We start from the raw sequence: 57,671 nt of genomic DNA, 5'->3' as shown, positions 1-57,671 counted from the left end.
TGTGCGACCGACTGGAGATCCAGGACAAGGTCGCCCTCTACGGACTGGGGCAGGACCTGCACCAGGCCGACAGCGGGGACGCGGACGTCCTCGCGCAGTGGGGTCAGCTCTTCACCCCCGACGCCGAGATCGACGCGACCGCTGCCGGGGGCCGGGTCTTCGACCTCGCCGGCTACGCGGAGCTGATGCGCGGCAAGGGCCTCGTCGGCGGCAAGGAGGGCCTGGGGCTCTCCTTCGACGTCTGGCAGCACATCGAAGGGCACGCCACCGTCACCATCGACGGCGACACCGCGCACTCGATCGCCCCGCACTGGCACACGCACGTGAGCCGCGACGGCAGGAGCAACACCCACGCGGTGGGCTACTGGCACGACGACTGGGTCCGCACCCCCGACGGATGGCGGATTCGGCTGCGCCGCGTCGAGCACCTGTACTTCCAGACGTTCCCGGTCGTCCCGACCCCGCCGATGGTGGCCGGAGTCGACCCGGTCTGACACCGCCCGGGCATCAGGCCGCGCCCGCGCGCCGAACCGGCCCCGCCCCGGCGGTCGGCGCGCCGCGCGCCTACCGCAGCAGGCCCTCGTAGTGGCGCTGCTGCAACTGGCTCTCGATCTGCTTCACCGTCTCCGTGCCCACCCCGACGATGATCAGGATGCTGGTCCCGCCGAACGGGAAGTCCTGGCTCGCCCCGGTCACGGCCAGCGCGACGGTGGGCAGCAGGGCGATCAGCGCCAGGTACAGCGCGCCCGGCCAGGTGATCCGGTTGAGCACGTAGCTCAGATACCGCGCGGTCGCCCGCCCGGACCTGATCCCCGGTACGAAGCCCCCGTACTGCTTCATGGTGTCCGCGACCTCGTCCGTGTCGAAGCTGATCGCGACGTAGAAGAACGCGAAGAACACGATGAGCACGGCGTACACGACGACGTAGACGGGATGGTCGCCCCTGGTCAGATTCACGCTGACCCAGGTCTTCCACCCGGCGTCGCCGCCCGCGAACTGCGCGGCCAGCGCCGGGAGGTAGAGCAGCGAGGAGGCGAAGATGACCGGGATCACGCCCGCCTGGTTCAGCTTCAGCGGGATGTACGTGGAGGTGCCGCCGTACGACCGGCGGCCGATGCTGCGCTTGGCGTACTGTACCGGGACACGGCGCTGGGCCTGCTCCACGAACACCACGAACCCGACGACGGCCAGCGCCACGGCGAGCACCCCGCCGAACTCGATCCAGCCGCCCGCCAGGGAGCCCTGCTTCCTGATCGCCCACAGCGCGGACGGGGTGGTGGAGGCGATCGAGACGAACATCAGGATCGACATGCCGTTCCCGATACCGCGGTCGGTGACCAGCTCGCCGAGCCACATGACCACGCCGGTGCCGGCCGTCAGGCAGACGACCATCGTCACCGTGGTGAAGACCGACTGGTCCGGGACGATGCCGCCGGAGACCGTGCAGGTGGAGAAGAGGCCGCCGCCGCGGGCGGTGGCCACCAGGCCGGTGCTCTGGAGGAGGGCGAGCGCCACCGTCAGGTACCGGGTGTACTGCGTGATCCTCGCCGTCCCGGCCTGCCCCTCCTTCTTGAGTGCCTCCAGCCGCGGGACGACCACGGTCAGCAGTTGCAGGATGATGCTGGCGGTGATGTACGGGAGGATGCCGAGCGCGAAGACGGTGATCTGGAGCAGCGCGCCGCCACTGAAGAGGTTGACCAACCCGAACAGCCCCTGGCTGCCCGAGGTCTGGTCCAGGCACTGCCGGATCGCCCGGTAGTCGACGCCGGGGATCGGGATGTGGGTGCCCAGCCGGTACACCACGACGACGCCGAGCGTGAAGAGCAGCTTCCTGCGCAGGTCGGGCGTGGTGAATGCACGGGCGAACGCGGCGAACACGGTACCTCCGGCGATCCTGGGCGCGCGCGGGCGCCGTCGCGGGTCGGGACTGTCGGCAAAGGGGACTGTCGGCAAAGGGGAGCGGGACTGGCGTTCGGGCGCCGGCCCAGGTCGGATCAGGAGACCAGCGCGGTGCCGAGGTTCTCGGCGGCGAGGTAGCCGCAGAGCAGGGGATGGCGGCCGGCCACCGCGATGTCCCGCCAGTAGCGCTGCAAGGCGTTCGTCTCCCGGAAACCGGCGGCGCCGTGCAGGTCCAGCATGAGTTCCACGGCGTCCCGGCAGTCCTTGGCGGCATCCGCCATCCCCGCGCGCAGCCGCGCGCCCGCCGCCTCGTCCAGGTCCTCCCGCGTACTGTCCTGAGCGGTCGTCAGCGCGGTGCGCTCGGCCCGCTCCACCAGCCAGGCGGCCCTGGCCAGCCAGTGCCGGGCCCCGGGCGAGTCGCCCATGCCGGCGTAGCCCGTCATGTAGGGCTTGCGGCCGGACCGGAACATCTCCTCCACCGTGTCGAGCGCGCCCCGCGCGCCGCCCACCACCGGTGCGAGCAGGCACAGCGCGAAGAACAGCTGGTCCTGGCGCCGGGGCGGGCCGCCGGGTGCGATGCGGTGCGCGGGTATCAGCAGACCGTCGGCGACGAGACGCTGGCTGCCGGTGCCGCGCATGCCCGCCATGTGCCAGTTGCGTTCGACGCGCAGGTCCCCGAGGGGCACGGCTGCGACGTGGTACGTGTCGTCGACCATCACCGCGAGGTTCGCCCACGCGGCCGCCTCGCACCCGGAGACGTTGTCCCACTGGCCGCTGACCCGTACCCCGCCGGCCTCCCGCACCCCGCGGCCGGACGGGTGGCCGGAGCCGCAGGCAAGGGAGTCCGGGTCGCCGAAGACCTCCTTGTGGGCGTCGGCGCCCAGACCCTGGGCGAGGAGCGTCTTGGCCGTGGCGGACGTGGCCGCGACCCATGCGGCCGACGGGCAGCCGCGCCCCAGTTCGGCGAGACGGCGCACCGCCGCCGGCGCGTCGGCCCACTCCCCGCCGTACTCGAGGGGCGTGCGCAGCGCCAGCGCCCCGCTGTCCCGCAGGACGTCGAGGCTCGCCGCCGCCGGCCGGCCGAGCTGCTCGGTCTCCTCGGCGTTGAGCCGCAGGATCTGCCCGGAGGGGGTGAGCGGTGAACTGTTCATCATGGAAACGCGATCCCATCTGTGGTGGACGTGCGGGTACCGACGACGGCCGGCCGCCTGTGCGGGGGAAGCCGTCGCGCGTGAAGGGGTGCGGGAGTTACGGAGTCGGTTCGTCCGCGGGCCGCTCCGGGCCGCCGGACGAGCGCAGCGGCACCTCCTTGATGAAGAGGGTCACCAGGAGGGCGAGCAGCGCGATCGGGGCGACGTACAGGAAGACGTCCCCGATGCCGTGGCCGTAGGCGCCCTCCAGCCAGTCGCGGACGGCGTGCGGCAGCGCGGCGGGGTCGGGCAGTTCGCCGCCACCGGACGCCTTCGCGGCCGCGGCCCGGTCCTGCGGGCCGAGCCGGCCGATGGTGCCGGCGGCGTGGTCGCCGATCCTGGTGGTGAGCACCGAGCCGAGCACCGAGACGCCCACCGCGCCGCCGAGCGAGCGGAAGAAGGCCACGGTGGACGACGCCGCGCCGAGGTCGTCGGCGGACACCTGGTTCTGCGTGCACAGCACCAGGTTCTGGAGGGTCGTACCGACGCCGAGCCCCATCAGCGCCATGCCGCCGGCGACGTACGCGTACGGGGTGTCGTACCGCAGCGCGCCCAGCAGGGACACGCCCGCCGTCAGCAGGACGCCGCCCGTCACCAGCCAGGCCTTCCAGCGGCCGGTGCGGCTGATGAACCGTCCGGAGACGGTGGAGGAGACGAACAGGCCGGCGATGAACGGGATCGTCATCAGGCCCGACATGGTCGGTGTCGCACCGCGGGCGAGCTGGAAGTACTGGCTGAAGAACACGGTGCCCGCGAACAGCGCGACGCCGACGAAGAGCGAGGCGCCGGACGCCAGCGCGACGGTGCGGTTGCGGAACAGGCGCAGCGGGACGACCGGTTCGGCGGCCTTCGTCTCGACGAACAGGAAGACGAGCGTCAGTACGGCCGACGCGCCCACCAGCGCGCAGGTCTGCCAGGACAGCCAGGCGTACCTGTCGCCGGCGAAGGTGACCCAGATGAGCAGCGCGCACACGGCGGCGGTGACGAAGAAGGCGCCGGCCCAGTCGACGGTGGCCTTCCGCCGGGGCACCGGCAGGTTGAGCGTGCGCTGGAGCACGACCAGCGCGATGACGGCGAAGGGCACGCCGACGAACAGGCACCAGCGCCAGCCGAGCCAGGAGGTGTCGGTGATGACGCCGCCGATCAGCGGGCCGCCCACGGTGGCGACGGCGAAGGTCGCGCCCAGGTAGCCGGAGTAACGGCCGCGCTCGCGCGGGGAGATCATCGCGGCGAGCACGATCTGCCCGAGGGCCGACAGCCCGCCGACCCCCAGGCCCTGGACGACCCGCGCGGTGATCAGCGTGGTGGGGTTCTGCGCGAGGCCGGCGATCAGGGAGCCGGCCACGAAGACGACCAGCGAGGACTGGACCAGGACCTTCTTGCTGAACTGGTCGGCGAGCTTGCCCCACAGGGGCGTGGAGGCGGTCACGGCGAGGAGCGAGGACGTGACGACCCAGGTGTAGGCGCTCTGGCCGCCGCCGATGTCGCCGATGATCCGCGGCAGCGCGTTGGTGACGACGGTCTCCGACAGGATGGCGCAGAACAGGCCGAGCAGCAGTCCGGACAGGGCGCGCATGATCTGCGGATGGGTCATCGGCTCAGGCGCGCCCCCGTCCTTGCGAGGGGTGCGCGAGGGCACACCTGTTTCAGGCAGGGTGGGCATGGGTTTCCTCACGTGGTGGGCAGCCCGGGTCGAGCGCGGCGCGTCGGGTCGCGCCGAACGCCCTTGCCCGGGGCTCGCCCAGTCACCCTACCAAGAAAATGAGGCAGAACGTTCTGTCTCTTAAAAACGGTACGAGGAAGCCCTGCCCACGAGCGGTGTTGCGGCTCCCGCTCGCGCGAGCGGCACGTCAGCGCGCATGCGCCAGGGAGTCGGCGACCTCGTCGGCGGTCGCGATCCGGTGGGCGTAGCGCGGCCAGTTGAGCTCGATCGTCGCGCGCTGCATCGCTCGCGTGAACGTGGCCACCGCGTCGGACACGAAGGTCACGTGGTAGCCCTTCTCGACGGCGTCGCGGCCGGTGGAGTCCACGCAGGTGTTGGTGGTCAGGCCGCAGAGGATCAGGTGGTCGATGTCGCGCTGGCGGAGCTGCGTGTCCATGTCCGTGCCGTGCAGCGCGTCGAAGGTCTTGTGCGGGGTGACCACGACCTCGCCGTCGACGGGTGTGAAGTCGGGGTGGAACTCGGCGCCCCAGCTCCCGGCCTGGAAGAGCTGGGCGTGGGCCATGCCGTCGTGGCTGGGGGTGCGGTGGTGCCAGGGGCCGTAGTCCCACGGCTGGGTCACCATCGGCGCGTGCAGCACCTGGACGCCGGCGGCGCGCGCCGCCTCCAGGGTCCGCTTCATGTTCGGCACCGTGCCGACCTCCTCGCAGACCTCGCGCAGCCCCGGCCACGCCTTGCCGTGCTCGGAGATGAAGTCGTTGGTGGCGTCGACGAGGACGAGGGCGGTGCGTGCGCGGGTGTACATGGTCTTCCTTCTGCTTGCGTCGGTCCGGGGCGCCGGTGGCCCGGCGAATTAGCTCGTACGGTCATACTAGCAACGCTGCTCGCTCGTACGTACGTACGTCCTGGTAGCGTGGGGGAGAGACGAGGAGGGTGTGATGGGGCGGCGGACGGACACGCGGGACCGCATCATCCGCGCGTCGATGCGGGCCATGCGCGAACAGGGGTACGGCGCGACCGCCATCAGCGACATCGTGAACGCGTCGGGGGCCCCGCGCGGGTCCGTGACCTTCCACTTCCGCGGCGGCAAGGACGAGATCGCCGCCGAGGTGGTCGCCCTGCGGACCGCTCAGCTGCTGGAGCGGATCGAGGCGACCGCGGCCGGCGCCGGCTCGGCCGCGGACTTCGTGGCGGCGTGCGTCGACGCGGTCGCCGCGGAGTTCGCCGGGTCCGGCTTCACCGCCGGGTGCCCGGTCGTGCCCATCTGCATCGAGCGCTCCACCCGGGTGCCCGAACTCCGGGACGCGGGAGCCGACTTCTTCCGGGCGTGGCGGGGGTCACTGGCCCGTCACCTCGCCGCGCGCGGGATCGACGCCTCGCGCGCCGACCGCGTGGCCACGCTCGCCGTCAGCGCGGTCGAAGGGGCCCTCGTCATCAGCCGCGCCGAGCAGAGCGTGGACGCCCTCCTCGCCGTTCGCGACGAACTGCGGCTGCTGCTCGCCTGAGGCCGTGTCAGCGGCGGTCAGCCGGCCGGGCGGTGGAGGATCGCCTGGCAGCCGCGCAGGAAGGAGCCGGCCGCGCCCGCGGGGTCGCCGAGGTATCCGGAGACCATGGCGCCGTCGCGCAGCACCATCAGGTCCTCCGCGGCGGCGGCCTGCTCCGCCAGCCCGAGCGGCGCGATGAGCTGCTCGAAGGTCTTCGTGTACCAGGCCCGGTGCGCCTGGACGACCTGGCGTACGGCGCCGGCCGGATCGGGGTACTCCGCGGCCGCGTTGATGAAGGCGCAGCCGCGGAAGCCCGGGCTGCACGCCATGGCGCCGATCGCCTCCGCGATCAGCCGCAGCGCCGTGTCGATGTCGCCGCCGGCCCGGGCGATCACCGCGTCGATGGCCTCGCGCTCCAGTGCGGCGCGCCCCTCCAGATAGGCCACCACGAGGTCGTCCTTCGTCCTGAAGTGGCGGTAGAAGGTCACCTTCGTGGTGCCGACCCGCTCGATGATCCGGTCCGCGCTCACCGCCCGCAGGCCGTGTGCGTAGAAGAGTTCGGTGGCCGCGTTGATCAGGCGTTCTCGTACCGGCACGTTCACATCGCTCATGGTACGGGCTCCTCTCGCCTTGCCCCGGGCGGTTCCGTGTGGCACTGTGTCCCTCGTCGGTAGAGTTACTAGTTAGTCTACCTGGCGGAGGGGCGGAAGCCCATGGCATCGGCGCGGTCGCAGGGGACGACTCTCCCGCGCCGAGGGATCACCCCCTCCACCCACGCCTCGCTTGAGAAGGGCCCCACCATGCGTATCCGTCTCTCCCGCCGTACCGCACTCGCCGGCGCCGGTGCCGCCGCCGCTGCCGCGCTGATCGGCGCGACCCTGCTGCCCGGCGTCGCCGACGCCGCCGACCACGGCGCCGGCCCGCGCGCCCAGCAGCCCAAGCCGACCGTCGTCCTGGTGCACGGGGCGTGGGCCGACTCGTCCAGCTGGTCGTCGGTCATGACCGAACTGCGCCACGACGGCTATCCGGTCCGCGCCATCGCCAACCCCCTCCAGGGGCTGACCGGCGACTCGGCGTACGTCTCCAGCTACCTGTCCACCATCAAGGGCCCGGTCGTCCTGGTCGGCCACTCCTACGGGGGCGCGGTGATCACCAACGCCGCCGCCTCGGACCCCGAGGTCAAGTCCCTCGTCTACATCGCGGGCTTCATCCCCGAGAAGGGCGAGACGGTCGGCGACCTCGCCGCCAGGACCACGCCGTCACTGCCGCTGATCTCGACCCAGGTCCCGGGCGGCACCGAGGTGTCCATCGACCCGGCGCACTTCCGGCAGTTCTTCGCGGGCGACGTGGACCCGGACACCGCCGCCGACCTGGCCGCGGCCCAGCGCCCGGCCAACACCAGGGCGGTCACCGACCCCAGCGCCGAAGAGGCCTTCCGCACCATCCCCTCCTGGGACCTGGTCACCCTCGAGGATCACGCGATCGCCCCGGACGTCCAGCGCTTCATGGCCGCACGCGCGCACGCGCACGTCAGCGAGGTGAAGGCATCCCACGCGGTCATGGTCAGCCGGCCCGCAGCCGTCACCAAGATCATCGAGCAGGCCGCGCGCTGAGCCCGCTCGATCCCGGCGCGGTCCCGACCGGACCGTCGCCCGCCTTCCCGCACCACCCCACCGAGACACCATCGAGGAGAACCTGATCATGAGTCAGTCACTGGACGTCCTGTACGTCGCCGTCGCCACCGCGGAGAACGGCCGGGACGGCCGCGTCGCCACCGACGACGGCAAGCTGGACGTCGTCGTCAACATGCCCCAGGCGATGGGCGGCAGCGGCGCCGGCACCAACCCCGAGCAGCTCTTCGCGGCCGGCTACAGCGCCTGCTTCCAGGGCGCGCTCGGCCTCGTCGCCCGGCAGGCCGGCGTCAGCATCACCGGCTCGCTGGTGACCGCGCGCGTCAGCATCGGCAAGACCCACGACGGCGGCCTCGGCCTGGCCGTCGAGATGCAGGTGTCGCTGCCGGGCGTGGACCCGGCCGTCGCGGGCGGACTGGTGGAGAAGGCACACCAGGTGTGCCCGTACTCCAACGCCACGCGCGGCAACATCGACGTGGCGCTGAGCCTCGTCTGACGGCCGACCGGCCGACCGGCCGACCGGCGGGGCGACAGGCAGGGACCGTGCCCGGGGGAGCGGCCCCTGCCAGCCCCTATCATTGACGGGTGGTGAAGGAAACCGACCCCGCGACGACCGGCGCCCCCGTGAGCAGCCGCGGCGCCATCCTGGACGCCGCACGGGTCCTCGTCACCAGCCGCGGGTACGACGGCATGTCGATCTCGGACCTGACCGCCCGGTCCGGGCTGCCGGCCAGTTCGATCTACTACCACTTCGGGAACAAGCTCGGCGTCCTCGCGGCCCTGCTGGAACGCACCTTCGACGAACTGCACGCCGCATTCCCGAACCCCTCGTCCTACGACGGCCACGAACCGCTCGAACGCTTCGAGAAGTGGGTCACCGCGGCCTGTGCCTCCCTCGACGAGCGGCCGGAGTACCTGCGCATCCTGCTGGCCATCAGCGTCGGCCCGCACAAGGACGCGGAGTCGGTGCTGACCACGGTGCGGCGCATCCGCGCCTACGCCCGCGCCTCGTGGGTGGAAGCCCTCACGCCCGTGCTCGCGCCGGACGGCAAGGAGGCCGACGCGGCGCTCGTGGACCGGATCGCCGTGCTCGGCCAGGCCATGATCGACGGGCTCGCGGTGACCAACAGCTTCGACGGCGCCGCCTACAGCGCGCAGGTCGGCGGCATCGTCGCCCTGGTCCGCGGCCTCGCGGAGCAGCGGGGCCGCGGACCGGCGCACGTCTCCTGACGGCGCACGCCTCCTGACGGCGCGGGCCGGACCGGGGCGTCAGAACCCGGTCGACGTCGAAGTCGAAGGCGACGAGGCAGGCGCGGCGGCAGCGGCGAGGTCGAGGGCGATGTCGGTGATCATGTCCTCCTGCCCGCCCACCAGTTGGCGCCGCCCGACCTCGACGAGGATGGCCCGGGTGTCGACGCCGTAGCGCCGGGACGCGGCCTCGGCGTGCCGCAGGAAGCTGGAGTACACCCCGGCGTAGCCGAGGGTGAGCGTCTCGCGGTCCACCCGCACCTCCCGGTCCTGGAGCGGGCGCACCAGGTCGTCGGCGGCGTCCATCAGCGGGAAGAGGTCACAGGCGTGGTCCAGGCCCATCAGGTCGGCGACGGCCACGAACGCCTCCAGCGGGCAGTTGCCGGCCCCCGCGCCCTGCCCCGCCAGCGACGCGTCGATCCGCACCGCGCCGTTCTCGACGGCGACGACGGAATTGGCCACGCCGAGACCGAGGTTGTGGTGGGCGTGGATGCCCAACTCGGTGGCCGGGTCGAGGACGTCGCGGTAGGCGCGGAAGCGGTCGCGCACCCCGTCCATGGTCAGGCGCCCGCCGGAGTCGGTGACGTAGACGCATCCGGCGCCGTAGGACTCCATCAGCTTTGCCTGGCGGGCGAGTTCGGCTGGATCGGCCATGTGGGACATCATCAGGAAGCCGGCCACGTCCATGCCCGACTCGCGGGCGGCGGCGATGTGCTGGGCGGAGATGTCGGCCTCGGTGCAGTGGGTGGCCACCCGCACCGACCGGATGCCCAGCGCGTGGGCCTGCTTCAGGTCGCGCAGGGTGCCGATGCCGGGCAGGAGCAGCGTGGTGGGCACCGCGCGGGTCACGGCGCCGCAGACGGCCTCGATCCACTCCCAGTCGGTGTGGGCACCGATGCCGTAGGTGATGCTGGAGCCGGACAGGCCGTCGCCGTGGGCGATCTCGATCGCGGCGACCCCGGCGGCGTCCAGGGCGGTGGCGATGGTGCGGGCCTGGTCCACGGTGTAGCGGTGCCGGACGGCGTGCATGCCGTCCCTGAGGGTCACGTCCTGCACGTACAGCGACGTCATCGGGTCGCCGCCTTTCCGGAGCGGTGCGCGGCCAGGCGCTCGGCGGTGCGCAGCGCGGCCGAGGTCATGATGTCGAGGTTGCCGGCGTAGGCGGGCAGGTAGTGGGCGGCGCCCTCCACTTCGAGGAACACCGACACCTTCGCGGCCTGCCCCGAGCGCATGGCGGCCGGCAGCAGCGAGCGCAGCGGGTCGTCGCCGGGCACCCGGTCGAACTGCACCTTCTGCTTCAGCCGGTAGCCCGGTACGTAGGTCCGGACGCGCTCGGCCATCTCCTGCACCGACGCGGTGACCGCGGCGTCGTCGCAGTCGCCGACCAGGCAGTGCACGGTGTCGCGCATGATCAGCGGGGGGTCGGCCGGATTGAGCACGATGACCGCCTTGCCGCGCGCGGCGCCGCCGACCTTCTCCACGGCCGAGGCGGTGGTCTCGGTGAACTCGTCGATGTTGGCCCGGGTGCCGGGGCCGGCCGAGCGGGAGGCGATCGAGGCGACGATCTCGCCGTAGTGCACCGGCGTGACGGCGGCGACCGCGGCGACGACGGGGATGGTGGCCTGGCCGCCGCAGGTGACCATGTTGACGTTGCCGGCGTCCAGGTGCGCCTCGCCGTTGACCGGTGGCACCACGTACGGGCCGAGCGCGGCGGGGGTGAGGTCGACGACCGTACGCCCCAGCGCGCGCAGCACCCGGTCGTGGCGCCGGTGGGCGCCGGCGGAGGTGGCGTCGAAGACGAGGGACACGTCCGCGAACTCGTCCATGGCCACCAGCCCGTCGACGCCCTCGTGGGTGGTGGCGACCTTCAGCCGGCGGGCGCGGGCCAGGCCGTCGGACGCGGGGTCGATGCCGGCCATGGCGGCGATCTCCAGGGTCTTTGACAGCCGCAGGATCTTGATCATCAGGTCGGTGCCGATGTTGCCGGACCCGATGACGGCGACCTTCGCCGTCATGCGCCGGCTCCTTGCGGGGCGGCGGTCGCGAACTCGGCGCCTACCGTGCCGAGGCCGTCGATGCGGGCGCTGAACGTGTCGCCCTCGGCGGCGGCCACCATCGGGCCCAGCGCGCCGGTCAGGACGATCTCGCCGGCCCGCAGCGGGTCGCCGAGCCGGCTGAGGGTGGCGGCGAGCCAGAGGGCGGCGGTCAGCGGGCTGCCCAGGCAGTCGGCGCCGGTGCCCTGGGAGGCCGTCTCGCCGTTCTTCGCCAGGGTCATCCGCGCGGCGCGCAGGTCGACCCGGTCGAGCGGCACCGGTGTGCCGCCCAGGACGAACAGGCCGCAGGAGGCGTTGTCGGCCACGGTGTCCACGAGGGTGATGTCCCAGCCGGCGATACGGCTGTCGACGATCTCCAGCGCGGGCAGCGCGAACGCGGTGGCCCGCAGCAGGTCGGCCGCGGTCGGCTCCCGGTGCGGCAGGTCGGCGCCCAGCACCAGCGCGACTTCCGCCTCCACCTTGGGCTGGAGCAGCCGCCCGGCGGCGACCGGCTGTCCCTCGGGCACCGCCATGTCGGTGAAGAGCACGCCGAAGTCGGGCTGGTCGACGCCGAGTTGGCGCTGTACGGCGGGCGAGGTCAGGCCGATCTTGCGGCCCACCGGCCGCCGCCCCTCGGCCACGGCGCGGGCGACGTGCCGGCGCTGTACGGCGTAGGCGGCCTCGAGGTCCGCGGGCGGCAGGAGCGAGCGCACCGGGGGGCAGGGCGTTCCGGTACGGGCGGCTTCCGCCAGCACGGCGGCCGCCTCGGCCACACCGTCGGGGCCGGGGGCGGTCATGGCCGTCCGCCGTTGACGGCGGGGCGGCGGTGCGGGGCAGGCATCAAGGGTTCCTCCGGGAAGGGGAGTCGCGGGACCGGCGCTGGGGTGGCCGACCGCCGGGGCGTTTCCCAGGTATAGGAGGAGGCTTTCGGGACCGGCAAAATATGTTCCATGACACGGAACAGCAGCCAGGGGAACATGCTCGACAAGGCGGCGGCCGTCCTGGAGTGCTTCCAGCCGGACGGCGGCGCGTTCCGTCTCACGGACATCGCCGCCCGCACCGGGCTGGCCAAGACGACCGCGTTCCGGCTCTGCGCGGACCTGGTGCGCCTCGGCCTGCTCGACCGGGACGGCGACGGCTACCGGCTCGGCGGCAAGCTGTTCGAGCTGGGCTCACTGGTGCCGCGCCGCTTCCACCTGCGCGAGGTGGCGCTGCCCTTCCTCCAGGACCTGTTCGAGGCCACGCACGAGACCGTGCACCTCGGCATCCGGGAGGGGTGGGAGGTGGTCTATGTGGAGCGCATCCACGGTCACCGGGCGCCGGTGCTGCCCTCCCGGATCGGCGGCCGGCTGCCGCTGACGTGCACCGGGGTCGGCAAGGCGCTGCTGGCGTTCGCCGGCGAGGAGCTGATCGAGGAGGTGCTGGCGGCGCCCCTGCCCCGGCTGACCCCGCACTCGGTCACCGACCCGGCGCGGCTGCGCACCCTCGTCGGCCAGATCCGGGCGGCCGGCCTCGCCCACGAGGAGCAGGAGGCCGCTGTCGGCGTGTGCTGCATCGCCTCGCCGGTCTTCGACGGGGCGACCGCCGTCGCCGCGCTGTCGGTGGCCGTGCCCCGCGCCCGCTTCCGCTCGGCCCGACTGGCGCCAGCGGTTCGGACCGCGGCCCTCGGGCTGTCCCGCGCGCTGCGTTCGGGCAGGTGAGGAGGTGGTGACGAGGTGACGGCCGCCCGCGGCCCAGCGGTTCAGGCGCCGCGGACCCGCAGCAGGCCGTCGACGCCGTCGAGGAAGGTCTCGGAGATCAGCTGGGGGTCGAAGAGGCAGCCGGCGGCCATCGCCCCGTCGCGGAGCATCACCAGGTGCCGCCCGGCGGCGTCGGCGGGGCCCTCGCCCGCCTGCGCGATCAGGTCGGTGAGGGTCTGGAGGAACCAGTCCCGGTGGGCCATGACGGCCTGGTGGATCGGGTGGGACGGGTCGGGGTACTCGGCGACGGCGTTGAGGAAGGCGCAGCCGCGGAACCCGGGGGAGCGGATGCCGTCGGTGATGGACCGGGCGACGGCCCGGATCTGCTCGCGCGGCGACGGGCTGCTCCCGACGGCCTCGGCGACCTGCGCCCGGATGCCCTGGTCGGCCTGGGCGAGGTAGGCCAGGACGAGTTCCTCCTTGCCCGGGAAGTGCCGGTACAAGGTGGCCCGGGTGACCTTGGCCTCCGCGACGATCCGGTCCACGCCGACGGAGTGGATTCCCTCGGTGTAGAAGATCCGCGTGGCCGTGTTCAGCAGCCGGGCTCTCGCCTCCGAGGTGCTGCCACCCTCTGTACTCCGACTCATGGTGCCCAGACTAACAAATGGCAGAACGTTCGGTCTCGGCCAGGTCCGCTAGCCAGAGAGAACGTTCTGTCTTGACACCGTGGCCGGGCCGTTGCCATCCTGAGGCACGTCGGGCGGGGCCGCTCCTGCTGGTCAACGCCTCGGCCACATCGTAGAGTGAACGCTACATACAGACGGGTGGTCCGCGCCCGGCGCAGCTCCCGGCGCCGCCCCGTCCGCTCGCAGGCGCACACGACCGTCGCAACGAAGCGAGGTTTGCCTTGAACGTTCCCGAGCCCGGCAGGCGGGCCCACGCCACTGCCTCGACCGGGCCCCCGCTCGTCCTGCTGCACGGCGGCGGACCGGGCGTCGACGCCGACAGCAACTGGGCGGCCGTGCGCACCCGGCTCGCGGCGGACTTCCGCTGCCTGGCCCCCGACCTCCTCGGCTTCGGCACGCGGATCGCCGGCACCGGCGGGCTCGCGGGCCCGCGCGCCTGGGCGGCGGCCAGGGCCCGGCAGATCGTGGACCTCCTCGACCGCCACGGCATCGAACGCGCGCACCTGGTCGGCAACTCCGCCGCGGGCGGCGCCGCCGCGCTGGCCCTGCTGGCCCGGGCACCCGACCGGATCGGGCGCGCGGTGCTGATGGGCGGCGCGGGCACCGGGCCGCTGCCGGCGAAGGTGCCCTTCTACGACGACCCGACCCTGGCGTCCATGCGCGCCACCCTCGGCCGGCTGGTCGCCGACGAGGCCGGCCACGAGGCGCTGCTCGGTGAACTCGCCGTCATCCGGCTGCGGCAGGCACTGCGCCCGGGCGCCGAGCAGGCGTTCCGGTCGATGTTCACCGAGGTCGTGGGCGGCCCGCCGCCCCCCGACCCCGCCACGATCGTCCACCCGGTCCTCGCGCTGCACGGGGAGCGCGACCGCGTCTCGCCGGTCGAGGTCTCCCGGCGCATGGCCGACGCCCTTCCCGACGCCCGGCTGGAGGTCGTGGCCGGCGCGGGGCACTGGATACACGTCGACCGGCCGGACACGTTCCACCGCCTGGTAGGAGAGTTCCTGAGCGCATGACAGAGCCCATCAGCAGCAATACACCGGAGCAGGCCGGGGTGCTGATCGTCGGCGCCGGGCCGGCCGGTCTGACCCTCGCCCTCGACCTGGCCGGGCGCGGCGTGCCCTGCCACGTCGTGGAAGCCACCGAGGAACGCGGCGCCAACCCCCGCTGCAACACCACCTCGGCCCGGTCGATGGAGATCTTCCGGCGGCTCGGCCTCGCGGACGACATCCGGCGGGCCGGCCTGCCCCAGGACCACCCCACGTCGATCCACTACCGGACCACCCTGAACGGCGAGGAGATCTACCGGCTCGACCTGCCCGCATCCCGCGACGTCCTGGACGGGGCGGGCAAGCAGGACTGGCCCACCCCGGAGCCGCAGCACCGCATCTCCCAGCTCTTCCTCGAACCGATCCTGGAGCGGCGCGCGACCGCGCTGCCGGGCGTCACCCTCGAGCGCGGCACCCGGCTGGTCGGGCTGCGTCCGTACGACTCCCACGTCGAAGCGGTCGTGGAGAGCGCCGGCGCGCTGCGCACCCTGCACTGCGCCTACGTGGTCGGCTGCGACGGCGCCCGCAGCACCGTCCGGCGCCAACTGGGCATCCGCTACGAGGGCGTCGACGCGATCCAGCAGTTCGTCTCGACGCTCTACCGCTCGCCCGCCCTCGGGCGGCTGGCCGCGCGGGACCGGGCGTGGACGTACTGGACGTACGGCCGCCGGATCTCCTCGCTGATCGCCATCGACGGCGGCGAACTGTGGCTGCACCACGTCGCCTTCGGCCCCGAGCACGACACCGGGGCCGAGGACCCCGAAGCGCTCCTGCGGGACGCGGTGGGGGAGAGCGTCCCGCACGAGGTGCTGGGCGTGGTGCGATGGACCGGCCGCCGCCTGGTCGCCCAGCGCTACCGGGAGCGGCGGGTGTTCCTGGCCGGGGACGCCGCGCACCTGTGGATACCGGTCGGCGGCTTCGGCATGAACGCCGGCATCCAGGACGCGGCGGCGCTGGGCTGGATGCTCGCCGCCGTCCACCACGGGTGGGCGCCGGCGGAGCTGCTGGACGCCTACGAGCTGGAACGCAAGCCGGTGGGCGAGCAGTTCGCCCGTGCGGTGGGCGCCGCTGCGCACCAGGCGTTCGCGGACTTCCCGCCCGGCATCCACCGGCCCGGCGCCGAAGGCGCGCGGGCCAGGGCCGAGTTCGCGCGCCGGCTCGCGGTCAGCGAGCCGCCCCGGTACTCACCCGACGGCTTCAGCTTCGGCTACCACTACGCGGGCTCGCCCCTGGTGGTCGGCGGCCAACAGCAGCCGGACATCGCCATGGGGACGTACCTGCGGCGGGCGCAGCCCGGCTTCCGGCTGCCGCACGCCTGGCTCGACGACGACCGGTCCGTGCTCGACGTGCTCGGCCCCGGCTTCACCCTGCTGCGCACCGACCCGGGCGTCAGCACGGCGGCCTGGAAGGCGGCGGCCGGCGCGCTGGGCGTGCCCCTTTCGGTGGCCGACCTGCCCGCGGAGCACTCCGACCGCTATCCGGCCGAGCTGCTGCTCGTACGACCCGACAGCCACGTGGCCTGGATGGGCGGGGCGGACGCCGACCCCGGCGCACTGCTGCACACCGCCACCGGGCGGGCCGCCGCCCGCCGGCCGTAGAGACCATCAGGAGAGGGCACATGTCATACGCACTGGGCATCGACGTCGGCGGCACGTTCACCGACGCGGTCGCCTCGGACGGTGCCGGCCGGATCGTGTCGGCCAAGACACCGACGACACCCCCGCACCGCGAGACCGGAGTCATGCGCGCGATCGAGGACATCGCGGGCGAACTCGGCATCGACGTCCGCGAACTGCTCACGCAGACCGACTACATCGCGCACGGCACGACCGCGTCGATCAACGCCCTCGTCCAGGGCCAGGTCGCCGATGTCGGCCTGATCGCCACTAAGGGCCACCGGGACGCGATCTACATCATGAACGCCGAGGGCCGCACCCTCGGCCGCTCGGCCCACGAGGTCCAGGACACCCTGCGGCAGCGCAAGCCCGCCCCGCTGATCCCGAAGTACCGGGCGCTGGAGGTCACCGAGCGGATCGACCACGCCGGCAAGGTCCTGGTCCCGCTGGACGAGGACGAGGTCCGCAGCGTCGCCCGGACCCTGGTGGACCAGGGCGTCGAGGCGATCGCGGTCTGCCTGCTGTGGTCGTTCAAGAACGACGCCCACGAGCGGCGGGTGCGCGAGCTGGTCCACGAGGTCGCCCCGGACCTGTACGTCACGCTCTCCTCGGAGGTCAGCCCCCGCATCCGGGAGTTCTCACGCACCTCCACGACGATCATGAACGCCCAGATCGGACCGCGGCTGCGCACCTATCTCCTCCCGCTCCAGCGGCAGTTGGAGGAGCGCGGGCTCAAAGGGCCGCTGCTGGTCATGCAGAGCGAGGGCGGCACCATCACCGCCGACCGGGCGCCCGAGCACGCCATCACCACCGTCGGGTCGGTACTGTCCGGCGGCGTCATCGGCGGGACGCGGCTGGCCCAGCAGCTCGGGCACCGCAACGTCATCACCACCGACGTCGGCGGCACCACCTTCCTCGCGGGCCTCATCGTCGACGGCGAGCCGGTGATGGCGCCGGGGTCCGTCGTCAACCAGTTCCCGATCAACGCGGCGACCATCCGCGTGCACACCATCGGCTCCGGCGGCGGCGCCCTGGCCTGCGTGGACCGCGGCGGCAACCTGCGGCTGGGACCGCAGAGCGCCGAGGCCGTCCCGGGCCCGGCGTGCTACGGCAACGGCGGCACCCGGCCGACCAACACGGACGCGAACCTGGTCCTGGGCATCCTCGGCCCGGGCGGGCTGCTGGGCGGCCGCAAGCCGCTGCGGACGGACCTGGCCCGCGAGGCGATCCGCGCACACGTCGCCGAACCGCTCGGTCTGACCGTCGAGGAAGCCGCCATCGCCATCCACGAAGTGCAGAACGCGCAGGCGGGCGACCTGCTGCGGCGCGCCGTGGTGCAGGCCGGCCACGACCCCCGCGACTTCGTCGTCTACGCCTTCGGCGGCGCCGGACCCGCCCACTGCGCGGGCTACTGCCAGGACCTGGGCGTCAGCGAGATCGTCATCCCGCTCGGGCCGGTCGCCTCCGCCTTCTCCGCGTACGGGCTCGCCGCCTCGGACATCGCGATGAGCGCCGAACTGTCCGACCCGTCCGCCTTCCCGGTCGACCCCGGCGTGCTCGCCGCGCACTACGCCCGCCTGGAAGCCGACCTGCGCGACGCCCTGGCCCGGCAGCAGGTGGCCTTCCAGGACGTGGTGCTCCAGCGCGAGATCGACCTGCGGTACTCGATGCAGGTCACCGAACTCGCCACGCCCGTGCCGGACACGGAGTTCACCGAGCACACCGCCGGCGAGATCCTGGCGCGCTTCGAGGAGAACTACGAGCGGATCAACGGCAGCGGCGCCGGCTACCGCGAGGCGGGTGTGCAGGCGATCACCTACCGGGTGCGGGCCAAGGCCGCACTCGGCTTCCCCGTCGAACTCCCCGCCGTCCCCGAGGCCGCGGGCCCCGACCCGGCCGAGGCACTGCTCGGCACGCGCGAGGTCTGCCTGGACTCCCGGACCGGCTACGTGCCCACCCCCGTCTACGACTACGCGTCGCTGCGCGCGGGCCACGAACTCGTCGGGCCGGCCATCGTCGACGTGCCGACCACCGTGGTCGTGGTCCCCGCCGGGGCCACCGGCCGCGTCGACCGCCTGGGCAACCTTGTTCTGCGCTACCAGTGAGGACGCATCCATGACATCCCAGATCCCCGGGGCGGACGAGTTCACCAGCCGGCCCCTGCCCCGCGAGGAACTGCTGCGGCAGATCTCGCCCGCCCTGCCGCTGCACCGGATCGACGACGAGCAGACCGCCCGGGTCGACGCCCTGACCTACGAGGTGGTCCGGCACCGGCTGTGGGCGATCACCCAGGAGATGGGCGAGACGCTGCGGCGGATGTCCGGCTCGCACGTCGTCACCGAGTCGAACGACTTCAACTTCTCCATCTGCGACGAACTCGGCGAGCAGGTCCAGGTCGGCGCCTACAACATCGGGCTGATCGGCTCGATGGACCTGGCCATCACCTGGACGCTGCGCCACCGCAGCGACAACCCGGGCATCGCCGAGGGCGACATGTTCCTGTGCAACGACCCGTGGATCGGCGGCGGGCTGCACCAGAACGACGCCGCGGTGCTGGCACCGGTCTTCCACGAGGGCCGGCTGTTCGGCTGGACGACGGCCATCGCCCACCAGGTCGACCTGGGCGGCCCGCGGCCGGGCTCCTTCAGCCCGTCCGCCCAGGACGTGTTCGGCGAGGCGGTCCCCACCCCGCCGGTGAAGGTGGTGCGCGACGGTGTGCTGCAACGCGACGTCGCCGACGCCTGGGTGCGCCGCTCCCGCCTGCCGCACCTGGTGGGCCTGGACCTGCGGGCCAAGATCGCCGCGAACCGGAACGCCGGCGAGCAGATCCTCCGGCTCGTCGCCAGGTACGGCGCCGACACCGTCAAGGCCGTCATGCGCCGGATGACGGACGACGCCGAGCGCCGGCTGCGGGCGAAGCTCGCGGCCCTGCCCGACGGCACCTGGACCGCAGTGGGCTACCAGGAGCAGTCCCGGGCCGGCGACCGCGGCCTGCACGCCATCCAGGTCGCGATGACCAAGGAGGCCGACCGGCTCGTCTTCGACTTCCGCGGCACCGCCGGCCAGACCGGCGTCATCAACTGCCCCTACCCGGGCCTGCGGGCCGGCATCGTCTTCACGATGCTGCCGCTGCTGGCCGGCGACATCCCCTGGGCCGCCGGCGGCCTGATGCGCTGCTTCGAGATCGTCACCGACGAGGACACCCTCACCAACGCCTCGTTCCCGGCCGCCGTCGGCAAGGGCCCCTTCGGCCCGGCGTGGGGCTCGGGCAACCTGGTCGCCGAGGTGCTCGCCAAGATGCTCGACGCGGAACCGGCGCACCGCGCGGACGTGCAGTCGATCTGCAACGGCACCACGGACCTGTGCGTCGTGTCGGGCGTCGACGTCCGCGGCGGCGGCAGCAAGCCCTTCGTGTCGCCGGTCTTCGACGTCATGGCCGGCGGCTACGGGGCCCAGGTGGAGTACGACGGCGTCGACACCGGCGGCCGGTTGATCATCCCCTCCGCCCGGGCCCCCGACGTGGAGATGACCGAGTACCTCTACCCGCTGGTCGCCCTGTGGCGCCGGGAGCAGACCGACTCCGGCGGCCCGGGCCGGCAGCGCGGCGGGATGAGCGGCTCGGTCTGCTACGTGCAGCACCCCGACCAGGACACGACGATGTCCCTGGTCGTCTCGGGCACCGGCAAGGCCGCCAACCAGAACGTCGGCCTGGCCGGCGGCTACCCCGGCAACTCCCAACTCGACCTGGTGGTCCGCGGGATCGGCGTCCCCCAGCTCGCCGGCGCGAGCACCGTCCCGGCCGACCTGGACGAACTCGGCGGCACGATCGAGGTGCTGCCCTGCGAGGGGGAGTCGGACCTCGGCCCCGGCGACGCGCTCTACCTGCACTGGCAGGCCGGCGGCGGCTACGGCGACCCGCTGCTGCGCCCGGCCGAGCACGTCCGCGACGACGTGCGGCAGGTGCGGGTGTCGCCCGCCGCCGCGCGGGACGTCTACGGCGTCGTGCTCGGCGCGGACGGCGAGGTGGACCCCGGCGCGTCCGCCGAGCGCCGGGCGCGGCTGCGGCAGCGCCGCGCCGCGGACGCCGGCCGGCCCGGCAGCGTCCTCATGCCGACCGGCACGCCGAACCTGCGCGGGCTGCGCCGGCTCGACGACAACCTCGCGGTCCGGCAGGCGCCGCAGGGCGACACCGTGGTGTGCGTCCACTGCGCCACCGAGATCGGCCCGCTGGCCGGCGGCGCGTACGTCTCGGCACTGGCCGCCCGCGACGCGGCACCGGCCGAGGCCGGCCCCCACATCTGGCCCGACCCGTTGGTGTACGTGGACGAGCAGGTCGTCTTCCGGCAGCTGTTCTGCCCGGGCTGCCTGACCGCGGTCAACTCCCGCGTCGTGCCCGTCGCCCACCCCCTCCCGACCGACCACTACCGGGGCTGGGCGTCGGACGCCCGCCCGAAGGAGACCGTGTGAACCCGCACCACGAGGCACTCTTCATCGGCGGCCGGTGGGTGGCACCGGCGTCCGGGGAGCGGATCACCGTCCTCGGCGCGAGCACCGAGGAAGTCCTCGGCAGCGTCCCGGACGGCACCCCGCAGGACATCGACGCTGCCGTGGCCGCCGCCCGCGCCGCCTTCGACGACCCCGAAGGCTGGTCGGCCTGGGAACCGGCCCGGCGGGCGGACGCGCTGCACCGCCTCGCCGCGGCGCTCCAGCGCCGGGCGGACGAGATCCCCCGCACCGTCAGCGCCCAGAACGGCATGACGATCGCACTGGCCGAGCAGATCGAGAGCGGCCTGCCGGCCACCTTGCTGCGCTACTACGCCGACCTGGTCCGCGACGACCCGGGAGAGGACGTGCGCGACGGCATGCTCGGCGCGCCCGTCCATGTCCGCCGGGAGCCGCTCGGCGTGGTGGCCGCGATCGTGCCCTGGAACTCGCCCCAGTTGCTGTCGTCGACGAAGTACGCGCCCGGCCTGGCCGCGGGATGCACCTTCGTGCTGAAACCGTCCCCGGAGACCGTGCTCGACGCGGTGCTCTTCGCCGAGGCCGTGGAGGAGGCGGGCCTGCCGCCCGGCGTGGTCAACGTCGTCCCGGCCGGCCGCGAGGTCGGCGCCTACCTCGTCGCCCACCCCGGCGTCGACAAGGTCGCCTTCACCGGCTCCACCGAGGCGGGGCGGCGGATCGCCGTGGCCTGCGGCAGCCTGCTGCGTCCGGTGACGCTGGAGCTGGGCGGCAAGTCGGCGGCCGTCATCCTGGACGACGCCGACCTCGACACCGCGATCGGCGAACCCTTCTTCCAGGCGACGATGCTGGCGAACGGCCAGGCGTGCTTCGCCTGCACCCGCATCCTGGCACCGCGCAGCCGCTACGGCGAGGTGGTCGACGCGGTGGCGTCCCTGGCCCGCGGCCTGATTGTCGGGGACCCGATGGACCGCGGCACGCAGGTCGGCCCGCTGGCCTCCGCACGCCAGCGCGACCGCGTCGAGGGCTACATCGCCAAGGGCCTGGCCGACGGCGCCCGGCTGGTCGCGGGCGGCGCCAGGCCCGCGGGCCTGGACAAGGGCTTCTATGTCGCCCCGACCGTCTTCGCCGACGTCGACAACGCCTGCACCATCGCCCGCGAGGAGATCTTCGGCCCGGTCCTGTCCGTCATCGCCTACACCGACGAGGACGACGCCGTCCGCATCGCCAACGACTCGGAGTACGGCCTCGGCGGGGCGGTGTGGACCACCGACGAGGAGCGCGGCATGCGGGTGGCCCGCAGCATCCGCACCGGGACGATCGGCCTGAACCACTACACGGTCGACCCCGCGGCGCCGTTCGGCGGCATCAAGGCCAGCGGGCTGGGCCGGGAGTTCGGGCCGGAGGCCCTGCACAGCTACCAGCAGGTGAAGTCGATCTACCGGTGACCGCGTGACGGGGCCGCCCCTGTCGAGAGAGAACGTTCTGTCTTGACAACGGGGTGGTGCGGTTGCCATCCTCTAGAAAGAGAGAGAACGTTCGGTCTCTACAGAGAGGCCGACGACTCGCACCGCACCGTCCCGAGAGGACCATCGTGACCACCGTCGTCGACGACTCACCCGCCGCCGTCAGCTTCGCGCCGGCGCTGCGCCGGCTGTACTTCACGCGCTTCGCGTTCGCCCTCGTCTGGGCGGCCCTGATGTTCGTGGACAAGTCCCACATCGGGCCGCTCGGCGTCGTCCTGCTGATCGTGTACCCCCTGTTCGACGTCGCCGCGGCGGTCGTCGACTTCCGCTCCTCCGGCGGGTCGAAGCAGGTGCGCGGCCTCCAGGCGAACATGGCGATCAGCCTGCTCGCCACCGCAGGCCTCGCCGCCGCCTGCGCCTCCGGGGTGCCGGCGGTGCTGCGCGTGTGGGGCGCCTGGGCGATCGTCTCCGGCGCCGTCCAGCTGATCGTCGGCATCGGCCGCCGCGCCATGGGCGGCCAGTGGCCGATGATCCTCAGCGGCGGCATCTCGGTGCTGGCCGGCGCCTCCTTCGTCATGGGCGCCTCCGCCTCGGACCCGAAGCTGAGCAACATTGCCGGCTACGCGGTGCTCGGCGGCGTCTTCTTCCTCGTCTCGGCCCTGCGCCTCGGCTCCGCGCACAAGGAGAACTGACGTGACCACCACGACTGCGGCGTATGACGTCGTCATCATCGGCGCCGGTCCGGTCGGCGAGAACATCGCCGACCGGGTGGTGCGGGGCGGTCTGACCGCCGCGATCGTCGAACGGGAACTGGTCGGAGGCGAGTGCTCGTACTGGGCGTGCATGCCGACCAAGGCGCTGCTGCGCAGCGCGGCGGCGCTGCGGGCGGCCCGCCGCCTTCCCGGCGCGCGGGAGGCGGTGACCGGCTCGCTGGACGCGGCCGCCGTGCTGCGGCGCCGCGACTCCTTCGCCTCCGACTGGCAGGACAACGGCCAGGCCGCCTGGCTGGAACAGGTGGGCGTACCGCTCTACCGCGGACACGGCCGGATCGCCGCCGACCGCGTCGTCGAGGTGACGACCGGCGAGGACGACTCGGCGCTCTCGCTCACCGCGCGCCACGCGGTCGTCGTCGCCACCGGCAGCGGCGCGCTGGTCCCGGACGTGGCCGGCCTGCGCGAGGCGGCGCCGTGGACCAGCCGGGAGGCGGTCGCGGCCACCGCGGTCCCCGGCCGGCTCGCCGTCATCGGCGGGGGAGTGGTCGCCTCGGAGATGGCCACCGCGTACGCCGGCCTGGGCGCGTCGGTGACGGTGCTGGCGCGGGACGGGGTGCTGCCGGCGGCGGAGCCGTTCGCCGGCGAGTACGTCGCCGAGGCGCTGCGCGAGGCCGGCGCGGAGGTGCGGGTGGGGGACGAGGCCGCGGCCGTGAAGCGCGCCGCGGACGGCACCGTGTCGATCACCCTCGCCACCGGCGAGCAGATCGAGGCCGACGAACTCCTCGTCGCGGTCGGCCGCACCCCGAACACCGAGGACATCGGGCTGGAGGCGGTCGGCCTCACCCCGGGGGCCTGGCTCGCCGTCGACGACACGATGCGGGTCGTGGGGGAGGACGGCGCGCCGGTCGGCGGCGGGTGGCTGTACGCCGCCGGGGACGTCAACCACCGCGTGCTCCTCACCCACCAGGGCAAGTACCAGGCCCGCGCCGTGGGCGACGTGATCGTGGCGCGCGCCAAGGGCGAGGCGGTCCATGACGGCCCGTGGGGCCGCCACGCGGCGACCGCCGACGCGCGCGCGGTGCCGCAGGTGGTCTTCACCGAGCCGGAGATCGCGTCCGTGGGCCTGACCGCGGCCGCCGCCGAGGCCGCCGGGCTGCGTACCCGCGTGGTCGACCACGACCTGGCCGCCGTCGCGGGCGCCGCCTTGCAGGCAGACGGCTACCGGGGCCGCGCCCGGATGGTGGTCGACGAGGACCGGAAGGTGATCGTCGGCTTCACCCTCGTGGGGCCCGACGTCGCGGAACTGCTGCACGCCGCGACGGTCGCGGTGGCCGGGGAGGTGCCGTTGGACCGGCTGTGGCACGCGGTTCCGGCCTTTCCGACCGTCAGTGAGGTGTGGCTGCGGCTGCTGGAGGTGTACGGCCGCTGAGCGCGCCGGCCGGTATCCCGCCCCCGTCCCGTCGGACGGCGACCGGGGGCGGGCAACCGCGGCGCGTGTAAAGTCTGTAGCGAACATTACATACACAGGAGAGAGGGGCTCGGAGTGACGAGCACAGTGGATCTCGGGGACGTCCGACTGGCCTACACCGACGTCGGTTCGGGCCCCGCGATCGTGTGGCTGCACGGCTCGGGCCCCGGCGCCACGGGCATGAGCAACTTCGGCGGCAACCTGCCGGCCTTCGCCGACCACCGGAACATCGTGGTGGACCTGCCCGGGTGGGGCGACTCCACGCGGCCGCGGACCGACGAGCCGCTGATCTTCCATGCGGCGGACCGCGTGAGCCGCGCGCTGACGGCCCTCGGGATCGAGCGCGCCCACCTGGTCGGCAACTCCTACGGCGGCGCCGTCGCGATGCGGATGGCGATGCGCCACCCCGAACGCGTGGACCGGGTCGTCCTCATGGCCCCGGGCGGAGTCCTCCCGAAGGATGCGCCGCCGTGGCCCGCCGGGCTGGAGCGCCTCTTCGCCTACATGGCCGACCCGCGGCCGTCACGCGAGGCGATGGCCGAGTTCGTCCGCATGATGGTCTTCGACGAGAAGCTGGCGACCGCGTCCCTGATCGACGAGCGGTACGCGGCGAGCCGCAAGGCCCACCCGGAACTGCCGATCCCCCCGGACTTCGGCGACCTCACCCCCGACCTGGGGCTCGTCCTGGCCCCTACGCTGCTCATCTGGGGCCGGGAGGACCAGACCGTCCCGCTGGCCTGGGCGGCCACGATCCTCGACGGCATACCCGACGCCGAACTGCGGGTGCTGCCCCACTGCCGGCACTGGGTGCAGTACGAGCGCGCGCCGGAGTTCAACCACATCGTCGGTACGTTCCTGCGGGGCGCGGCCGCCGCAGTGGAGGGCTGAGGCCGTGGGAATCCGCAGACTGGGATACGTCGGGCTCAACGTCACCGACGTCGACGCGTGGACCGACCTGCTCGGCCGCACGCTGGGCGTCGGCGTCACCACGGTGGCGTTCGGGCCGACCGAGGTCGCGCTCGCCGAACTCGACCTGTTCAAGTACCGCGTGGCCCTCCACCCGTCGACCGAGGACTCCCCCCGCGAGCTGGGCTGGATCGTCGACACCGCGAGCGAACTGGACCGGCTCACCCGGCGGCTCACCGACGCCGGGTACGCGGTCCAGGACGGCTCGCCGCAGGAGACGGGGCTGCGCGGCGCCACCGCCATGCGCTGGTTCACCGACCCGGTCGGCTACCGGGTGGAGCTGGCGGTCGGTGAGGCCAAGGCCCGCACCAGCGTCGCCCGGCCGGGCGCGCATCCCGGCGTCACCGGCCTCGGCCACTTCGTGCTGGCCGGCCCCCGACTCGTCGAACTGCGGGAGCTGTACGAGTCCGTGCTCGAGTTCAGGCTGACCGACTACCGCGCCCCCGGTCTGTTCTTCTTCCGCTGCAACTCCGCCCACCACAGCATCGCGCTCGCCCACGCGGACACCGCGTCGATCCACCACCTGGAGTTCGAGCACGGCTCGATCGACGATGTCGGGCGGGCGTACGATCGGGCGGTGGCCAACGACGCACCGATCTCCATCGGCCTCGGCCGGCACATGAACGACAAGGCGATCTCCTTCTACCTGCGCAACCCCAGCGGGTTCCACCTGGAGATCGGCTGCGGCGGCATCGAGGTCGGCGACGACTGGCTGCCGCACGACTTCGGGGTCCCGGACGTCTGGGGGCACCGGCACGCCGAGGCCAACCCGTTCGCCGCACCGGAGCAGGCGTCGTGACCGGCGCGTCCGCAGGTCCGGACCTGTCCGGCCGCCGGGCCGTCGTCACCGGCGCGGCGAGCGGCATCGGGGCGGCCGTGGCGACCCGGCTGGCAGGGCTCGGCGCGCACGTCGTGGTGTGCGACGTCGACGCCGAGGGCGCGGCGCACACAGCCGGGCGGATCGGCGGCGAGGCGCTGGTGCTCGACCTGAGCCGGACCGCCGAGCTGGCCGGGCTGACGCTGGACGCGGACATCCTGGTGAACAACGCCGGCATCCAGCACGTCGCGCCCGTCGAGGAGTTCGCCCCCGAGCGGTTCGCCTTCATGCTGCGGCTGATGCTGGAGGCGCCCTTCCTGCTCAGCCGGGCGGTGCTGCCGGGCATGTACGAGCGCGGCTGGGGGCGGATCGTCCACATGTCCAGCATCCACGGCCTGCGGGCCAGCGCGTACAAGTCCGCGTACGTCAGCGCCAAGCACGGCCTGCTGGGGCTGTCGAAGGTGATCGCGCTGGAGGGCGCCGACAAGGGCGTGACCAGCAACTGCGTGTGCCCGGGCTACGTGCGCACGCCCCTGGTGGAGAAGCAGCTGGCCGACCAGGCCGCGCTGCACGGGCTGGCGGCCGACCAGGTGGTGTCCGACGTCCTGCTGGCGCGCTCGGCGGTCAAGCGGCTGGTCGAGCCCGAGGAGGTCGCGGGGGCGGTGGGCTTCCTGTGCGGACCCGAGGCGGCGTCCGTCACGGGCACCGAGCTGGTCCTCGACGGCGGGTGGAGCGCGGCCTGACCGGCCGCCCGCCGCGCCGTCAGGAGCCAGGGGTCAGGAGGCCGGGGGCCACTCCTCGGCGAGCAGGCCGAGGACGACCTCGTCGAGGATCTCGCCCAGGACGTAGGCGTTGGCCCGCAGCACGCCTTCGCGGACGAAGCCGTTGGTCGCGGCGGCGCGCAGCATCGCGGTGTTGTCGGCGAGGGTCTCGGCCTGGAGGCGGCGCAGACCGCGGACGACGAACGCGTAGTGGCACAGCACCGCGAGGGCGTCGGTGCCGTAGCCCTGGCCGCGGGCGCGGGGGCGCAGCCCGACCCCGACGTGCGCGAGGCGGTTGTGGCTGTCGATGCCCCACAGGGTGGCGGTGCCGAGCAGGGCGCCGTCCGCCAGGTCCACCACGGCGAACGGGACGGCGGTGTCGTCCTTGCCGTCGGCCGCGAGCCGCGGGTCCTTCGCACTGGCCGGGACCGGCCGCCACGGGTCGACACCCGACCGGGAGGAGTAGACGACGTCGTTGAACATCTCCTCGCGCAGGACGGGGTAGTCGTCCTCGTGGCGGGCCCGCAGCCCGACCTTGTCGCCTCGTAGCATGCGAGCTTCCTACCGGGCCGCGGCCGGCGGGGGCAAACGGATTTCCGCGCCCGACCGCCGCTGCGTCAGGGTGCCAGGCCCGCGCAGGTCAGCCAGATGTGCTCGCAGGTCGCGGACGCCTCCTGGAGCCGGTCGGGGGAGTCCGGCTGCCACGCGTGGTAGAAGCTCCGCTCGACCATCCAGCACAGCGCCCGCCCCATCGCCGGCGCCCCGTCCGGCCCCTCGCCGGCGCGCACCCCGGCCCGCTCCAGCACGGCGGTGATCGCCGCGATGAACAGGTCGGCCGTACGGTCCCACAGCGCGCCGATCTCCGGCACCGTCAACGACAGGTCGATCGCGGTGCGCATCACCAGGCCGTGCTCGCGCCACAGCTCCACCGTGCGCCGCATCGCCGCCGCCACGGCCAGGCGCGGGTCGTCGCTGCGCGCGGTGGCCCGGGACCGCTCCCACAGGTGCTCGACGGTCCGCGCCACCAGCGCGGTGACCACTTCCTGCTTCGAGCCGAAGTAGAAGTACAGCGCGCCGCGGGTGATCCCGGCGCCCTGGGCGATGTCGCCGACGGTCATCGCGTCGTACCCCTTGCGCGCGAGCAGGGCCTCGCACGTGTCGAGGATCGCCCGCTCCCGCAGGTCGCCCTTGCGCTCACCGGCGCGCCGGCCGCGCGCGGGGCGGGGGTCGCTTCGGGGCTCGGGCATCAGAGCTGAGCCCCCTCCGCGAAGTCCGTCGTCCGCGACAGCTCCTCCCACGTCCGGATGTCCTCGTCCACCGCCGCCCGCGCGGCCGCCACCAGGCGCAGCGCGTCCGAACCGAGGACGAGGTGCGCCGGCGGCTGTTCCACCGACGCGATGCGCACGACCGCCTCCCCGGCCTTCGCCGGGTTGCCCAGCTGGTTGCCGCTGGCCTTCTGCCGCGCCTGGCGGATCGGCGTGAACAGCTCGTCGTAGTCGTCGACCGTACGCGCGGCGCGGGTCATCGACCGCCCGGCCCAGTCGGTGCGGAAGGACCCGGGCTCGATCGCGGTCACATGGATGCCGAACTGCGCGACCTCCTTGCCCAGCGCCTCCAGCACCCCTTCCAGGGCGAACTTGCTGCCGCAGTACGCCGACATGCCCGGGACGGCCATCAGCCCGCCCATCGACGTGACCGCCATGAGGCGGCCGCGGCGGCGCGCGCGCATGTGGGGCAGCGCGGCCTGCAAGGTGGCCATCGCGCCGAAGACGTTGACCTCGAACTGGCGGCGCACCTCGCTCAGCGGGGTCTCCTCGAAGGTGCCCTCCAGGCCGTACCCGGCATTGGCGAGCACCACGTCGAGCGGGCCGACCGCGCGCTCCACCTCGTCGACCACCGCGACCACGGCGCCGTCGTCCGTCACGTCGAGGATGCGGGCGTGCGCGCGACCGGGCGCCAGTTCCTCGAACGCCGCCCGGTCCCGCTCGGCGCGGACCGTGCCGACGACCGTGTGCCCGGCGTCCAGCGCCGCCTGCGCGAACGCCCGGCCGAGACCTGTGCTCACACCCGTGATCAGCCAGTTCTGCTGCTGCACCACAACTCCTCCAGAAGCTTGCGCGGGAAACCCGTCCGGTCCCCGCCGGTAAAAAGTCTACACCTCGTCGATTTTTGTCATCGAGCTGTAGATTCTCGGGATGCGCGTGCGGTGGGGCGCGGTGGGGTGCGGCGGGGGCCGGGTCGCGGGAAACGCGGTTGCCCCGCGGCGGACGGCCTGCTCGAATCGGCGTCGTGGAGAGCCGTCTGGACACCGCGCGCATGACCCTGCGCCGCTTCACCGAGGCGGACGCCGGCGATCTCGCCGCCTTGCACGGCCACCCCGACGTCATGCGGTACATCGGCGACGGCCGTCCCGTGCCCCGGTCCGTGGTCGTGGGCCGGCAGCTCCCGCGCATGCTGCGCGAGTACGGTGAACCTCCGCGCGGGCACGGCTGTTTCGCGGCGGTGCGGCGGCGGTCCGGGGCGTTCCTCGGGTGGTTCTCGCTGCGGCCCGCGACCAGCGCGGGGCTGAGCGGCGGCGGCACGGAACTGGGCTACCGGCTGCTGCCGTCCGCCTGGGGCCTCGGCTACGCGACGGAAGGCGCACGGGCCCTGGTGCACCACGCGTTCGCCGAACTGGGGGCGGACCGGATCGTGGCCACCACGATGACCGTCAACACCGCGTCCCGGCGCGTCATGGAGAAGGCCGGGCTCTGCCTGGTCCGCACCTTCTTCGAGGAATGGCCCGATCCCATCGCGGGCGCGGAACACGGCGACGTCGAGTACGCCCTCGCCCGTGAGCGCTGGCGGGGGTGACCTGTTCCGGTGCGGCGCCGTGCCGTGCCATGGCGTGGACGCCCCCGACCGTCGGGCGCCGGGGCGTGTCCGACGGCCGCTGGCCGCCTCCCGCGAGCTGCGGAGCCCGGGGCGGCGCGTCGGGCCGCGCGGCGCGGGCGTTCCGGGATACGGTCGCCCCACCGCTTTCGGTGCCCAACTGCCGCTGCCGCGGCGGGGGAAGGGGTGCGTGGGGTACGCCCCGAGGAGGCGGCGGGGCCGGTGGGGGCTTCGCCACCCGATTGCCGTCATGACCTTGACGCGTTCGCTGTGAACGCTAACAATTACCTCGTCACCGATCGGAGGGTCATGTCGCAGACTGCGGAGAGCGCCGGAAGGCGGAGGGCGCCCACGATGGCGGACGTCGCCCAACTGGCCGGAGTGTCACACCAGACGGTCTCCCGGGTGCTCAGCAACCACCCGAACGTGCGGGAGACGACCCGGGCCGACGTGCAGCGGGCGATCGAGGAACTCGGCTACCGGCGCAACTCCTCGGCCCGCGCGCTGGTGACCCGCCGGACCCTGACCCTGGGCGTCGTGGCGTGCAACCCCACGCTGTTCGGCCCGTCCAGCACCCTGTTCGGGCTGGAGGAGGCCGCCCGCGAGGAGGGCTACATGGTCTCCACGGTCACCTTGCGCCGCTACACCGCCGCGGCGCTGCGCGAGGCCATCGACCACCTCAGCGACTGGGGCGTGGAGGGCATCGTGGTGATAGTGCCGCACCGCGACGCGGTCAGCGCCCTGGCCGAGTTGAAGCTGCCCTTCCCCGTGGTGACCGTGGAGGGCGGGCACTCGCTGCCCATCCCCGGCGTGTCGGTCGACCAGCAGCTCGGCGCGCGCCTGGTCACCAGCCACCTGCTGGCCGCCGGGCACCGCACCGTGTGGCACGTCGCCGGGCCGCCGAGCTGGTTCGAGGCCGAGGCCCGCGCCGTCGGCTGGCGCACGACGCTGGAGGAGGCCGGCGCCGAGGTGCCCGAGCCGCTGATCGGCGACTGGACACCGCTGTGCGGCTACCGCGCCGGGCAGGAGCTGGCCGGCCGGGTGGTCGCGCGCGGCGCGCGCCCGGGCGCCACCGGGCTGTCGGCGGTGTTCGTGGCGAACGACCAGATGGCGCTCGGAGTGCTGCGCGCCTTCCGCGAGGCCGGGCTGTCGGTGCCCGGCCAGGTCGCGATCGCCGGGTTCGACGACATCCCCGAGGCCGAGTACTTCGCGCCGCCGCTCACCACCGTCCGCCAGGACTTCGCCGCCGTCGGCCAGGCCAGCATCCGGCTGCTGATCAGCAGACTGGAGGCCGGGTCGACCGGTGACGACGACGAGCGCGTGGTGATCGAGCCGCGCCTCATCGTCCGCCGCAGCAGCACCCCGTCCTGACCCGCGCCCGGCCGGCACCTGACAGCCGGCGGTCCGCGGTGCGGGAGCGGGGCGGGGCGCTGCGGGTGCCCACCCCCGGCCGACGGCAGGCCCGCCCCGACCGCCCTGTCCGCCGCAACCGCCCCGACCGCCCCGGCGCCCGCCCGTACGGCGGGGCGAGCCGGACCCGTCCGCCCCGCCCCGCCCCGGCCGCGGGAACACGTGAGCCCCGCCCGCAGGCCCGCCACCCCCCACCTACCTCACCTCACCCCACCCGAGCGGCCGCCGGGCGCTCCGCCCGCGCCCGGCGCCCTCGTACGACTGGAGGCAGACATGACCACCGATCCACCCGCCGTGACCGTCGGCGTCGACTTCGGGACGCTCTCCGGCCGCGCGCTCGTCGTCGCCGTCGAGGACGGCCGCGAACTGGGCAGCGCGGTGCACGAGTTCACCCACGGCGTGGTGTCGCACGCGCTGCCCGGCGGCGGCCGCACGCTGCCCCCGGACTGGGCGCTCCAGGTGCCGCAGGACTGGCGGGACGTGCTGCGGTTCGCGGTGCCGCGGGCGCTGGCCGCGGCCGGGGTGCGACCGGAGCAGGTCGTCGGCATCGGCACCGACTTCACCGCCTGCACGGTGCTGCCCACCACTGCCGACGGCACACCGCTCAGCGAGCTGCCGCGCTTCGCCGGCCGGCCGCACGCCTACCCCAAGCTCTGGCGCCACCACGCGGCGCAGCCCGAGGCGGACCTCATCGTCGAACGCGCCCTGGACAGCGGGCAGCCGTGGCTCGGCCGGTACGGCGGGAAGATCTCCAGCGAGTGGCAGTACGCCAAGGCGCTCCAACTGCTGCGCGAGGACCCGGAGGTCTACGCCGCCGCCGACCGCTGGATCGAGGCCGCGGACTGGATCGTGTGGGAGCTGACCGGCGCGGAGAGCCGCAACCCCTGCACGGCCGGCTACAAGGGCATCCGGCAGGACGGCGGTTACCCCGACGCGAAATACCTGGCCTCGCTGCACCCGGACTTCGCGGACTTCACCGCCAAGCTGGAGCACCCGCTCTCGCAGCTGGGCGCGGCCGCGGGTGGACTCACCGCGCGGGCAGCGGCGTTGACCGGGCTGCGGGCCGGCACCCCGGTGGCGGTCGGCAACGTGGACGCGCACGTCACCTCCGCCGCCGCCCAGGCGCTCGACCCCGGCCACATGCTGGCCATCATGGGCACCTCGACCTGCCACATCATGAACTCCGACGTGCTCGCCGAGGTCCCGGGCATGTGCGGGGTCGTCAAGGACGGTGTGGTGCCCGGCCTTTGGGGCTACGAGGCCGGGCAGAGCGGTGTCGGCGACCTCTTCGCCTGGGCGGTGCGGACCACCACCCCGCAGGAGTACGCCGACGAGGCCCGCCGGCGCGGCATCTCCGCGCACGAACTGCTCACCGAGAAGGCCGCGGCGCAGGCCGTGGGCGCGCACGGGCTGGTCGCGCTGGACTGGCACAGCGGCAACCGGTCGGTGCTGGTGGACCACCACCTGTCCGGGCTGCTGGTCGGGCTGACCCTCGACACCCGGCCGGAGGACGTCTACCGGGCCCTGATCGAGGGCACCGCGTTCGGCGCCCGCACCATCGTGGAGGCGTTCGAGCGGTCCGGGGTGCCGGTGACGGAGTTCACCGCGGCCGGCGGCCTGCTGCGCAACCGCTTCCTGATGCAGACCTACAGCGACGTACTGGGCCGCCCGATCAACCTGATGGCCTCCGACCAGGGGCCCGCGCTGGGCTCGGCGATCCACGCCGCCGTCGCCGCCGGCGCCCACCCCGACATCCGCGCCGCCTCCGCGGCGATGGGCCGGATCGAGCGCCGCGCCTACCTGCCCGACCCCGCCCGTGCGGCCGCCTACGACCGCCTGTACGCCGAGTACCGCGAGCTGCACGACCACTTCGGCCGGGGCGGCAGCGACGCGATGCACCGGCTGCGCGCGCTGCGCGCCGAGGCCGCCGGGGCGGTCTGACCGGGACCGACCCGGACTCGGACCAGCCAAATGTTAGCGCTCACCCCCTCTTTGTTAACGCTCACCCATCCTGCGAGGTCCGCATTGCCATGAGCAGCAACCCACAGCAGCAGCAAGAGGAACAGCACCAGCAGCAGGACTCCACCGTGACCGCCACCGGGGCCGGGGCCGTGACCGCCACCGGGCCCGGGACCGCCGCCGTCGCCGCACTGCGCCGCCAGGTCAGCGACCTGCACGGCGAACTCGTCCGCTACCAGCTGGTGGTGTGGACGGCCGGCAACGTCTCCGGCCGGGTGCCGGGCCGCGACCTGTTCGTGATCAAGCCCAGCGGCGTGGACTACGACCGGCTCACCCCCGAGGCGATGATCGTCTGCGACCTCGACGGCAATGTGGTCGAAGGCGACCTGGCACCGTCGTCCGACACCGCCGCCCACGCCTACGTCTACCGGCACATGCCGGACGTCGGCGGCGTGGTGCACACCCACTCCACCTACGCCTGCGCCTGGGCGGCCCGCGGGGAGGCGGTGCCCTGCGTGCTGACCGCGATGGCCGACGAGTTCGGCGCGGAGATACCCGTCGGCCCGTTCGCGCTGATCGGCGACGACTCGATCGGCCGCGGCATCGTGGAGACGCTGACCGGGCACCGCTCGCCCGCGGTGCTGATGCAGAACCACGGCGTGTTCACCGTCGGCCGCGACGCGCGCGCGGCGGTGAAGGCCGCGGTGATGTGCGAGGACGTCGCGCGCAGCGTGCACATCTCGCGCCAGCTCGGCGCCCCGCTGCCCATCGACCCCGGCGCGGTCGACCGGCTCTACGACCGCTACCAGAACGTCTACGGCCAGCAGGGGCCGTCCGTCGGCAAGGAGTCCCAGGCATGACATCGCCCGCCGCACCCGAGATCTGGTTCCTCACCGGCAGTCAGGGCCTGTACGGGGACGACACCCTCGCCCAGGTCGCCGAGCAGTCGCAGGCCATCTGCGACCGGCTCGCCGCGGCCCCGGGCGCCCCGGTCCGCACGGTCTGGAAGCCGGTGCTGACCGACGCCGCCGCGATCACGGAGGTGGTGCTCGCCGCCAACTCCGCGCCGCGGTGCGTCGGCCTGGTGGCCTGGATGCACACCTTCTCGCCCGCCAAGATGTGGATCGCCGGGCTGGACCTGCTGCGCAAGCCGCTGCTGCACCTGCACACCCAGGCCAACGTCGAACTGCCGTGGTCCACCATCGACATGGACTTCATGAACCTCAACCAGGCCGCCCACGGCGACCGCGAGTTCGGGTACATCCAGTCCAGGATCGGCGTGGCCCGCAAGACCGTCGCCGGCCATGTCTCCGACCCCGCGGTGCTCGCCCGCATCCACGCCTGGATGCGCGCCGCGCTGGGCTACGGCGCGCTGCGCACGCTGCGGCTGGCCCGGTTCGGCGACAACATGCGGGACGTGGCCGTCACCGAAGGCGACAAGGTCGAGGCGCAGTTGCGGCTGGGCGTGTCGGTCAACACCTACGGCGTCAACGACCTCGTGGCCGCGGTGGACGCGGTCGGCGACGCGGCGGTGGGGGAGTTGACCGCGCAGTACGCCGACACCTACCGGCTCGACCCGCAACTGGCCGCGGGGGGAGCGCGGCACGCGTCCCTGCGGTACGCGGCCCGGATCGAGTTGGGCCTGCGCGCCTTCCTCGACGACGGCGGGTTCGGCGCGTTCACCACCAACTTCGAGGACCTGGGCGGGCTGCGGCAGTTGCCCGGGCTCGCGGTGCAGCGGCTGATGGCCGACGGCTACGGCTTCGGCGGCGAGGGCGACTGGAAGACCTCCGCGCTGCTGCACGCGCTCAAGGCCGCCGGGGCCGGGCAGGCGGGCGGCAGCTCCTTCATGGAGGACTACACCTACCACCTGGCGCCCGGCAGCGAACTCATCCTCGGCGCCCACATGCTGGAGGTCTGCCCGAGCATCGCCGCGGACCGGCCGAGCTGCGAGATCCACCCGCTGTCGATCGGCGGCCGGGAGGACCCGGTGCGGCTGGTCTTCGACGCACGGCCCGGCCCGGCGGTCGTGGTGGGCCTGGCGGACGTCGGCGACCGCTTCCGGCTGGTGGCGAACACGATCGACGTCGTGGCCCCGCTGGAGCCGCTGCCCGCGCTCCCCGTCGCCCGGGCGGTGTGGAAGCCCGCGCCGGACCTGCGCACCTCCACCGAGGCGTGGCTGACCGCGGGCGGGCCGCACCACACGGTGCTGTCCACCGCCGTCGGCGCCGAGGAGCTGGCCGACCTCGCGGACATGCTCCGCACCGAGCTGCTGCTCATCGACGGCAGCACCGAGATCCGGCAGTTCGCCAAGGAGATCCGCTGGAACCAGGCGTACTACCGGCTCGCCGGGGGCCTGTGAGGGCGCCGCGGCACCCGTTTCCGCCCGCCCCACCCGGGCGGTCCTCCCGCCGGTACGGGAGGGCCGCCCGGGCGGAGGTCGTCGCCGTGCCCGTGTGCGTGCCGGTGCCCGGCGCGCGTGCGCGGCACCTGTCCCCGCACCCCCTCGGCGCGGCCCTGATGTGCGGGTGCGCGGCCGTCCACGGTGCATGTGCGCGTACACGATGCGTACCGTCAACTCCCTGCCGGACGTGGGCAGTCGGGGCGAAGCCGCAGCGTGTGCGGGCGTTTCGGCGGGTCTGCCGCGACGTGGGCCGACCTCTTCGCGATCCACGGGGTTTTTCTCGGCTCAACATCTTGACGGTGATTCCGTGAGCGCTAACACTCTATGGCGGCGGGTGACAGGAACCCGCCACGACTGGTGCAGACGGTTCGGGCCCCTGTGGCTGTGAACGTCGACCGCTCCGCCCGGTTGTGTGAGCTGCGTTGGGGATGATGCGGCCCACGCCCGCGGATGTGATCCACTCAGTGGATTGTTAGCGCTCTCAATGACCGCGAGGTCACCGTCCGAACAGGAAGTTCGCCCATGCGTGATGCCAAAGGTGCCGTCGTTTCCGGATACGGGCGTTGGGGCGCCGCGGCCGTGACCCTCGCCGTGGTGCTCGCGGCGGCGGGGTGCAGCAAGAGCGGGGCCGGCGGCTCGTCCTCCTCGGACAACTCCGGCAACTCGACCTCCTCCGCCTCGTCCGCCACCGCGATCAAGGGCGACATCGCGTTCAACGACGCGAACCTCGCCAAGCTCGACGCGGCGCTGAAGCAGGCGCTGGCCGGCAAGGACCTGTCGAAGCTCAACGAGGCGATGGTGGTCAACGTCGCCACCGACTACTGGAACGCCGGCAAGGTGGGCTTCAACAAGGGCCTGAAGGAACTCGGCGTCAAGGGCGCCTACCAGGCCCCGGCGAACGGCCGGCTCGACCAGCAGCTGTCGATCATCCAGACGCTGCGCGGCCAGGGCATCAGCGGCCTGAGCGTCTCCGCGATCGACCCGACGGCCATCAAGGCGCCGATCGCCTCCGCGAACAAGGCCGGCATCCCGGTGCTCGCCATCGACTCCCCGCTGCCGAAGGACGACGGCGCCGCGCTCTACCTGGGCACCCCGAACTACCAGGCGGGCCAGAAGGCCGGCGAGGCGATGAAGCAGGCGCTCGGCGGCAAGGGCCAGGTGGTGATCCTGGTCGGCTCGCTGACCACCTCCAACGCGGTCGAGCGCATCCAGGGCTTCGAGGACGCCCTGAAGGGCTCGGGCATCAAGGTCGCCCAGAAGCTCAGCGACAGCATGGACGCCTCCAAGGCACTGTCCAACGCCGAGACCGCGATCCAGACCAACCCGAACGTCAACGGCCTGTACGGGGTGTACTCCTACGACGGCCCGTCCGCCGGCCAGGCCGTCCAGTCGGCCGGCAAGACCGGCAAGATCAAGATCATCTCCGACGACAGCGACCCGCAGACGCTGAAGTTCATCAAGTCCGGCGTCATCCAGGCCACCGTCCTCCAGCAGCCCTACCAGCAGGGCTACACCGGCGCCTACCTGCTGGCGGCGCTGAAGGTGCTCGGCAAGGACGCCACCCTCAAGATCGCGCAGCCGTACCTGGAGAGCGACGGCATCACCCTCAGCTCCGGCGTCGGCCTGGTCACCCAGACCAACCTCGCCGACTACCAGGCCAAGCTGACCAGCCTGGGGATCGGCTGATGGCCGGCTCCGCCGACACCCGCCCGGGCGGCGAGGACCGCCCGGGCGGCGGGGGAGAGCGGGGCGGCGCGGCCGAGGAGAGCGCGGTGTCGCTGCGCGACGTCAGCAAGTCGTACGGCCTCGTGAAGGTCCTGGACATCCCGCGGCTGGACCTGGCCCGCGGTCAGATCGTCGCGGTGGTGGGCGAGAACGGCGCGGGCAAGTCCACGCTGATGGGCGTGCTGTCCGGCACCGTCACCCCCACCACCGGCACCATCGAGGTCGCCGGCCGGGCGCTCCAGCCCGGGCGCCCCGACCACTCCCGCGAGCTGGGAGTGGCCCTGGTGGCACAGGAGTTCCCGCTGGTCGGGCAGTTGAGCGTCGCGGAGAACCTGCTGCTCGGGCGGCGCCCGCAGCGGGCCGGCGGCGGGCTGCTGGGCCGGGCGGTGTTCGACCGCACCGGCACCAGGGAGGAGGCACGGGCGCTGCTCGCCGAGGTCGGCGTCACCCATGTCGACGTCGACCGCCCGGTCGAGCGCTTCCCGGTGCCGGTGCGCCAGATGATCGAGATCGCCAAGGCGTGGGGCCACCGCCCGGTCGTGCTGATCCTCGACGAGCCGACCTCCTCGCTCGGCCCGGTGGAGGCCGAACGGGTGCTGGACCTGGCCCGCGCACACGCCGCCGCCGGCGGCGCGGTGCTCTTCATCGGCCACCGCCTGGACGAGGTGCAGGCGATCGCCGACCGGGTGGTGGTGCTGCGCAGCGGGAAACTCGTCGCCGACCTCACCCCGCAGGAGGCGACCGAGGAGCGGATGATCCGCGAGATGGTCGGCAGCGAGCTGGCCCGCGCCGACCTCGCGCCGCCGTCCACGGTGGAGCGCACCGCGGTGCTGCGCACCCGCGAGTTGACCGCCGACGGCCTCGGCCCGGTCGACCTGGACGTACGCGCCGGCGAGATCGTCGGCGTCGCCGGACTGATGGGATCGGGCCGCAGCCGGCTGCTGCACACCGTGATGGGCGCGCAGCCGCGCACCGGCGGGTCGGTGGAGTTCCTGGGCCGCGACTTCCGCCCGCGGCACCCGGCGGACGCGGTCGAGAAGGGGATCGGCCTGGTCCCGGAGGACCGCAAGGTGCAGTCGCTGCTGGCGGCGCACTCCGTGCGGTGGAACGTCACGCTGACCACGCTGCGGCGGATCAGCAGCCGCGGTGTGCTGCGGCCGAAGGCGGACAAGGCGCACGCGGCGCGGATCATCGGCGACCTGGGCGTACGCCTGCACAGCCCGGAGCAGCCGATCGGGGCGCTGTCCGGCGGCAACCAGCAGAAGGCGGTCTTCGGGCGCTGGCTGGCCGCCGAGCCGAAGCTGCTGCTGCTCGACGAGCCGACCCGCGGGGTGGACGTCGGGGCGAAGGCCGAGATCTACAGCCTGATCGACGCCGCCGCCGAGCAGGGCATGGCGGTGCTGGTGGCCTCCTCCGAACTGGAGGAACTGCTGTGGATCTGCCATCGGATCGTGGTGATGGCACACGGGCGGATCGTCGACGACATCCCCCGCGACCGGTTCGGCAAGGAAGCGATCATGACCGCGGCGGCCGGGACGCGGCCGGGCGCGGGCCCGCAGGGAGAGGCAAGCGCATGAAGACCAGCACCGCACCGGCGCCGACCGAGGCGGACCCCGGCAGCGCGCCGGGCCCCTCGTTCCTCCGCCGCCTGATCGAAACGCCCGAGGTCGGCGTGGTGGCCGCCTGCGTCGTCGTCTTCGTCGCGCTGGCCGTGGACAAGTCGACCTTCGCCGGAGCGGTCAACCTCCAGGGGATGGGCTTCGACCTGGCGCAGTACGGCCTGATCGCCATCGGGGAGTCGCTGGTGATCCTCACCGGCGGCATCGACCTGTCGGTGGGCGCGCTGCTGGGCACCAGCGTCATCCTGATGTCCTGGTTCAACGTACGGGCCGGGCTGCCGCCGATCCTGGCGATCGTGGTCACGCTGGTGATCGCGGGCGCGGTGGGCCTGCTGCACGGACTGGCCGTCACCCGGCTGAAGATGGCGCCGTTCGTCGTCACCCTCGTCACGTACACCGTCGCGCAGGGCGTCACCCTCGCGATCACCTCGGGCACCTCGATCACCGGGATCGGCGGGCTGTTCGGCGACGTCGGCCAGACGTACGTGGCACAGATCCCGCTGCCGCTGATCCTGTTCGCGGTGGTGGCGATCGCGGCGTGGTTCTTCCTGGAGCGCACATACGCCGGGCGGCAGGTCTACGCGGTCGGCGGCAACCCCGAGGCGGCGCGGCTGGCCGGCATCCGCGGCGACCGGCGGGTGGTGTCGATGTACGTCACCAGCTCCCTGCTGTCGGCGTTCGCCGGGATGATGGTGCTCGGCCGGATGGGCGTCGGCTCGGCCAGCGGCGTCGGGGTCGGCTGGGAGCTGTCGGCGATCGCCGCGGCGGTCATCGGCGGGGTGAGCCTGGTCGGCGGACAGGGCCGCATCCTCGGGATCGTGGCGGGCACCATCCTGCTGGAGCTGATCAACAACGGCCTGACGACTCTTCAGATCAACCCCAACTACACGAACATCGTGCTCGGTTGCGTGCTGGGGCTGGCGATCACCGCGGACCGGCTGCGGGCGCGGAGCGTGGCCAAGCGCCGCTGAGGCTGCTCCCGGCCCTTCCGGCCTCCTGGCGCTTCCGGCCGCCGGTTCGCCCGGGCCGCCTCGCCGCTTCGGGGAGGCGGCCCGCGCTGCCGTAGCCTGGGGCCGCGGTGTCAGCAGCGGCGGGGAAGAGGGGTGCGCGGTGGGCGCGGTGGGCTCGGTGGGCGGCGGGTTCGGCACGGAGCGGCTGGAGATGCTGCCGCTGGAGGCCGGGCACGCGGAGCCGATGGCGGCCGTGCTCGGCGATCCGGCGCTGCACCGCTACATCGGCGGGGCGCCGGAGACGCCCGCGGGGCTGCGGGCCCGGTACGAGCGGCTGGTCGCGGGGGCACCCGAGCCCGGGGTGACCTGGCTGAACTGGGTGATCCGGCTGCGCGCGGAGGGGCGGCTCGCGGGTACCGTGCAGGCGACGGTGCGGGACGGTGAGGCGGGCGGCGGGCTGGGCAGCGGCCCGGGCGTCGAGCCGGGCGGGGCGTCGTACGCGGAGGTCGCGTGGGTGGTGGGCACCCCGTGGCAGGGCCGCGGCATCGCGAAGGAGGCGGCCCGCGGGCTGGTCCGCCATCTCGCCGCCCACCACGTCCGTACGGTGCTCGCGCACGTCCACCCGGACCACGCGGCCTCGGCCGCCGTCGCCACCGCCGCAGGGCTCGCCCCGACCGGCGAACTCCACGACGGCGAAGTGCGCTGGCGCGCCGACCTCATGCCGCCCGGGCGCTGAACCCGCGCCCAGCGGGCGGGGAGGCCGGTCGGAGCGGTCAGCTGGTCGGTGCGGAGGCCGGGGTGAGGTGCTTGCGGAGCAGGGCGATGATCGGCTGGATGTGCTGGCCGAGGAAGAAGTGCCCGCCCGGGTAGACCTCGAACTCGAAGCCGCCGGTGGTGTGCTGCTCCCACTGCCGGGCCTCGTCGAGCGTCGTCTTGGGGTCCTGGTCGCCGGTGAGCACCGTGATGGGGCTGCGCACGGTCGCCGACGGCTCGCTGGCGTAGCACTCGGCCACCTGGTAGTCGGCGCGCAGGGCCGGGAGCGCGGCGCGCATCAGCTCCTCGTCCTCCAGCAGGAGGGTGTGGGTGCCGTCCGACGAGCGCAGTTCGGCCATGAGCCCGGCGTCGTCGAGCCGGTGCAGGGCCTCCTCGCGGCGGGTGGCCGGTCCGCGGCGGCCGGACGCGACGATCCGGACCGGCGGCCGGCCCTCCGCCTCCAGCCGGCGGGCCACCTCGAACGCGAGGATCGCGCCCAGGCTGTGGCCGAACAGGACCAGGGGGAGGTCGTCCTCGGCGGCGAGGATCTCCGCGACCCGGTCGGCCAGCACCGACATCTCAGTGATCGGCGGTTCACTGCGGCGGTCCTGCCGGCCCGGGTACTGCACGGCGATCACGTCGAACTCCTTGCCGAGCGCCATCGACACCGGGCGGAAGTAGGGCGCCGAACCCCCCGCGTGCGGGAGGCAGACAAGGCGCGCGGCCGGGTCCTGAGCGGGAACAAAGCGACGGCACCAGAGATTTTCCACGGAAGGCATGCTGCTCCATCGTCGGGTTCGGCTCTCCGCCGCAACATAACAAGCCGCCCCCCGCCGGGCCACCCCGGAAAATCCCCGGAGCTCCCCTGTCCGTCTCCGCCCAATAGGGGTCGTACACCGCTGTGTTGGCCGCCCCGGACGGCCAACGGACGCCCCGGACCCGCCCGTCACGGAGGAGCGCGGGGCGGGCGGCCACGAAGGCCCGCCCGCCCCGCGCCCACGCTGCGCAAGGCGCCTGGCGGTCAGCTGCCGACGAGCATCTGCCAGGTCTGCGGGCCGACTTGGCCGTCGACGCCGAGGCCGTGGGCGTGCCGGCGGTGGGTTCGGGGGCCGCGGGAGCAACTATGTCGGATCTGTTGACACCCGTCGCGTGAGCGCTAACAATTCGAGGCGCCCGTGATGCAGTTCATGCCGTAACCCACCTCGGGGCAGTGAGCCCCCCGGGCCCTGCGGCGGGCGGTGCCGTACCGGCCTGCTCCGTTGTCAAGCGCAGGGCCCGTCAGACGCTGGAACGGAAGGTCTTATGACCCATCGTCACATGCCCAGGCGAAGCTTTCTGAAGGCGGCCGGAGTGACCGGCATCGGCGGTACGGTGGTCGCGCTTGCGAGCGGTAACATCGCGGCGGCCGCCGACGGCACCACGTCCGACGGCACGGCCGTGGCCGCCGCGGACACCGCGGGCAACCACGGCGGGCAGTCCTCGCCCCTGCCGTACCCGACGCTGAAGCGGCCGTTCGCGATGCCGGGCGTCAAGGAGCAGGACTGGACGGGCGCGCTCTTCGTCGGCACCGGCGAGGCCCGCTTCGCCGTGCGCGTGGTCCTGCTCACCAAGGCGAACACCGTCATCCGCGAGAAGATGACCAACAACCTCTGGCGGATCGGCCCGATGGCCCCCGACGGCAGCTTCAAGCAGGTCCACATCAGCAGCGACGACCGCTCGGTGATGCCCGCGCACCTGGAGGCGCTGAAGGAGGTCATCGCCCACCCCGACCAGTGGTCGGCCGCCGAGGTCGCGGACGCCACCGCCAAACTCCCCGTCATCCAGGCCAAGTACGACCTCGCCCAGCAGCAGAAGCGCGACCTGGTGGTCCGCTACGCCCGCACCGGCGACGGCAGTTCGGTGGTCGCCACGGTCACCGCGCTGGCCGACGACACCACGGTCTTCCTGGAGGTCGGCACGCCGTGGGGCGCCACCGCGGGGGAGACCGCGAGCTTCGCGCTCGACGGCAACGGTGTCATCGGCTCCGCGCCCGGCCTGGTGGACACCTCCGCCACCGGCCACCTGCGGCTGACCCCCACCGAACCCCCGGTCAGCGCCGCCTGCTACGCCTCCGTCACCGACCTGACCAAGGCGATGACCGGCGGCACCGGCGCGGCCGGCGACGCCACCGCCGCCCTGCGCTACGAACTCGCCAAGGGCGAGAGCATCACCTTCGCCGCGGCGATCAGCGACCACGGCACCCCGAAGGTCGCACCGCCCGAGCCGCACCAGGCCGAACGCCGACTCGCCGCCGCCCAGGCCGCGATCCGCGACACCAACCTCACCGGCTCCGGCCCGGTGGGCCAGGCAGCGGACGCGGTGCGCGACGCGCTGTCGCTGAACACCAACTACGACCGGACCTACCACTGCAACTACGTGCTGTGGGGCTGGGGCGGCGGTGGCGGCCTGTTCACCGGCTGGGACTCCTCCTTCGACTGCATCGACGCCGCCCTGGTCAGCCAGACCCTCGCCACCCAGCACGAGTCGGACGTCTTCGACCAGCCCGCACCGCCCAACCAGGTGGACCTGGTCGGCCCCCGCTACGACCAGGAGAACTCCGGGCCGATGCACGCGTACGCGGTGTGGCGGCTGTACACGAAGTTCGGCGACCGCACCGTCCTGGAGAAGGCGTACCCGCACCTGGTCGCCTTCAACGACCTGATGCCGGAGTGGGACGCCGACGGCGACGGGCTGCTGGAGGCACCGTACTTCGGCGACCGCGTCGGCGGCCGCGGCAACCACCTGGGCCTGGACGACCTGCCGGTCTACGCCGACTACCAGCGCATCGCCAAGGTCGGCGGCTCCGGCGACAAGCGCGACAACACCAACCTCACCGACGTGCCGCTCAACTCCTACTACGCCCTGCTCGCCGAGACGCTGGCGAAGATGGCGACGGTCCTCGGCGAGGCCGCCGACGCCCGCCGCTTCACCGTCCAGTACGCGACGATCAAGCAGCGCCTCAACGACCGCCTGTGGCACGCCGGCAAGGGCCTGTACCTCAGCCGCTACCTCGACGGCAGCTGGAACGAGGTGGTCACGCCGACCGTGTTCTACCCGCTGTTCGCGGGCATCGCCACGCCCGAGCGGGCGAGGACGATGATGGCGCACCTGCTGGACCCGGAGATGTTCTGGGGCGACTACGTGGTGCCCAGCATCGCCCGCAACGACCCGGCGTACTGCTCCGGCGGCCCGGTGCACCCGCAGTCCGAGCACTTCAAGTTCTTCGACCGCTACGGCGAGGGCTCCGCGCCCGAGCAGTGGAAGGGCGCGATCTGGCCACCGATGAACGCCACCGTCTACGACGGCGTCAAGCGCTACGGCTTCGACGACATCGCCGGCATGTTCGCCACCCGCAGCACCTCGATGTACCTGGACTCCTGGACGAACGACGGCTGGTTCCCCGAGTCCTTCGACCCCGAACCGGGGCAGTCCATCATGGGCCCGGCGGTCGACTCGGCCTGGCGGACCTACTCCTGGTCCAACGCGATGCCGGTGCAGGGCCTGCACGAGCTGCTCTCGGACAACCCCTGGGACGGCGACCCGTCGGCGCTGATGTTCGGCTCGCTCACCTTGCCGGGCACCAACACCCTGTCCAACGTGCAACTGCGCGGCCACCGCTACGACGTGTCGGCCGGCCCGCACCGCACCACCCTCGCGCGCGACGGCAAGGTGGTCTTCCGCGCCACCGGCGCACGCGTCGCGGTCCGGAACTTCCTGCTCGGCGACACCGGCGCCGCCTTCGACCTCAACGCCGACGGGATCACGCAGATCGAGGTCCATCCCGAGCACGGCCGGCCGCGCACCACCAAGGCCCCCAAGGGCCGCTCCCAGATCAGGCTCTGACCCGGACGAAGGAGGGCGACCTTTGATGGCAACTCCCACGGCACCCCCGGCGCCCCGCGCCCGAAGAGCCCGGCTGCGCCGGCCGCGCGGACTGCGGCGGCTGCCGCACCGCGTCGCGCTGGTGGTCGGCAGCGCGCTGCTGGCCTGCGTGGCACTGCTCGCCCCGCCGCCCGGCGCGAGCGCGGCCACCCAGCCGGGCGGGCAGCAGATCGCGGTCGACGGCAACGGCACCGGCCGCACCTTCGCCGGGGTCGGCGCGATCAGCGGGGGCGGCGGCACCTCGCGGCTGCTCACCGACTACCCCGAACCCGAGCGCAGCCAGTTGCTGGACTACATGTTCAAGCCCGGCTACGGCGCCTCGCTCCAGATCCTCAAGGTGGAGATCGGCTCCGACACCAACTCCAGCAACGGCGCCGAGCAGAGCCACATGCGCACCGCCACCGACGTGGACTGCAACCGCGGCTACGAGTGGTGGCTGATGGAGCAGGCCCAGAAGCGCAACCCCGACATCCAGTTCTACGGGCTGGAGTGGGGCGCGCCCGGCTGGTTCGACGGCGGCTTCTGGTCCGCCGACAACATCCGCTACCTCACCAGCTGGCTCGGCTGCGCCAAGCAGCACGGCCTGCACATCGACTACCTGGGCGGCTGGAACGAGAAGGGCTGGGACGCGGCCTGGTACGAGCAGCTGAAGTCCACGCTCCAGCACGACGGTTACGGCTCGGTGAAGGTGGTCGCCGCCGACAACGCCGGCTGGCAGGTTGCCACCGACATGAAGAACGACCCGGCGTTCGACGCGGCCACCGACGTGGTCGGGGTGCACTACCCCTGCACCGCGGTGCACTGCTCCAGCACCCCGGACGCGCTCAGCCTCGGCAAGCCGCTGTTCGCCAGCGAGTCCGGCTGGAACAACTACCTGACCGGCGCGGACCGGCTGGCGGCCGAGATGAACCACGAGTACGTCGACGCGCGCATCACCGGCTTCATCAACTGGCCGGTGGCGTACGCCTGGTACCCCACGGTGCAGATGCAGGGCAGCGGGCTGCTGAAGGCGAACGAGCCCTGGAGCGGCGCCTACCAGCTGGGTCCGACGCTGTGGACGGTCGCGCAGACCGCGCAGTTCACCCATCCGGGCTGGCAGTACATCGACTCCGCCAGCGGCTACCTCGACGGCGGCGGCACCTATGTGACGCTGAGATCGCCCGGCGCGCACCCCTCGTACACCACCGTCTTCGAGACGACGGGCGCGAGCGCCCCGCAGACGGTGTCGCTGACGCCCTCCGGTGGCCTGCCGCGCGGCGCGCTGCACCGGTGGACGACCACGCTGGACTCCACCGACCCGGCCGACTGGTTCGTGCACGGCGCCGACGTGCCGGCGGCGGCCGGCGGCGCGCACACCGCCACGCTCCAGCCCGGCACCGTCACCACGCTGACCACCGTGTCCGGCGGGAAGGGCGGGGCCGCGGCGAAGGCACCCGCCTCGAAGCCGATGCCGCTGCCGTACCGGGAGGACTTCAACGGCTACCGCGACGGGGCCAGCGCGCGCTACGTCTCCGACATGGAGGGCGCCTTCCAGGTCGAACCCTGCCAGGCGGGCGCGCAGTCGGCGGCCGGCAGCCGGGGCCGGGGGAAGTGCCTCCAGCAGATGATCAGCCGGCAGCCGATCCAGTGGGCGCGGGTGCCGAGCCCGCTCACGCTGGTGGGCGACGCGACGTGGGGCGACTACACGGTGTCGGTCAAGGCACGGATCGGGCAGGGCACCACCTCCACGCTGATGGGCCGGGTGGCCGGTCAGCTCAACACGGTGGGCGCCGGCCGGATCACGGCGTGGGAGGGCTACTCCCTGAAGCTCGCGGACTCCGGCAGCTGGTCGCTGGAGGTCCTCGCGCCGGACAGGACCACCCGCGTGCTCGCCTCGGGCACGGTTCCCGGGGTCGCCGCGGACAGCTGGTCGAGACTGCAACTGACCTTCGTCGGCGCCCGGATCACCGCGCGGATCGACGGTGCGGCCGTCGCGGACGTCACGGACTCCACTTATGCCCAGGGCCAGGTGGGCCTGGGCACGGACACCTACGGGACGGCGACCCAGTTCGACGACCTCACCGCCACCGCGGTGCCCACCGCTCCCTAGCCGGATGCCGGCCGCGGCCAACGCACCTGCGGGGGTTCCGTTTTCGACTCCCGCGCCGGTCCGGCGGCCGGGTGCCCGGCGGGCGGTTCGCACCGCTCGCCGGGCACTGGGGAAATTCCGGTGACCGAGTGCAGTCATGCGGCCACCACCATGTCGGCGGTATTTCACCCGGCCGACCACACGTCCGGTCGTGGAGAAAGTGGGGAGACCCCGGGCGTGTCGTGATGGCTCCCGGATGCGCGGTAATTGGTACGGACCGCGTCTTGCCTGGTGGGCTTACGTACGGGCGCCGTCGTGGCCTGGCCGCGACGGCGCCCGTCGTACGTGTCGGTACCGGCCGGTAGCCTGCGGCCTGCGGGGACGCGGAGAGGTCGAGCGGTGGGAGCGCGCCCATGGCGGGGCGGTGCCGGCGGGCCGGTGCGGCGCCGGCGGCGGGTGCCGCGGGAAGGGAACAGCGGCCGGGGGCGCCAATGTTCGGTGCCGGAATGGGCGGCGGCCTGCCATTTCGTGGAATGGGCTCCGCAGTTCGCCACCGCGGAAATGGGTGCGGCGCTTCGCGGAATGCGCGGAGTGGGCCGTGGGCAGCGAATTGGAGTGGGCCGAAAGCGAATGTGGTGTTCCCGCCGGCCGACGCGGGCTTCCCGGCGGTGCGGGCTGTGCGAAACCGGTGGGCGCGCGGGCCGCGGTGGGCGGGCGGTCTGCCCCGGCCCTCCTGAGCTGGCCGCCCCGGAGGCCGGTGGCGGGGTTCCGTGAGCCGACTGCGACCGCTTTGTCGGATGTCGGCTCGGTGGGGACCTTTGTCCCGACTGGGTTCTTGGTCGCGGAAGGCGCTGTTCAGGCCGTCTTTTCCCCGTCCGTGCGCGGTGGGGGAGGAAGTCGGGAGTCGGTCCGCGGGGCGCGCGGGTGATCCGATTCCCGGTGGCCGGCTGCCCGATGCGCGCTTCCGCGCTGACCGGTTGCATGGTGAAACAGTCGGTGAAACACGCGGCGCGGGCCCGCCGCGGGGCGGCGATCACCGGCCGCCGCCCACCGCCGACGAGGTCGCCCGGGTGCCTGGCGAACGGGCGCGGCGGCGCCCGTAAACCTCATCCCACCTGCGGCGATGCCGTCCGTCTCGAAGTCTGCGTCCCTTCCGCCGACACCGCCGTGTCCACTTCGTGACCACCCGGTCCCGAGGTAACCGACGTGCGGAGGACTAAAGGTGAATGCCCGGGGAATAATCGCCTGTTGCTATCGGCGGGCCGCCCGTTGGCGGCGGCCGGAATAGACAGCCTTCGCTGCCCGATCGCGCGGTGCAAAGCGGGCATGCGGACAGCCGAACCGGTCACGGAACGGCCCGGGGAAGCGGTTACGGCAAGAGGTCGGGCGCGTGAAAAAAGAAATGGGGGACTGTTGCAACGCTGACGGGATTCCCTATAGTCGCCTCCCAGGAAGAAGCGGCATGCACCATCACACCGGGAGTCACCGCGTTGGCCATTAAGCCGGTGAAGCGCTCACCTCGTCGCGACGGGCCACCGATGCCCGACGGGCAGGTGGAGCTCGCGGAGCCGCCGGTATTGGGCGAACCCGCCGGCGTGGACTTCGGTTCGGCCCTGCTGTATCTGCCGATGGGGCTGGGCGCCGGCGCCATGGTGCTGATGTTCAGCGTCCGCAGCATGGGCCCGACCACCTACATGATGTCCGGGATGATGGGCGTCGCGATGATCAGCATGACGCTGACCCAGGTCGGTCGCAGCAGCGCCGAACGCCGCCGCCGGATGCGGGCCGAACGCCGCGACTACCTCCGCTACCTCGCGCAGAAGCGCCGCCAGGCCCGTACCGCCGCCGCCGAGCAGCGCGCCGCCCTGCTGTGGGACAACCCCGACCCGCGCGAGCTGTGGGCGTTCGCGATGGGGCCGCGGCTGTGGGAACGCCGGCCCAGCCACGAGGACTTCGCCCGGGTCCGGATCGGCATGGGCATCCGCCGCGCCGAACTGGCCTTCCTCCCGCCCCAGACGAAGCCCGTCGAGGACCTCGAACCCCTCACCGCGATCTCGCTGCGCCGCTTCACCCGCGCCCACCAGACCGTGCCCGACCTGCCGATCCCGGTGGCGCTGCGGCGCTTCGCCCGGGTGGAGTTCGCCGGCGACGGCCAGGAGGCGCTGGCGCTGATGCGGGCCATCATCGCCCAACTGGCGGTGCTGCACGCCCCCGACGAGCTGCGCGTGGCCGTGCTCGGCAGCCCGGCCGCCCGCGCCGAGTGGGACTGGGTCAAGTGGCTGCCGCACAACGCCCACCCCGACGAGCAGGACGACGCGGGCGCCGTACGGCTGGCCGCCGGCGACCACGATGAGCTGATGGCGCTGCTCGGCCCCGAGGTGCGCGACCGCCCCGACCACGACCCGGACGCCTCGCCCAACGTCACCGAGCCCTTCGTCGTGGTCGTCGCCCAGGGCGTCCGGCTGCCCGACAGCTCGCGGCTGCTGGGCGAGGGACTGCGCAACACCCTGCTGCTGGACGCCACCGGCACCCTCCTCGGCGGCGACGACGTGCTGCGGCTGACCGTCCGCGACGGCACCGTCAGCTTCCCCGCCGGGGACGACACCTCCGCCTCCGCCTCCGCCGACGCGCTCAGTGCCGTCGCCGCCGAGACCCTCGCCCGCGGCCTGGCACCGCTGCGCACCGGCGGCGCCATCGACCTGACCGAGCGGCCGCTGGAGTCCGACTTCGACCTGACGTCGCTGCTGAACATCCGCGACCCGCGCACCTTCGACGCCACCGCCAAGTGGCGGCCCCGGCTGAGCCAGTCGGCCCGGCTGCGGGTCCCGCTCGGCGTCACCGACGAGGGCGAGGTGGTGGAACTCGACCTCAAGGAGTCCGCGCAGGGCGGCATGGGCCCGCACGGCCTGCTCATCGGAGCCACCGGCTCCGGCAAGAGCGAACTGCTGCGCACCCTGGTGATGGGACTGGCCGCCACCCACTCCTCCGAAGTCCTCAACCTGGTGCTGGTCGACTTCAAGGGCGGCGCGACCTTCCTCAACATGGACCGCCTCCCGCACACCTCCGCGGTCATCACCAACCTCGCCGACGAGATCCACCTCGTCGACCGGATGCGGGACTCCATCAACGGCGAGATGATCCGCCGCCAGGAACTCCTGCGCGAGGCCGGCCACTCCTCGCTCTTCGACTACGAGAAGGCCCGGCTGGCCGGCGCCACCCTCGCCCCCCTGCCCTCGCTGCTGATCATCGTGGACGAGTTCTCCGAACTGCTCGCCAGCAAACCGGAGTTCGTGGACCTGTTCGTGTCCGTCGGTCGGCTCGGCCGCAGCCTCGGGGTGCACCTGCTGCTCGCCTCGCAGCGCCTGGACGAGAGCCGCATCCACAAGGTCGAGGGCCATCTGTCCTACCGGCTGGCCCTGCGCACCTTCTCCTCGATGGAGTCCCGCAGCGTCATCGGCGTCTCCCACGCCTACGAACTGCCCTCCGCGCCCGGCAACGGCTACCTGAAGGTGGACACCACCAACCTCGTACGGTTCAAGGCCGCCTACGTCTCCGGCCCGGCGCCCGAACCCGCCGCCGGGGCCGACCCCGCCGCGCAGCAGCGCGCCGCCCAGGAGGTCACCGCCTTCGGACTGGACCGCACCGGCGAACTGCTCTCCGCCCGCGCCGAGCAGGAAGCCGCGCTGGCCGAGGCGGCCAGGGCCGCCGAGGAGCAGGCCCGGCCGAAGGTCGGCCCGGACGGCGAACCGCTCAGCCAGGAGAGCCTGCTCGAGGTGCTCGTCGACCGGCTGGAGGACGCCGGGCCGCCCGCCCGCCAGGTGTGGCTGCCGCCGCTGGACTCCTCCGTCAGCCTCGACCAGGTGCTGCCCGCGATCGTGCCGGACCCCGAGCGCGGCATGAGCGCCGCCGACTACCCGCGGCTGGCGTCGCTGCGCTTCCCGATCGGCATGGTCGACAAGCCCTACGAGCAGTCCCGCGACCTGCTCACCGCCGACCTGTCCGGCGCCGACGGCCACGTCGGCCTGGTCGGCGCGCCGCGCACCGGCAAGTCCACCATGCTGCGCACCATGATGATGGCGCTGGCCGTCACCCACACCCCGCAGGAGATCCAGTTCTACTGCCTGGACTTCGGCGGCGGCGGCCTGGTGTCCACCTCCGGCCTGCCGCACGTCGGATCGGTCGCCACCCGCCTGGACCGGGACCGGGTGCAGCGGACCGTCGCCGAACTGACCCAGCTCCTGGAGCGCCGCGAGAGCGAGTTCGCCGCCCGCGGCCTGGAGTCCATGGCCGGCTACCGCGCCCAGCGCGCCGCCGGCGAGATCGACGACCCCTACGGCGACGTGTTCCTCGTCGTGGACGGCTGGGGCACGCTCCGCCAGGACTACGAGGACATCGAGCCGCGCGTCATCGACATGGCCGCCCGCGGCCTGTCCTTCGGCATCCACGTGATCGGCTCCGCGGTGCGCTGGTCGGAGTTCCGGCCCCGGCTGCGCGACCTGCTCGGCACCAAGTTCGAACTGCGGCTCGGCGACACCCTGGAGTCCGAGGTCGGCGCCCGCGCCGCCGCGGCCGTGCCGCACCAGCCCGGCCGCGGCCTGACCTCCGGCGGCCACCACTTCCTGGCCGCGCTGCCCCGCCTGGACAGCTCCCCGCACACCGAGGACCTGACCGCGGCCACCAAGGAGGCCGTCGCGGAGATCGGCGCCTTCTGGACCGGCACGCCCGCCCCCGGCGTCCGGCTGCTGCCCAGCCGGCTGTCGGCCGCCCAACTCCCGCCCGCCGAGGGCGACCTGCGGGTCTGCATGGGCTGGGACGAACAGCGCCTCGAACCGGCCTGGCACGACTTCGCCACCACCCCGCACCTGATGGTCTTCGGCGACAGCGAGACCGGCAAGACCAACATGCTGCGGCTGATGATCGCCGCCATCACCTCCCGCTACACCCCCGAGCAAGCCCGCATCATGGTCGCCGACCCCGGCCGCGGCCTGCTCACCGCCGTCCCCGAGGCGTACCGGGTCGGCTACGTCGTGGACAGCGACGCGCTCGGCCAACTCGCCGCCAGCGCCGCGGTGTCGGTCGGCAAGCGGGTGCCCGGCGCCGACATCTCACCGGAGAACCTGGCCCGCCGCGACTGGTGGAGCGGCCCGCTGCTGTTCGTGCTCATCGACGACTACGACCTGTTCTCCGGCGCGCCCGGCGCCCCGTCCCCGATGACCCCGCTGGTGCCGCTGCTGGCCCAGGCCCCGCACATCGGGCTGCACCTGGTGGTCGCCCGCAGCACCTCCGGGGCGATGCGGGCCATGATGGACCCGGTGCTGCGCCGCCTGTGGGAGCTGGGCAACCCGGCCCTGCTCTTCTCCTATCCCAAGGAGGAGGGCAAGTTCATCGGCGAGGCGAAGCCGCGCACCCTGCCGGCCGGCCGCGCCCAACTCGTCACCCGCCGCGCGGTCAAGCTCATGCAGACCGGACTGGTGGCCGCCGAGTGAACCGCAACCGCCGCCACGCCGCCCCCGGCCGCCGCCCCGCCACCGACCGCCGCAGTGCCGCCGCCGACCGTACCCCCGTCGCCACCCCCCGAGCCGCCCGCGGCGGCCGGGGCGGCGGCGTGCCCCACCGCACAGGAGCGACGCGATGACCAGTGCCTCCGTGATACCCGCAGCAGGCACCGGCACCGAGGTGTGCCGGGTGACCGTCGTCGGCCCCGGCGGCCGGGCCGACCTGGCGATCCCCGTCACGCTGCCGCTGGCCGCGCTGCTGCCCGTCCTCGTGGAGCACGTCGTCTCCGACGTGCGCGACCGGGGTACGCCGTGGTCCCTGCAACGCCTCGGCGAGCCGCCGCTCGACCCCGACGGCACCCCCGACGCACTCGGCCTGCACCACGGCGACGTACTCCACCTGCGCCCGGTCGAGGAACCGCTGCCGACCCTGCACTTCGACGACATCGCCGACGGCGTCGCCCACGTCGTGGGCGCCCTGCCCGGCCGCTGGCGCCCCGAACTGACCCGCGCGCTGGCCCTGACGATGGCCGCGCTCGCTACCGCCTTCCTCGCCCTCGCCCTGCTCAGCGGCGGCCCCGGCGACTTCGCCGGATACGGCGCGGGCGCCGCCGCCGTGGTCCTCACCGCGGCCGCCGTCACCGGCGCCCGGTTCACGGCCGACCCGGCCGCCGTACTGACCGGCGGCATCGCCGCGCTGGCCATGGCGGCGCTCGCCGGACTGTCCTTCCGCACCGGCCCCGGCGGCGGCTTCGACCCGGGCGTGCCCGGGCTGCTGGTCACCGCCGGGTGCGTCACCGCGGTCGCCGTCGCACTGGTCGCCCTGCGCGCCACGCCCTTCCTGGTGCCCGGCACCGCGGCCGTCGTCGCCGCCGCCACGGCCGCCACCCTCGGAGTGCGCACCGCCTTCGACTGGCGCACCGGCCAGGCCGTCGCCGTGGCCGGCGTCGCCCTGTTCGTCCTCGGCCACTTCGCCCCCCGGATCACCCTGCGCGCCGCCCGGCTGCGGGTACCCCAACTGCCGCACAACGCAGCCGAGTTGCAGGAGGACGTGGAGCCCGAACCGCAGGAGCGGGTCGAGCGCCGGGTCCGCGCCGCCACCTCCTACCTCGACGCCCTCAGCATCGGCTTCGCACTCTGCTTCGGCGTCGTGTTCTGGTTCATGGTCCATGAACACGGCTGGATCGGCTGGGCGCTGCCGCTGGTCTTCGGCGCCGCGGTGCTGCTGCGCTCCCGCGGCCTGACCGGCACCCTCCAGCGGGTGCCCACCGTCATCGCCGCCGGCGGCGGCCTCGCGCTGCTGCTCCTCCAGCAGTGGACCACCGGCGGCACCGGCCACCGCGGCGTGGCCGTCGCGCTCCTGCTGCTCACCGTCGTCGCCCTGCTCGCCGCCGCCTGGCGGCTGCCCACCGGCCGCCTGCTGCCCGTATGGGGCCACAGCGGCGACATCACCGAAATGCTCGTCGCCATGGCGCTGCTGCCGCTGCTCCTGCAACTCCTGCACGTCTACGCGCGGTTGCGCGAGATGACGAGCTGAGCACCCGGACCGGAACCGAGAGGAGGACCACCCGTGCAGACCCGCCGCGACCACGTCCAGGCCTACCAGTTCGCCGTCGGCCGACTGGCCACCGCACTCGTCAGCGGCGACCCCGGCCGCGGCGACAGCCCCACCCGCCGCGCCTCGCTCGGCACCTTCTTCGGCGTGGGCATCGTTCTCCTGCTCTGCGTGGGCTTCGGCGTCTACGGCCTGATCGCGCCCGCCCCCGACCACTCCTGGCGCGCCTCGGGCGCCTACATCGTGGAGAAGGAGACCGGCAACCGCTACCTGTACGTGGGCGGCGTGCTGCGCCCGGTCCGCAACTACGCCTCGGTGCTGCTGCTCGCCGGGCACGCCACCGCGCACACCGTCTCCCAGCAGGACCTGTCGGGCATCCCGCACGGCACCGCCGTCGGCATCCCCGGCGCACCCGACGAGGTCCCCGCCCCCGCCGAGGTGCTCGGCAACACCTGGACCCGCTGCCTGCGCCCGGAACTCAACGGCGGGCAGAGCCTGGACCTCAGCCCCGCCGGGCACACCACCGCCGTCCCCGCCGGCCGGCAGGCGCTGCTCGCCGGCCCCGACGGCACCCGCTACCTGCTGTGGAAGGGCACCAAGTACCCCGTCCCCGGCCAGGCCACCCTGCTCGCGCTCGGCCTGGACACCGACCGGCAGACCGCCGCCCCCGCCGACTGGCTCGCCGCGGTGCCCACCGGCCGCGCCCTCACCGCGATCCGCCCCGCCGGACTGGGCGAACCCGCCGGGAAGGTCGCCGGACACACCGTCACCGTCGGGCAGCTGTTCACCACGGGCACCGCGGCGGGCGGCGCGGCCGACACCTCGTCCGACCCGACCGGGAGCGCGGGCCACTACTATGTGATGACCCGGGACGGCGTCGCCCGCACCACCGCCACCGAGTCCGCGCTGCTCGCCGCTCAACCGCACATCCCCGCGCCGCTCCAGGTGCCCGCCTCCGCGCTGGCCGCCGTGAAGATCGCCGACGACCCCGCCATGGCCGGCGCGCTGCCCGACGTGGCCGGCGCGCCCGCCGTCGCCGGCACCGGGCAGGCGGTGTGCCTGGCCCAGCAGGTCGACGGCCGCACGCTCGACTCGCAGGTCGTCCTGGAGACCGGGGCCGCCGCCACCGGCAGCCGCGCCGTGGTCGTCCCGCCCGGCCACGGCGTCGTCGCCGCCAGCCGCGAGGAGGTGCTCAAGAAGGCCACCCACCCGCGGACCTTCCTCATCACCGACGACGGCACCGCCTACCGGCTGGCCAACGACGACACCACCGCCGCGCTCGGCCTGTCCGGACTCGTCTCGGTGCTCCCCGACGACCTGCTCGCCCTGCTCCCCACCGGCCCCGAACTGACCAAGCCGGGTACCAGCGGCACGGGAGGCAGCGGTGTTTAAGAGCATCAAGTCCCTGCTGCCGCCCGGCCCCGCACTCCAGTGCCGCCCGGCGGGCGACGCACTGCTCCTCCAGACCAAGGGCCGCAACGACCAGGCCGCCTGGCGCTTCGCCGGCGCCCTCGCCCGCGACGACCAGCACACCGTCGTCGTCGTGGACGTCCCCGGCATCCCCCCGGACACCGCCGCCGACGCCATGGTCCGCGCACTGGCCGACAGCGGCGGCAGCCTGCGGATGGTCTTCGGCAACGGCACCTCCGCGGAGATCCGGCGGGCCGGCCAGCGGATCGCCGAGGAACTCGGCAAGGTCGTCGTGGTGCCCGACGGCGAGGTGCTCCCCACCGCGGGCGGCGGGCTCTACATCCCCGGCGGCCACGGCTCCGGCTGGCTGCGGCTGCGCCCCGGCCGCCCGGTCGAGCACGACTCGATGGGCTTCCCCAAGCCCCGCTGGCAGTTCTCCATGGCCGACCGCCCCTGGGCCACCAGCCCCTACGCCGTCGTGGAACCGCTGCCCTGCGGGGTGTGGGTGCGCGGCGCGCTGCCCGACGGCGCCGACGACCACCGCCGCAGGCTCTTCGGCCTCATCGCCGTCGACCCCGACGTGATGACCGTGGTCCTCGGCTGCCCCGGCGGCCCGGCCGTCCCGCTCGCGGACGTGCTGCGGTTCTGGGAGACCGTGCTGCCCTCGACCCGCTCCCGGGTGCGCTTCGTGCACTACGGCCCGGTCGCGCTGCCGCAGGAGGGTGAGGCACTCGGCCAGCAGCTCGCCGACGCGCTGGAACACCAGGTCGTGCTGTACACGGGAGCGGCCGAGGACGACCCCGCCGCGCCCGGCGACGCGGACGCGGCCGACGCCGGTGCGGCGGGCGGGGGTCGGACGAGTAGCCCGGCGGGCGGGGGTACGGGCAGCGGCGCCACCTTCGTCCGCGAGGTCCTCTACAGCCCGCGCGGCACCGAGGGCGCGCCGCCGCCCGCGCTGGCCGGGGTGCGCGCCCCGCTGCCCGGCTTCCACCCGGTCGCCCCGGGCGTCTACGAGTACGCCTTCGACGCGGTCCTCGAAGTGGTGCAGAGCGGGCTGTGGATGCGCCCGCCGGAAGAGCCCGCCGACGGCGACGACGTCCGCCGGATCGCCCCCGTCCCCGGCGACCGGCTCTTCCTCTACCACCGCGGCTCCCCGGAACTCGCCGCCCGCATGCGGGCGTTGGCTGAGGACGCGCTCTGGCGGCTGGGCGCCGACGCCCGCGGCGGCTTCGTCCTGCGACCCGCCGACGACCCCGCCGTCGACACCGGCGCCTGGTACGCCGAGCCGATCGCCGTCCCCGACCCCTACGAAGCGGTGACCGCGGCGATCCCCCCGGCCACCCGGCCCGCGGGCACCGCGCCCTGGACCCCGGTCACGGTCGAGGGCTCTGCTCGGGACGCCGTTGCCGATAACGATGTCGTGACGGCAGAGGCGGTCGAGGCCGAGGTGACCCTCGGGTCCCCGGCCCCGGCCCCGACTCAGGCCGCCGCCTCCGCCGCCGTGACGAGCCCGTTCCAGGCGGAGGTGTGGGCCACCGCCGCCGATGACCTGTCCGCTCCCGCACCGGCGGCACGTGCCGCCGCCGCACCGGAGCCTGCCGGACCCCGGCCGCTGCCCGAACTCACCGCGGGGCTGGGCCTTCCCACGGGGTGGGTCACCTCGACGGCGACCGAGTCGGTGCCGGCCGAGCCGGCGGTGGCCGAGCCGTTCGCGGTCGAGGCGGTCGTATCCGAGGCGGTGGTGGCGGAGACGGCGGGGGCAACGGCCGCGGCGGGCGCGGGTGTTGCGGGGGAGGGTGTGCCGGAGCCGCCCGAGGCGGTGGAGCCGGTGGAGCCGGTGGTGGCAACGGGCGTAGCGGACAGGGTCGTTGCGGAGGAGGGCGCGCCGGCGCCGCCCGAGGCGGTGAACGCCGGGCCCGTGGCGCCCGCTGTCCTCGTACCCATGCGGCCCATGCCGGAGGCGGACCAGCCGTCCATCCGGCGGCTCCCGCTGCCGCTGGCCCACCCGGCCACGATCTTCCCGCCGTCCCCGGACTCCCCGTCCCCGGATGCCGTGCCCGCGGACACCGCGCCGACGGCTGCCCCCGAACTGCCGTCAGGGCCAGCCGCGTTGCCGTCGAACGGCGCCGAGGCACCACGCCCCGCCGCCCCGCCCCCGGGGACGCTCCCCCTCCTGGGCGGCCTCCCCGTGCCCCCGAGCTCGCCGCCTGTCGCACCGCCCCCGATGCCGCTTGCCCCGCCGACGGTGGCGGCCGAGCCCGCGGCCCCGCCTGCCCCGGCTGCCCCGGTGGCGGCCCCGCCCGCCCCTGCCGCGCGGCCCGCGGGGCTGCGGTTGGAGTCCGCGGGCGCGTTCCCCGCGGCGCCGGTGACCGTGGAACCGCCAGTCAAGCCGATGCCGCCGGCCGCGGACAGCGCCCCCGCCGAGAAGGCCCCCGCGCCCGCGGCCCCCGTTGGAACCCCGCCCGCCCCCGCGGCTCCTTCCGGGGTGCGGGTGCAGCCCGTGCCGAAGGGAGCCGCGTGCGCGGTGCCGCCGGAGCGGGGCATCGAACGGGAGCGGGACTGGGTACGCAAGACGTTCCGCGCCCAGTACGACGTGGCCGCGGGCACCGTGTCGCGGGTGATGTCCGAGGTGCCGGGGCTGCGGGGCGGCAGCCGCGAGAAGGCGACGGACACGCTGATCGACCTGGTGGCGGTGCGGCTGTACCTGACG

The 57,671-nt window shown here is 73.6% G+C and carries 44 protein-coding genes (2 of these 44 cut by a window edge); 31 read left to right on the top strand and 13 right to left on the bottom strand.

Annotated features, from left to right (window positions below):
• A protein-coding gene (locus tag AC3ERT_RS16920; RefSeq protein WP_335979128.1) for a nuclear transport factor 2 family protein crosses the window boundary here: on the top strand, nucleotides 1-494 show its 3' portion. It extends 28 nt beyond the left edge of the window; the window shows 494 of its 522 coding nt (coding positions 29-522); the start codon falls outside the window, past its left edge; it ends in the stop codon at nucleotides 492-494.
• A gap of 70 nt (nucleotides 495-564) precedes the next feature.
• Here the strand turns inward: AC3ERT_RS16920 and secY are convergent, their stop codons facing one another.
• The 4 genes from secY to AC3ERT_RS16900 all read right to left on the bottom strand — a co-directional run bounded on the left by secY (nucleotide 565) and on the right by AC3ERT_RS16900 (nucleotide 5,554).
• The gene (gene secY / locus AC3ERT_RS16915) at nucleotides 565-1,878 is read right to left on the bottom strand and encodes a preprotein translocase subunit SecY (protein ID WP_435175108.1); all 1,314 of its coding nucleotides are present in this window, start codon (nucleotides 1,876-1,878) and stop codon (nucleotides 565-567) included.
• A 116-nt stretch (nucleotides 1,879-1,994) separates the two neighbouring features.
• Entirely contained in the window at nucleotides 1,995-3,053 is a 1,059-nt protein-coding gene (locus tag AC3ERT_RS16910) for an acyl-CoA dehydrogenase family protein (RefSeq protein ID WP_435175106.1), read from the bottom strand.
• A 94-nt stretch (nucleotides 3,054-3,147) separates the two neighbouring features.
• Nucleotides 3,148-4,683, bottom strand: coding sequence for an MDR family MFS transporter (locus AC3ERT_RS16905; protein WP_435175104.1), 1,536 nt, complete (start codon nucleotides 4,681-4,683; stop codon nucleotides 3,148-3,150).
• Nucleotides 4,684-4,939: 256 nt separating this feature from the next.
• The gene (locus AC3ERT_RS16900; RefSeq protein WP_435132553.1) at nucleotides 4,940-5,554 is read right to left on the bottom strand and encodes a cysteine hydrolase family protein; all 615 of its coding nucleotides are present in this window, start codon (nucleotides 5,552-5,554) and stop codon (nucleotides 4,940-4,942) included.
• A 133-nt stretch (nucleotides 5,555-5,687) separates the two neighbouring features.
• Between AC3ERT_RS16900 and AC3ERT_RS16895 the strand changes: the two genes are divergently transcribed.
• The gene (locus AC3ERT_RS16895) at nucleotides 5,688-6,254 is read left to right on the top strand and encodes a TetR/AcrR family transcriptional regulator (RefSeq protein ID WP_335979135.1); all 567 of its coding nucleotides are present in this window, start codon (nucleotides 5,688-5,690) and stop codon (nucleotides 6,252-6,254) included.
• Nucleotides 6,255-6,271: 17 nt separating this feature from the next.
• Here AC3ERT_RS16895 and AC3ERT_RS16890 read toward each other — a convergent pair whose 3' ends face one another.
• On the bottom strand, nucleotides 6,272-6,844 hold the full coding sequence (locus AC3ERT_RS16890; protein WP_335979137.1) for a TetR/AcrR family transcriptional regulator: 573 nt from the start codon (nucleotides 6,842-6,844) through the stop codon (nucleotides 6,272-6,274).
• Between the two features lie 189 nt (nucleotides 6,845-7,033).
• Here AC3ERT_RS16890 and AC3ERT_RS16885 point away from each other — a divergent pair, with 189 nt between their 5' ends.
• The 3 genes from AC3ERT_RS16885 (at nucleotide 7,034) to AC3ERT_RS16875 (ending at nucleotide 9,094) form a co-directional block, all read left to right on the top strand.
• Nucleotides 7,034-7,846, top strand: coding sequence for an alpha/beta fold hydrolase (locus AC3ERT_RS16885; RefSeq protein WP_435175101.1), 813 nt, complete (start codon nucleotides 7,034-7,036; stop codon nucleotides 7,844-7,846).
• An 88-nt stretch (nucleotides 7,847-7,934) separates the two neighbouring features.
• Entirely contained in the window at nucleotides 7,935-8,360 is a 426-nt protein-coding gene (locus tag AC3ERT_RS16880) for an organic hydroperoxide resistance protein (protein ID WP_435132545.1), read from the top strand.
• Between the two features lie 89 nt (nucleotides 8,361-8,449).
• The gene (locus tag AC3ERT_RS16875; protein WP_335979142.1) at nucleotides 8,450-9,094 is read left to right on the top strand and encodes a TetR/AcrR family transcriptional regulator; all 645 of its coding nucleotides are present in this window, start codon (nucleotides 8,450-8,452) and stop codon (nucleotides 9,092-9,094) included.
• 39 nt (nucleotides 9,095-9,133) lie between these two features.
• Here the strand turns inward: AC3ERT_RS16875 and dmpG are convergent, their stop codons facing one another.
• From dmpG to AC3ERT_RS16860, 3 genes are read right to left on the bottom strand one after another with little or no spacing between them, the layout of a single operon-like run.
• Nucleotides 9,134-10,183, bottom strand: a complete 1,050-nt coding sequence (dmpG, locus tag AC3ERT_RS16870) for a 4-hydroxy-2-oxovalerate aldolase (RefSeq protein WP_435175099.1) — start codon at nucleotides 10,181-10,183, stop codon at nucleotides 9,134-9,136.
• Nucleotides 10,180-11,127, bottom strand: coding sequence for an acetaldehyde dehydrogenase (acetylating) (locus AC3ERT_RS16865; protein ID WP_435175097.1), 948 nt, complete (start codon nucleotides 11,125-11,127; stop codon nucleotides 10,180-10,182). Before AC3ERT_RS16865 ends, dmpG begins: the two co-directional genes overlap by 4 nt.
• Nucleotides 11,124-11,942, bottom strand: a complete 819-nt coding sequence (locus AC3ERT_RS16860; protein ID WP_435175095.1) for a 2-keto-4-pentenoate hydratase — start codon at nucleotides 11,940-11,942, stop codon at nucleotides 11,124-11,126. The genes AC3ERT_RS16865 and AC3ERT_RS16860 overlap by 4 nt, the downstream gene beginning before the upstream one ends.
• 180 nt (nucleotides 11,943-12,122) lie before the next feature.
• Here AC3ERT_RS16860 and AC3ERT_RS16855 point away from each other — a divergent pair, with 180 nt between their 5' ends.
• The gene (locus AC3ERT_RS16855) at nucleotides 12,123-12,845 is read left to right on the top strand and encodes an IclR family transcriptional regulator (protein ID WP_435175114.1); all 723 of its coding nucleotides are present in this window, start codon (nucleotides 12,123-12,125) and stop codon (nucleotides 12,843-12,845) included.
• Nucleotides 12,846-12,886: 41 nt separating this feature from the next.
• On the opposite strand, the gene AC3ERT_RS16850 is transcribed toward AC3ERT_RS16855, so the two are convergent.
• Nucleotides 12,887-13,471: a TetR/AcrR family transcriptional regulator gene (locus tag AC3ERT_RS16850; RefSeq protein WP_335979151.1), complete on the bottom strand. Its 585-nt coding sequence runs from the start codon at nucleotides 13,469-13,471 to the stop codon at nucleotides 12,887-12,889.
• 260 nt (nucleotides 13,472-13,731) lie between these two features.
• Between AC3ERT_RS16850 and AC3ERT_RS16845 the strand changes: the two genes are divergently transcribed.
• The 10 genes from AC3ERT_RS16845 (at nucleotide 13,732) to AC3ERT_RS16800 (ending at nucleotide 26,803) form a co-directional block, all read left to right on the top strand.
• The gene (locus AC3ERT_RS16845) at nucleotides 13,732-14,523 is read left to right on the top strand and encodes an alpha/beta fold hydrolase (RefSeq protein WP_435175093.1); all 792 of its coding nucleotides are present in this window, start codon (nucleotides 13,732-13,734) and stop codon (nucleotides 14,521-14,523) included.
• Complete coding sequence (locus tag AC3ERT_RS16840) at nucleotides 14,520-16,154, top strand: FAD-dependent monooxygenase (protein WP_435175091.1); 1,635 nt, start codon at nucleotides 14,520-14,522, stop codon at nucleotides 16,152-16,154. The genes AC3ERT_RS16845 and AC3ERT_RS16840 overlap by 4 nt, the downstream gene beginning before the upstream one ends.
• Nucleotides 16,155-16,174: 20 nt before the next feature.
• On the top strand, nucleotides 16,175-18,277 hold the full coding sequence (locus AC3ERT_RS16835) for a hydantoinase/oxoprolinase family protein (protein ID WP_435175089.1): 2,103 nt from the start codon (nucleotides 16,175-16,177) through the stop codon (nucleotides 18,275-18,277).
• A gap of 10 nt (nucleotides 18,278-18,287) precedes the next feature.
• Nucleotides 18,288-20,639, top strand: coding sequence for a hydantoinase B/oxoprolinase family protein (locus AC3ERT_RS16830; RefSeq protein WP_435175087.1), 2,352 nt, complete (start codon nucleotides 18,288-18,290; stop codon nucleotides 20,637-20,639).
• Complete coding sequence (locus AC3ERT_RS16825; RefSeq protein ID WP_435132516.1) at nucleotides 20,636-22,078, top strand: aldehyde dehydrogenase; 1,443 nt, start codon at nucleotides 20,636-20,638, stop codon at nucleotides 22,076-22,078. The genes AC3ERT_RS16830 and AC3ERT_RS16825 overlap by 4 nt, the downstream gene beginning before the upstream one ends.
• A 146-nt stretch (nucleotides 22,079-22,224) precedes the next feature.
• On the top strand, nucleotides 22,225-22,788 hold the full coding sequence (locus tag AC3ERT_RS16820) for a hypothetical protein (protein ID WP_335979163.1): 564 nt from the start codon (nucleotides 22,225-22,227) through the stop codon (nucleotides 22,786-22,788).
• A gap of 1 nt (nucleotide 22,789) precedes the next feature.
• On the top strand, nucleotides 22,790-24,238 hold the full coding sequence (locus AC3ERT_RS16815; RefSeq protein ID WP_435175085.1) for a dihydrolipoyl dehydrogenase family protein: 1,449 nt from the start codon (nucleotides 22,790-22,792) through the stop codon (nucleotides 24,236-24,238).
• A gap of 114 nt (nucleotides 24,239-24,352) precedes the next feature.
• Nucleotides 24,353-25,165 carry an alpha/beta fold hydrolase gene (locus AC3ERT_RS16810; RefSeq protein WP_335979165.1) on the top strand — a complete coding sequence of 271 codons (813 nt, stop codon included), beginning with the start codon at nucleotides 24,353-24,355 and terminating at the stop codon, nucleotides 25,163-25,165.
• 4 nt (nucleotides 25,166-25,169) lie between these two features.
• Complete coding sequence (locus tag AC3ERT_RS16805) at nucleotides 25,170-26,042, top strand: VOC family protein (RefSeq protein WP_435132508.1); 873 nt, start codon at nucleotides 25,170-25,172, stop codon at nucleotides 26,040-26,042.
• The gene (locus tag AC3ERT_RS16800) at nucleotides 26,039-26,803 is read left to right on the top strand and encodes a 3-hydroxybutyrate dehydrogenase (RefSeq protein WP_435132505.1); all 765 of its coding nucleotides are present in this window, start codon (nucleotides 26,039-26,041) and stop codon (nucleotides 26,801-26,803) included. The genes AC3ERT_RS16805 and AC3ERT_RS16800 overlap by 4 nt, the downstream gene beginning before the upstream one ends.
• Before the next feature lie 33 nt (nucleotides 26,804-26,836).
• On the opposite strand, the gene AC3ERT_RS16795 is transcribed toward AC3ERT_RS16800, so the two are convergent.
• The 3 genes from AC3ERT_RS16795 to AC3ERT_RS16785 all read right to left on the bottom strand — a co-directional run bounded on the left by AC3ERT_RS16795 (nucleotide 26,837) and on the right by AC3ERT_RS16785 (nucleotide 28,916).
• The gene (locus AC3ERT_RS16795; protein ID WP_335979170.1) at nucleotides 26,837-27,373 is read right to left on the bottom strand and encodes a GNAT family N-acetyltransferase; all 537 of its coding nucleotides are present in this window, start codon (nucleotides 27,371-27,373) and stop codon (nucleotides 26,837-26,839) included.
• 65 nt (nucleotides 27,374-27,438) lie between these two features.
• Nucleotides 27,439-28,068, bottom strand: a complete 630-nt coding sequence (locus AC3ERT_RS16790) for a TetR/AcrR family transcriptional regulator (protein ID WP_335979172.1) — start codon at nucleotides 28,066-28,068, stop codon at nucleotides 27,439-27,441.
• Complete coding sequence (locus AC3ERT_RS16785; RefSeq protein ID WP_435132501.1) at nucleotides 28,068-28,916, bottom strand: oxidoreductase; 849 nt, start codon at nucleotides 28,914-28,916, stop codon at nucleotides 28,068-28,070. Before AC3ERT_RS16785 ends, AC3ERT_RS16790 begins: the two co-directional genes overlap by 1 nt.
• 194 nt (nucleotides 28,917-29,110) lie before the next feature.
• Between AC3ERT_RS16785 and AC3ERT_RS16780 the strand changes: the two genes are divergently transcribed.
• The 9 genes from AC3ERT_RS16780 (at nucleotide 29,111) to AC3ERT_RS16740 (ending at nucleotide 40,495) form a co-directional block, all read left to right on the top strand.
• Entirely contained in the window at nucleotides 29,111-29,674 is a 564-nt protein-coding gene (locus AC3ERT_RS16780; protein ID WP_435175083.1) for a GNAT family N-acetyltransferase, read from the top strand.
• Nucleotides 29,675-30,001: 327 nt separating this feature from the next.
• Nucleotides 30,002-31,063 (top strand): LacI family DNA-binding transcriptional regulator, encoded by a 1,062-nt coding sequence (locus tag AC3ERT_RS16775; RefSeq protein WP_335979179.1) that lies wholly within the window; start codon nucleotides 30,002-30,004, stop codon nucleotides 31,061-31,063.
• Nucleotides 31,064-31,375: 312 nt separating this feature from the next.
• Nucleotides 31,376-33,043 (top strand): ribulokinase, encoded by a 1,668-nt coding sequence (araB, locus tag AC3ERT_RS16770; RefSeq protein ID WP_435132495.1) that lies wholly within the window; start codon nucleotides 31,376-31,378, stop codon nucleotides 33,041-33,043.
• Between the two features lie 89 nt (nucleotides 33,044-33,132).
• The gene (locus AC3ERT_RS16765) at nucleotides 33,133-33,921 is read left to right on the top strand and encodes an L-ribulose-5-phosphate 4-epimerase (protein ID WP_335979182.1); all 789 of its coding nucleotides are present in this window, start codon (nucleotides 33,133-33,135) and stop codon (nucleotides 33,919-33,921) included.
• Nucleotides 33,918-35,423, top strand: a complete 1,506-nt coding sequence (gene araA, locus AC3ERT_RS16760) for an L-arabinose isomerase (protein WP_335979184.1) — start codon at nucleotides 33,918-33,920, stop codon at nucleotides 35,421-35,423. Before AC3ERT_RS16765 ends, araA begins: the two co-directional genes overlap by 4 nt.
• 564 nt (nucleotides 35,424-35,987) lie before the next feature.
• Nucleotides 35,988-37,151: a substrate-binding domain-containing protein gene (locus AC3ERT_RS16755; RefSeq protein ID WP_335979186.1), complete on the top strand. Its 1,164-nt coding sequence runs from the start codon at nucleotides 35,988-35,990 to the stop codon at nucleotides 37,149-37,151.
• Nucleotides 37,151-38,767, top strand: a complete 1,617-nt coding sequence (locus AC3ERT_RS16750) for a sugar ABC transporter ATP-binding protein (protein WP_335979187.1) — start codon at nucleotides 37,151-37,153, stop codon at nucleotides 38,765-38,767. Before AC3ERT_RS16755 ends, AC3ERT_RS16750 begins: the two co-directional genes overlap by 1 nt.
• Complete coding sequence (locus AC3ERT_RS16745; protein ID WP_435175080.1) at nucleotides 38,764-39,780, top strand: ABC transporter permease; 1,017 nt, start codon at nucleotides 38,764-38,766, stop codon at nucleotides 39,778-39,780. Before AC3ERT_RS16750 ends, AC3ERT_RS16745 begins: the two co-directional genes overlap by 4 nt.
• 190 nt (nucleotides 39,781-39,970) lie before the next feature.
• Nucleotides 39,971-40,495 (top strand): GNAT family N-acetyltransferase, encoded by a 525-nt coding sequence (locus AC3ERT_RS16740; RefSeq protein WP_435175112.1) that lies wholly within the window; start codon nucleotides 39,971-39,973, stop codon nucleotides 40,493-40,495.
• A gap of 37 nt (nucleotides 40,496-40,532) precedes the next feature.
• Here AC3ERT_RS16740 and AC3ERT_RS16735 read toward each other — a convergent pair whose 3' ends face one another.
• Nucleotides 40,533-41,291, bottom strand: a complete 759-nt coding sequence (locus AC3ERT_RS16735) for a thioesterase II family protein (RefSeq protein WP_335979191.1) — start codon at nucleotides 41,289-41,291, stop codon at nucleotides 40,533-40,535.
• Between the two features lie 538 nt (nucleotides 41,292-41,829).
• On the opposite strand from AC3ERT_RS16735, the gene AC3ERT_RS16730 reads away from it, so the two are divergent.
• From AC3ERT_RS16730 to AC3ERT_RS16705, 6 genes are all read left to right on the top strand, one after another.
• Nucleotides 41,830-44,394: an MGH1-like glycoside hydrolase domain-containing protein gene (locus tag AC3ERT_RS16730; RefSeq protein ID WP_435175078.1), complete on the top strand. Its 2,565-nt coding sequence runs from the start codon at nucleotides 41,830-41,832 to the stop codon at nucleotides 44,392-44,394.
• Between the two features lie 25 nt (nucleotides 44,395-44,419).
• Nucleotides 44,420-46,522: a glycoside hydrolase family 30 protein gene (locus AC3ERT_RS16725; RefSeq protein ID WP_435175076.1), complete on the top strand. Its 2,103-nt coding sequence runs from the start codon at nucleotides 44,420-44,422 to the stop codon at nucleotides 46,520-46,522.
• A gap of 1,517 nt (nucleotides 46,523-48,039) precedes the next feature.
• Nucleotides 48,040-51,987 (top strand): type VII secretion protein EccCa, encoded by a 3,948-nt coding sequence (eccCa, locus tag AC3ERT_RS16720; RefSeq protein WP_435175074.1) that lies wholly within the window; start codon nucleotides 48,040-48,042, stop codon nucleotides 51,985-51,987.
• Nucleotides 51,988-52,132: 145 nt separating this feature from the next.
• Nucleotides 52,133-53,533 (top strand): type VII secretion integral membrane protein EccD, encoded by a 1,401-nt coding sequence (gene eccD / locus AC3ERT_RS16715; RefSeq protein ID WP_435175072.1) that lies wholly within the window; start codon nucleotides 52,133-52,135, stop codon nucleotides 53,531-53,533.
• A gap of 33 nt (nucleotides 53,534-53,566) precedes the next feature.
• Nucleotides 53,567-54,943, top strand: coding sequence for a type VII secretion protein EccB (gene eccB, locus AC3ERT_RS16710; RefSeq protein ID WP_435132474.1), 1,377 nt, complete (start codon nucleotides 53,567-53,569; stop codon nucleotides 54,941-54,943).
• Nucleotides 54,936-57,671 carry the 5' portion of a hypothetical protein gene (locus AC3ERT_RS16705; RefSeq protein ID WP_435175070.1) on the top strand. The gene runs 630 nt beyond the window's last position, so 2,736 of the gene's 3,366 nt are visible here — the first part of the coding sequence; the start codon lies at nucleotides 54,936-54,938; its stop codon lies off the right edge, out of view. The genes eccB and AC3ERT_RS16705 overlap by 8 nt, the downstream gene beginning before the upstream one ends.

The sequence above is a fragment of the Actinacidiphila sp. bgisy145 genome (assembly GCF_057708125.1).
This window is presented reverse-complemented; position numbering and strand designations above follow the sequence as displayed.

Excerpts from the sequence above, each read along its gene's own strand:
- AC3ERT_RS16885 (WP_435175101.1), top strand. The coding sequence starts at position 7,034 with ATGCGTATCCGTCTCTCCCGCCGTACCGCACTCGCCGGCGCCGGTGCC.
- AC3ERT_RS16860 (WP_435175095.1), bottom strand. The coding sequence starts at position 11,942 with ATGACCGCCCCCGGCCCCGACGGTGTGGCCGAGGCGGCCGCCGTGCTG.
- AC3ERT_RS16795 (WP_335979170.1), bottom strand. The coding sequence starts at position 27,373 with ATGCTACGAGGCGACAAGGTCGGGCTGCGGGCCCGCCACGAGGACGAC.
- AC3ERT_RS16910 (WP_435175106.1), bottom strand. The coding sequence starts at position 3,053 with ATGATGAACAGTTCACCGCTCACCCCCTCCGGGCAGATCCTGCGGCTC.
- eccD (WP_435175072.1), top strand. The coding sequence starts at position 52,133 with ATGACCAGTGCCTCCGTGATACCCGCAGCAGGCACCGGCACCGAGGTG.
- AC3ERT_RS16740 (WP_435175112.1), top strand. The coding sequence starts at position 39,971 with ATGCTGCCGCTGGAGGCCGGGCACGCGGAGCCGATGGCGGCCGTGCTC.
- AC3ERT_RS16905 (WP_435175104.1), bottom strand. The coding sequence starts at position 4,683 with ATGACCCATCCGCAGATCATGCGCGCCCTGTCCGGACTGCTGCTCGGC.
- AC3ERT_RS16750 (WP_335979187.1), top strand. The coding sequence starts at position 37,151 with ATGGCCGGCTCCGCCGACACCCGCCCGGGCGGCGAGGACCGCCCGGGC.
- AC3ERT_RS16790 (WP_335979172.1), bottom strand. The coding sequence starts at position 28,068 with ATGCCCGAGCCCCGAAGCGACCCCCGCCCCGCGCGCGGCCGGCGCGCC.
- AC3ERT_RS16745 (WP_435175080.1), top strand. The coding sequence starts at position 38,764 with ATGAAGACCAGCACCGCACCGGCGCCGACCGAGGCGGACCCCGGCAGC.
- AC3ERT_RS16835 (WP_435175089.1), top strand. The coding sequence starts at position 16,175 with ATGTCATACGCACTGGGCATCGACGTCGGCGGCACGTTCACCGACGCG.
- AC3ERT_RS16840 (WP_435175091.1), top strand. The coding sequence starts at position 14,520 with ATGACAGAGCCCATCAGCAGCAATACACCGGAGCAGGCCGGGGTGCTG.
- AC3ERT_RS16890 (WP_335979137.1), bottom strand. The coding sequence starts at position 6,844 with ATGAGCGATGTGAACGTGCCGGTACGAGAACGCCTGATCAACGCGGCC.
- AC3ERT_RS16775 (WP_335979179.1), top strand. The coding sequence starts at position 30,002 with ATGTCGCAGACTGCGGAGAGCGCCGGAAGGCGGAGGGCGCCCACGATG.
- araA (WP_335979184.1), top strand. The coding sequence starts at position 33,918 with ATGACATCGCCCGCCGCACCCGAGATCTGGTTCCTCACCGGCAGTCAG.
- AC3ERT_RS16755 (WP_335979186.1), top strand. The coding sequence starts at position 35,988 with ATGCGTGATGCCAAAGGTGCCGTCGTTTCCGGATACGGGCGTTGGGGC.
- dmpG (WP_435175099.1), bottom strand. The coding sequence starts at position 10,183 with ATGACGTCGCTGTACGTGCAGGACGTGACCCTCAGGGACGGCATGCAC.
- AC3ERT_RS16830 (WP_435175087.1), top strand. The coding sequence starts at position 18,288 with ATGACATCCCAGATCCCCGGGGCGGACGAGTTCACCAGCCGGCCCCTG.
- AC3ERT_RS16730 (WP_435175078.1), top strand. The coding sequence starts at position 41,830 with ATGCCCAGGCGAAGCTTTCTGAAGGCGGCCGGAGTGACCGGCATCGGC.
- AC3ERT_RS16895 (WP_335979135.1), top strand. The coding sequence starts at position 5,688 with ATGGGGCGGCGGACGGACACGCGGGACCGCATCATCCGCGCGTCGATG.
- AC3ERT_RS16725 (WP_435175076.1), top strand. The coding sequence starts at position 44,420 with ATGGCAACTCCCACGGCACCCCCGGCGCCCCGCGCCCGAAGAGCCCGG.
- AC3ERT_RS16865 (WP_435175097.1), bottom strand. The coding sequence starts at position 11,127 with ATGACGGCGAAGGTCGCCGTCATCGGGTCCGGCAACATCGGCACCGAC.
- araB (WP_435132495.1), top strand. The coding sequence starts at position 31,376 with ATGACCACCGATCCACCCGCCGTGACCGTCGGCGTCGACTTCGGGACG.
- AC3ERT_RS16855 (WP_435175114.1), top strand. The coding sequence starts at position 12,123 with ATGCTCGACAAGGCGGCGGCCGTCCTGGAGTGCTTCCAGCCGGACGGC.
- AC3ERT_RS16765 (WP_335979182.1), top strand. The coding sequence starts at position 33,133 with ATGAGCAGCAACCCACAGCAGCAGCAAGAGGAACAGCACCAGCAGCAG.
- AC3ERT_RS16735 (WP_335979191.1), bottom strand. The coding sequence starts at position 41,291 with ATGCCTTCCGTGGAAAATCTCTGGTGCCGTCGCTTTGTTCCCGCTCAG.
- AC3ERT_RS16900 (WP_435132553.1), bottom strand. The coding sequence starts at position 5,554 with ATGTACACCCGCGCACGCACCGCCCTCGTCCTCGTCGACGCCACCAAC.
- eccCa (WP_435175074.1), top strand. The coding sequence starts at position 48,040 with ATGCCCGACGGGCAGGTGGAGCTCGCGGAGCCGCCGGTATTGGGCGAA.
- AC3ERT_RS16850 (WP_335979151.1), bottom strand. The coding sequence starts at position 13,471 with ATGAGTCGGAGTACAGAGGGTGGCAGCACCTCGGAGGCGAGAGCCCGG.
- AC3ERT_RS16880 (WP_435132545.1), top strand. The coding sequence starts at position 7,935 with ATGAGTCAGTCACTGGACGTCCTGTACGTCGCCGTCGCCACCGCGGAG.